We start from the raw sequence: 57671 nt of genomic DNA, 5'->3' as shown, positions 1-57671 counted from the left end.
AGTTCCTGCTCTTTCTGCTTGCGCTCCTCCTCGTCGTCGATTTCGGCGAGCTTCCGCGCGTAGACCGCGTTGATGGCCGCTTCCGGCCCCATGATCGCGATCTCGCCCGAGGGGAGTGCGATGGTCGACTCGGGGTCGTAGGCCGGGCCGGACATCGCGTAGATGCCCGCGCCGTAGGCCTTCCGGACGACGACCGACTGCTTGGGGACCGTCGCCGAGGAGGTGGCGTAGATCATCTTCTTCCCCTGTTCGAGGATGCCGTCCTTCTCGACGCCGGAGCCGGCCATGAACCCAGGCGTATCACAGAGATACAGCAGCGGGACGTTGAACGCGTCGCAGGTCCAGACGAACTGGGCCGCCTTCTCCGCGGCGTCGGGGAAGATCGCCCCCGCACGCTGTGCCGGCTGGTTCGCGACGATCCCGACCGGCCGGCCGTCGATGCGGGCGAAGGCCGTGATGATCTCCTTGCCGTACTCCGAGCGGAGTTCGAGGACGGACCCGGCGTCGACGACCCGCTCGATCACGTCGAACATGTCGTAGCCCTTGTTCGGTTGCTGGGGAACGACCGAGTCGATGCCGTCCGGGGAGAACTTCGGCGGCGTTCCGTCGGTCCGTGGCGGGTCCTCGTCGCTGTTGTCCGGGAGGTAGCCGATGAGTTTCGCGACGAGTTCGCGCGCGTGCTCCTCGTCCTCGGCGATGAGGTCCGCGCTCCCGGAGTGTTTCGCGTGGACGTCCGGACCGCCGAGGTCCTCGAGGCTGATCTCCTCGCCGGTGACCATCTCGACCATCCGGGGGCTGGCGATAGCCATCGCGCTCATGTTCCGGACCATGACCGTGAAATCGGCGAAGACCGGGGTGTAGGCCGCGCCGGCGATCGAGGGGCCATAGAGGACGCAGATCTGGGGCACGCGGCCCGAGAGCATCGAGTGATTGTAGTAGTACTTCCCGATACCCTCGCGGTTGGCGAAGAAGCCCGTCTGCTGGTCGATGCGCCCGCCCGAGGAGTCCATCAGGTAGAGGACCGGGCGCCCGGTCTTCAGCGCGCGCTGTTGCATCCGCAGGAACTTCTCGACGCCCTTCGCGGCCATGCTCCCCCGCTTGACCGTGTAGTCGTTCGCCATGAAGTGGAGGTCACGGCCCTCGAAGGTCGCGGCGCCGGTGATGAGGCCGTCCGCGGGCAGGTCGTCGTCGGCGTCGAACGCCGCGAACTTGCCGTCCTCGAACAGGAGGGTGTCCTCGCCGTCCCCGTCTTCACCTCCGTCGCCGCCGAACCACAGGTCGATGCGGTCGCGGACGAACAGTTTGCCCTGCTCGGGGAGTTGGTCCTTGTACTTCTCCGGTCCGCCCGCCTCGATCTCGGCGATCTCTTCGAGCAGAGCCTCCTCGCGCTCGGTCGGGCCGAGGTCGTCGGCCTGCGGTTCGGCCGCGTCGCGGTCCTCGCCGTCGTAGGTGGCGCTGCCGACCTCCTCGCCGCTGTCGACGACGAGGATCACGTCGTCCCCGAAGTGGGTCGCCAGCGCCTCGGCGATGGCCTGTGCCTCCGATTCGGTCGTGTCGTCCGAGATTCTGATTCGCATGCTCACTCCTCCAGGACGACCAGGGTGTCGCCCATGTCCACGGAGTCGCCGTCGGTGACCGGGACCGACGCGACGGTCCCGCCGGTGGACGCGACCACGTCGTTCTCCATCTTCATCGCCTCCAGGACGCAGACGGTGTCGCCCGCGGCGACCTCGTCGCCGGGCTCGACCGCCACCGACAGGACGGTGCCCTGCATCTCGGCGGTGATCGCACCCGCCGCGGCCACGTCCGGGGTGCTACCACCCGAGCCGCCGCCGGTACTTCCGCCGCCCGAACTTCCGGTGCCGGAACTTCCGCCGGCGTCGCCACCGCGCGGGGCGCGCGGGAGGCCGTCCTCGACGACGACGTCGAAGCGTTTCCCGTCGACCTCGACGGCGATCTCGTCGGTCGACGCCGACGCGGCGTCGCCGCCGACGGCGTCGGTCCCCCAGCGCTCGACGGCCGAATCGAGGTCGGCGTCGTCGAGTTCCTGGTCGAGGTACTTCGTGGTGTGCTCGCCGGCGACGAAAGTCTCGTCGTCGAGCATCAGCCGGTGGAACGGGATCGTGGTGTGGACGCCCGCGACGGTGAAGTGATCGAGGGCGCGCTTCGAGCGCTCCAGACAGTGCGCGCGGTCCTCGCCCGTGACGATCAGTTTCGCGATCATCGAGTCGTAGTCGCCGCCGATCTCGTCGCCCTGCGCGACCGCGTGGTCGAGCCGGACGCCGATACTGCTCGGCGGGTTGTACGTCGTCAGGGGCCCCGGCGTGGGTGCGAAGTCCTCGGCCGGGTTCTCCGCGTTGATCCGGTACTCGACGGCGTGCCCTTCGATCTCGACGTCGTCCTGGGCGAAGTCGAGTTCCTCGCCCGCGGCGACCCGGAGCTGCCAGCGCACGATGTCGATCCCGGTCACCTCCTCGGAGACGGTGTGTTCGACCTGGATGCGGGTGTTCACCTCCATGAAGTAGAACTCGCCGTCCTCCACGAGGAACTCCACGGTGCCGGCGTTCGTGTAGCCGGCTTCGCCGACGCCCTGCCGGGCGGCCTCGCCGATCTCCTCCCGGAGGTCGTCGTCCAGCGCCGGGCTGGGGGCTTCCTCGATGACCTTCTGGTGGCGCCGCTGGAGCGAGCAGTCGCGCTCGCCGAGGTGGCGGACGTTGCCGTGTTCGTCCGCGAGCACCTGCACCTCGATGTGTTTGGGCGCTTCGAGGTACTTCTCGACGTACACCGAGTCGTTGTCGAAGTAGGCCTCGCCCTCGCGCTTGGCGCTTTCGAGGGCCTCCTCGACTTCGGCCTCGTCCCGGACGATCTTCATGCCGCGGCCGCCACCGCCGCCTTCGGCCTTGATGGCGATGGGATAGCCGTACTCCGCGCCCAGTTCGCGCACTTCCTCGGGGTCGTCGACGGGGTCGGTCGTCCCGGGAACGACCGGGACGCCGGCCTCCTGCATGACGGTCCGGGCTTTCGTCTTCTCGCCGAGGGTCTCCATCGCGTCGCTGGGCGGGCCGACCCAGGTGATCCCGTCGGCGGCCTCGACCCGGGCGGCGAACTCGGCGTTCTCCGCGAGGAAGCCGTAGCCGGGGTGGATCGCGTCGGCGCCGGCCCGCCGGGCGACGTCGACGATTTCCGCCTGGTCGAGGTACGACTCGCTGGCGGGCGCTGGGCCGACGTTGTAGGCCTCGTCGGCGTACTCGACGTGGCCGGCCGACCGGTCGGCGTCGCTGTAGACGGCGACCGTCTCGATACCCAACTCCTCGCATGCCGCCATCACGCGGACCGCGATCTCCCCGCGGTTGGCGACGAGCACTTTCCCGAACATCAGTAGGACTTGGGGAAGCCGAGTTCCTGGCTGATGTGGTTGTAGGCCATCTGCTGGGAGACCGGCGCGAGGCGCGTGAGGTTGATCTCGCGCCACCAGCGCTCGACGTCGTACTCCGTGGCGTAGCCCCAGCCGCCGAAGGCCTGCATCGCCTGCTTGACCGCCTCGATGCCGGCGCTGACGGCCGTCGCCTTCGCGACGTTGGTCTCGTAGCCACACTCCTCGCCCTGGTCGTAGAGCCAGGACGCCTTCTCGCGCATCAGCGCCGCCGTCTCCATGCGCGCGTAGGCCTTCGTGATGGGGAACGAGACGGCCTGGTGACTGCCGACGGGCGCGTCGAACACCTCGCGGTCGTTGGCGTACTCGATAGCGGCGTCGGCGGCCAGTTTGCCGATGCCGGTCCCGGCGGCCGCGAAGCCGATGCGCTCGGGGTTGAGCATGTCGACCAGCCCCCACCAGCCCTCGCCTTCCGCGCCCAGCAGGTTCTCCGCGGGGACGCGGACGTCCTCGATGAAGACCTCACAGGACTTCGAGTAGTTGATGCCGTGTTTGGAGATGGGCGACACGGAGATCCCGGGGTCGTCCATGTCCACGATGAACAGGCTGATCCCGTCGGTCCCGCGCTCGACGTCCTCACGCGGCGTCGTCCGCGTGACGAGGATCATGTTGTCGGCGCGGTCCGAGAAGGTGATCCAGGCCTTCTGGCCGTTGAGGACGTACTCGTCGCCGTCCCGTTCGGCGCGGGTGGCGACGTTCAGCGTGTTCGTCCCCGCCTCGGGTTCGGTGATGCCGATGGAGAAGTTCCGCTTCCCGTTCGCGATGTCGGGGAGGTATCTCTCCTTCTGTTCCGCCGTGCCGTTCTCGCGGATGCCGACGGCGGCCATCCCCGCGGTGAGCACCAGATACCAGGTGCCGGCCATGCCACAGCCCTCGGCACACAGCGTCTCCATGGCCAGTCCCATCTCCTGCATCCCCATGTCGGCCCCCTCGTACTCCTCGGGGACCAGCAGGCCGTGGAAGCCGGCCTCGGTCAGTTCGTCCCAGAAGCCCTGGGCGAACTCCCCGGCCTCCTCTTTCTCGCGCCAGTACGCCGGTCCGTACTCGGCCGCCACGTCCGCCGCGGTCGACCGAATCATCGAACGTTCCTCGGTGGATTCGAAATTCATTGGTGGTTGCTAGGTAGTGACTCTCGCCGATCTGCGTCAGGCCTCGACCTCGGCTTCCTCTTCGGCGTCGTCCTGCAGTTCGGTCCGGCGGATCTTGCCCGTGACCGTCTTGGGCAGTTCGTCACGGAACTCGATCTCGCGCGGGTACTCGTGTGCCGAGAGCTCCGACTTCACGTGGGTCTTGATGTCCTCCTCGAGAGCGTCCGACGGGTCCGCGCTTTCGCTGGGCACGACGTAGGCCTTGACGATGTTGCCCCGCTCCGGATGGGGTTTGGGGACGACCGCCGCCTCCGCGACGGCGTCGTGTTCGCCCAGCGAGCTCTCGACCTCGAAGGGACCGATCCGGTAGCCCGACGAGAGGATGACGTCGTCGGCCCGCCCCTCGAACCAGAAGTAGCCGTCCTCGTCCTTGTGCGCGAGGTCACCCGAGAGGTACCACTCGCCGTCGGGACCGTCGACGAAGGCCTTCTCGGTCTTCGCGGGTTTGTTCCAGAACTCGGCGAAGAAACACGGGTAGTCGCCGCGCTGGGCGATCTCGCCGGTCTCGCCGGGTTCCATCACCTCCCCCGTCTCGGGGTCGACGATCTCGGCCTCGATGCCGGGCAGCGGCTTGCCCATCGAACCGGGCCGAAGCTCCATCGTCGGGTAGTTGTTGACGATCATGTTCCCGGTCTCGGTCTGGCCGTAGGTGTCGAGGATGGTGACGCCGAGTTCGTCCTCGCCCCATTCGACGACGCCGGCACTGAGCGGTTCGCCGATGGACAGCGCGTGGCGCAGGTCCAGGTCGACGCCCTCGAGCACTTCCTCTTTCTCCCGGAGCATCCGGTAGGCCGTCGGGACCGAGAACAGGACGCTGATGGGGTACTCGTCGAGGAGGTCGGCCCACTCCTCGGGGTCGAACTCGCCCTCGTAGGTGAAAAGCGGGGTGCCCCAGAACCAGGCCCCGAGCGTGTTGATCGCGCCCGTCAGCCAGCCCAGGTCGCCGGTCGACCAGTAGAGGTCGCCGTCCTGGAGGTCGACGGCGTACTTCTGGGTCGCCGCGACGCCGGCGATCCAGCGCTGTTTGTGGAGGACGCCCTTCGCCAGGCCGGTCGTCCCGGAGGTGTAGTACAGCAGGGCGTCGTCCTCGCCGCCGGTCTCGGCGACCTCGTACTCCGTGCTCGCGTCGTCCAGGGCAGTGTTGAACACCACGTCGTCGGCGGGCGCGCCGCTCCCGCGGTCGACGGTGATGACGTGTTCGACCGCCGGCGCGTCGTCGAGCGCGTCTTCGACCGTGTCGCGGTTGTCCGTCGTGGTGACGACGACAGACGCGTCACAGTCGTCCAGTCGGTAGGAGATGCCGTCGGGGCCGAACCGCTCGTTGACGCTCCCCCAGACGGCACCGTGTTTGAGCGTCCCCACCAGCGCCACGTAGTGCTCCGGAATCCGGGGCATATACGAGAAGACGCGGTCGCCCTGCTCGACGCCGAGCTCGTCGAGGACGTTGGCGAACTGGCTCGACCGGTCGGCGAGTTCCCAGAACGTCATCGTCGACAGCTCCCCGTCGGTCCCGACCTGATAGAGCGCGACCTGTCCCCGGTCGGTCGCGTGTCGATCGGCGACCTCGTGCCCGATGTTCAGTTCGTCCGGTGCGTCCCAGTCCGCCTCCGCGTAGATGTCGTCCCACGAGAACTCGTCGCGCGCCGTGTCGTAATCAGCGAGGTTGTGGCTGGTCACCATACACGGCTCGGGATAGGGGTTCTCGACATAACTGTATCGGTTAATTACTTATAATATATAGTAGGATTAAAAATATACCGGGTGCCGTCGAGGGCAGAAAAAGGTACCAGTGATGCGTAAACGATACCGTTTTCGACTCTCTGTTATTCTTATATTTATTTTACTGTCGGACTGTCCAACCATTTCGGTCGGCGGCGAGCCCGGCGTCGCAGGGTCAGGCTGGGTCGTCGTCCGACGTCGCAGGGTCAGGCTGGTCCCACATCGCCCGTGCCGCCTCGCGGACGGCGCTCGGGAACGACGTCTCGAACGTGACCCGTGGCGCGATGTAGGTGTCCTCCCAGCGCGGGTCCCAGGCCGCGTTCACGTACAGACGCGAGCCCGTCTCGCCGTCCTGTCGGTACCGGGGACGCGTCGCCGCCGGCGCGTCCGGGTCGCTGAACGTCCAGTCGCGAGCGGGGTGGGCCTTCAGCCAGACGTCGGCCAGGACGCGGCCGAAGTCGTGGGGCGGGACGTCCGCGTCGACGACGACGACCGTGTCGAACAGCGACGAGAACGAGAAGAGGATGTTGGCGAGCTGCCACTCGAAGCCGGCGTAGAGGACGTCGCTGGCGACGAAACAGATGCCGAGTTCGGCCGACGCCGGCAGGAGGAGCCACTCGACGGGCGAGATGCCCCAGTAGTTGTTCACCCGGTGATAGAGGGCCGCGGCCGTCGTCAGCCCCGTGAGCTGGAGATCGTCGGCGAGCGGACGGCCGACGGGAGAGACGGGGACGACCGGGTCCCCCGTCGCGAGGACGCGCTCGACCGACAGCGAGAGCGGCCGGCTCTCGACGACGTGCTCCCAGGCCTCCCGGCGGTCGGACCGGAAGTCCGGCCTGCGGTCCGCGACCGTCGCCTCGACGACGACCTCCGTCGTGCTCGGGACGAGCCCGCCGTTGGTCGGCACGAGCGGGACGGTGTCGGCCACCCCACACGACTGGATCGGCGCGTCGACGCGGTCCGTCACGGCCAGCAGGTACGCGGCCGTGATCGCGGCCGGCGGGACGCCGAGCGCGACGGTGACCGTCGCCCCCTCGTCCACGAGCGGCGGCAGGGCGTCGGGGACGCGAACCCTGAGTTTGTCACCGGTCACGACCGAGCCGTGGACCGGCGCCCAGTGTGTCCCGTCGGTGGTCGCGACCGACGCGAGACCGAGCGTCACCACGGGCCAGGTATCGCTCTCGCCCTGCGGGAATCGCAGGTCCTGAACGTCCGCGTCCGTCCCCGACGCGGCCTGCCCCGTGTACGTCGGCTCCGGCTTCTCGGCGGCCGGCCCGAGGTCGGTGATCGTCTCAAGGAGGGCGACGAACGTGGCGTCGGGGTCCAGCCCGAGACCGAGCGAGAGCCGCGACCACGGCCGGGCGTCGCGCCGCCGGGTCAGGCTCGGCCCGCTGAACACCCCGCTCGCCAGGTCGATCCCGTCGGCGCGCTCGAACCGGAGCGCCGGCCCGCTCGCGCGGAGCGCCTCAGCCGCGAGCACGTCGACCGGAACGTCGAACGGCCCGTCGAGACTGACGAGGTCGCCGTCGCCGGCCAGGCCGTGGACGTACTGCGCGAACGGGATCATCGCGACGCGCCCTCCCGCTCGTCGAGGCGGTCGAACTGCGCGGCGTCCAGCCCCGCCTCGACGAGGCGTTCCTGCGCTCGCTTCCGGGTTTCGGCGGCCGCGGTCGCGTCCGCCGGGTCGCCGTCGGTGGTCGCGTCGATGTAGGCCTTGGCCGTCTTGGCCTTCGAGGTCCCCACGTCCGCGCTGCCCTTCTCGTCGGGCGTCTGGTAGATGTTGAGCGGCACCTTCGGCATCCGCTCGACGCCGAACTGGTGGAAGTCGGCGTCCGGGTCGGCGTCGAGCGCGATGGCCGTCAGCACCGCCCGCGAGTCCAGCGGGTCGACGTCGGCGTCGACGAACACGAAGAAGTCGATGTGGAGCATCCCCCACGTCGTGAAGACGAAGTTCGCGAGTTCGTGGAGGTAGCCCGGGTAGGGGCGGTCCGTCGCGATGACCCAGACCGTCCGGGACGTGAACCGCCACGGGACCGCCAGCTCGACGTCGAAGCCCGCGGCCCGGAGCCCGACGGTCGCGTCGGGGCCGGCCGCCGCGACCCGGAGCGTGCTTGAGGAGTTCTGCCCGTATCCGACGCCGGTCCCCTCGACGCAGAAGGGGAGGCGCGGCTCCCGTCGGTGGGTGATCGCGTCGACCTCGAACACCGGCATGGACCGCCGCGGGCCGTTCATGTACCCGAAGTAGTCGCCGAACGGCCCCTCGTCGAGCCGGTCGTCGGGCCGGACGTGCCCCTCGAGTACCAGTTCGGCCGTCGCCGGGACGTACAGGTCGCTGGTCTCGCACTCGACGAGGGCCACGGGCGCGTCCTTGAGCCCGCCCGCGAAGGCGGCTTCGCTCCGCCCCGTCGGAATCCACATGTCAGCGGTCCCCTCGACGACGGGTTCCGCGCCGACGACGACCGCGACCGGCATCGGTTCGCCCCGGGGTTCGTAGTCGTAGTAGTAGCGGTTGGGAACCTGCTCGCCGGCCAGCAACAGCAGGCTGGCCTGGGAATCGTCGTGGAGCATCATGCGGTGGCTCGACCAGCGCCCCCACTCCGTGTCGGGGGCCGGGGCGACGATGGTGTGGAGGTTGGAGTACCGCCCCCCGTCGCCCTCGTGGATGTACGGCCACGGGAACGATAGCAGGTCCACGTCGTCACCGGTCCGTCTGACCGCTTTGCAGGGGGCCTCCTGCCGCTCGACGACTCGCGGGGCCGTCGGCGCGCGGAGGCGGTCGATCACCCGGTCGTAGTACCTGCGTCCCGACAGCCCGGCGGGGAACCCCAGCGCCCGGGCGAAGTGGTCCCAGGGACGGGGCCGGGGACCGCGGTACGGATCGCCGACCAGTTTCGCCCCCGTCTCCTGCTCCGTGACCGACTCGAAGACGGGAATCGGCCCGTCGCGGGCGTTGGCGAGCATCGTCACCGCACTGGCCTCGAGGTCCCACGACATCGGTTGCTCGAAAGACCGCGTCCAGCCGGTGGCATCGAGCGAATCGAGGTAGTCGCGAAACGAGTCGACGGTCATGTGTCACTCCTCGTTCTCGCGTGCACGCCGGAGCGGGTCGTCGTCGAGTTCGCGCCGGACCTCCGTGTAAGCGTCGAGCAGGGCCGGCCGCTCCGCAGCGAGGTGGTCGAACGCGATCTCGCGGAGGGCGTCGGCGGTCGAGTCGTACTCGCCGGTCTCGACGAGATACCGCAGGAGGACACGCAGGTCGTCGGACCTGGTGTTGAGGACGTTCGAGGCCCCCTCCTGTTCGGTCGCCAGTCGGGTCAACAGGTCCCTGTCGAGCCCCGTCGCGTCGGTCTCGTCGAGTAGCTCGACGTATCTGGTCTCGCTGACGCTCTCGTGGGGCCCGGCGACGACCGTCAGCGGCTCCGGGTCGGTGAGTTCGTCCGGCTCCTGTGCGATCCGGACGCGCGCCTCGAAGATGCGTTTCGTCCGGGCGTCCGTGATCTGGAGCGTGGTCTCGGTCCCGGACTCCTCGGGCAGATGGTCCGCCGACGTGATGTAGTGACTCGACATGACGGGCCCTCGATTTGGTCGCGGACGTCTCTAGGCCTCTCGTGCCACTGGGATATATGTACCGTCACGACCGCTTCGAAGCGACGGGGTCGGCGGGAGACGCGCGTTCAGTCGACACGTCGTGGATTCGGGCGGTCGAGGAGCGAAAGTCGAGGGGGTTGCCGTGGGTGATGTTTTTATACCGGTGGGTAACGGTGGGCGCCAGCATGAAAGTGGACGCCGACGACCTGCAGACGAACGAGACCGACGACAGGGGCCGCATCTATCTCGGGACCGAGTACGCGAACAAACGCGTCACGGTCGCCCTCGTGGAGGTCGAATCGGACGGGCCCGACGAGGACGAACTGGCCGCCGCGTATCGTGAGGCGTCGGAGAGCGCCAGCGATCTCGCCGACGAATGGGACGGCAGTTCGGACGAGGCCTGGGACGACCTCGATGAATGAGTGACCGACCGGAGATTCGGCGGGGGGATGTCGTGGTCGTTCGGCTCGACCCGGCCGAGGGCCACGAGATGGAGACGACGCGGCCGGCCGTGGTCGTACAAAACGACGTGGGAAACGAGAACGCGAGTACGACCATCGTCGCGCCCGCAACGGGAACGCACCGCGGCTATCCGTTCGAGGTGCTGGTCGAAGCGGCCGACTCACCGTTCGACAAGGACTCGTCGGTTCGACTCGACCAGATCCGTGTCGTCTCCATCGAGCAGCGGACTCACTCGGTGGTCGGGCGCCTCGATACGGCGACGATGTCCGAAATCGACGACGCGCTGAAGCTGAGTCTCGGTCTGAACTGAGTCCGGGATGCCACGTGCTGTCGATGGGTTTATTCTGCGTTCGGGCAACGACCGACACATGAGCGAGGGGCAGGGCGTCTCCGAGTTGCTGTCGGAGCGACCCGAACTCGAACCCGCCGTCGAGGACGCGCTCGCCGCCGCCGCCGACGGCCCGTTCACCTTCGACGACCTCTCTATCGACTCGGGAGCCTTCGGCGAACTCGTCGCCGCCGGCGTCGTCGAGGAGGGCGACGACGGCTACCGCGTGGCCGACCCCGAGGCCGCGCGGGCCGCACTCGACGGTGGCGCGGCCGCGGCCGGCGCGGACGCCACTGTGGCTTCCCGCGACGAGGACGGGGGCTTCGACGTGGACTTCCCCGGCTTCCCGAGCGTCGACAGACGTGTCATCGGCGCGGCCGCGGGCGCGCTTCTCGTCGTCGTCCTGTTCCGGGCGTACCTCTTCGGGACGATCTTCCGCGACGGGGCGGTCGTCCTCTCCGGGAACGACCCCTACTACTACCGCTACTGGGTCGAGCGGATGCTCGAAGCCGGGACCGGCGCCTTCGACCTGAGCGAGGTCGAGATGCCCGGTGGCATCCAGAAGGGTGAACCGCTGCTCGTCGCGGTGCTGTGGTGGGTCACAGCCCTGTTCGGCGGCACGGCCGACACCGCCGGCTGGGTGATGGCGTGGTACCCCGTGGTGGCGGCCGTCGTCGTCGCTGTCCTGACCTACCTGACGGCTGTCGCCGTCACCGCCGACCGGCGAATCGGCCTCGCGGCCGTCGTCCTGCTCGCGGTCACGCCAGGCCACGCCATGCGGACGAGCCTCGGCTTCGCCGACCACCACGCCTTCGACTACGTCTGGCTCGCGCTGACGGTGTACGCGCTGGCCGTCTACTCGCTGCGCGCGGGCCCGCTCCGGGACGGGAAGGCGTGGCTCGCCGCCGCGGGCGTCGCCGTCGGCGTGGCCGGCCAGACGCTGGCCTGGGAGGCCGGCCCGCTGCTGCTGGTTCCCGTCGGACTGTACGTGGCCGTTCGGGCGTTGCTCGACATCGAGGCCGAGCGGTCGCCGCTCGCCACCAACGCGCCGCTGCTCGTCGGGCTAGTCGTCGGTGCGGCCGTGGCCTGGGTCGCGCATACGGACCTCGGCTGGCACACCGAACTCGTCGCGTCCGCGCCACTCTTGCTCCTGCTCGGGAGCGTGGCCGTTCTCGCTGTTGCGGAACTCGTCCATCGACTCGACCTCCCGACGCCCGTCCTCGCCGGCGTCGAACTGCTGGGGTTGCCGGTCGGGTTCGTCGTGGTGCAGTCGGTACGACCGGACTACGTCGCCCGGTTGGAGCGCCAACTCACCCGCCTGCTCGCGGAGCGCAACATCGCCGAGACGCAGTCGCTGTTCAGCGGTGATACCTTCGGCTGGCTCCTGCTGTTCGGGTTCGTCCTCGTGCTGGCACTGCCCTACCTCGTCTGGGCGACCGTCCGCACCTATCGCCGGCAGACGCGGTGGGCGGTGCTTGTCGTCTACGGGTGGTGGCTCCTCGCGCTCGCGAGCGTACAGGTCCGGTTCGTCGGCCAACTCGCGCCGCTGACTGCGATCTTCGCGGGCATCGGGTTCGTTCACCTCGCCGAACGGGTCGATCTCACGCGCCCGCCGCTACCGTTCGACGAGGGGGCGACCGCGACCGACGGCGGGGGTCGTACTGGTCGGGCGGACCGGCCCCAGCGCCGGACGTTCGAGGTGCCGACGCCGCGAGCGCTGGGCGCGCTGTTCGCGCTCTTTTTGCTCGTCGGCGGCCTCGGGGTCGTGCAGGTCCCGGTGAAGATGAGCCAGATCACCGTCGCCGATTCGACCTACGAGACGGCGGCCTGGATCGACGACCACGCGGCCGCCGCGAACGAGTCCTACCCCGACAACTACGTGTTCAGCCCCTGGAGCCGGAATCGCGTCTACAATTACTTCGTCAGCGGCGAGTCACAGAGTTACGGCTACGCACGGTCGAACTACGCATCGTTTGCGAACGCGACCGACGGGACGGAGTGGTACGGGACTCTACGCGGCCGGGCCGGCTACGTCGTCACGGAGGATGGCGCCGATTTCGGCTCCGAGACGCTCTACAGTCGCCTGCACGGAAACTTCGGAAGCCGGACTAACAGCATCCCCGGCGTCGGTCACTTCCGAACAATCTATGCCACGGATGGCGGTGACCGGAAGGTCTTCCGCCCGGTGCCCGGTGCGACGCTGACCTGGCCGTCGGCGACGAACGGCTCGGTGACCGTCGAAACGGACGTGTCGGTCCCGAACGCCGAGTTCACCTACCGGCGCGCGGTCACTGACGCGGACGGACAAGCGCGTGTGACCGTCGCGTATCCGGGCACGTACACTGTGGAGGGTGGTCAATACGACGGCGCGACCATCCGTATCAACGAGAGTCCGGTCCGAGAGGGAGGGACTGTCGCGGTGTCGTCAAGTGGGAGTTGAACGGTCCGGGTACGTGTAGCGAAAGTTGAAACTACAACGGGTTTATTCGAGTTGCCGCTGTACGTCCAGATACGATGGCCGATCTCTCTGGGCACTCCAACTCTGACAGGGAGGACAACCCGCTAGAACGGCAGCGGGAGTTGATGGAGCTGCTGTCGCAGGAAACCCGTCACAGCATCATTCAAGCACTCCTGGGCCATCCTGAAATTCTCGCGTCGGCGGATGAGATCAACCACTTCATTCCGAGTAAATCGAAAAAGACGGTCGACGAGCAACTGGAGGTTCTCGTTGAAGCGGAGATCCTTGCGATCTACGACTATCCGTCAAACAAGCAATAGCGCGGATTACCGTGGAAATTTTACGGGTTTACCGAGTATGGTGCCGACATCCTCGGGGATTTCAATTACCTCAAAGGAGTCCCAATGGCACGAGCGGTGCACGAAAAAACGCGGAAGCACGAGAAGATCGAACGGCACGAGACTGCTCCGCGACCGCCTCTGCCAGAGCCGGCTCGTGCGACGTTCCGGCTCGACGAAGAAGTGGATTAACGGATATCGTCGACAGGCGCAGCAGTCCGAGTGACTCGGGATCGCACGGAAAATGGCGGCTTCCGTGATGACGGGACGCTTCGCGCCTCGAACCACTTGACCTCAGGCGGTTCACATTGACCTCCTCTTTCGGCGGTCCGTTCCGAGCGCAAGAAGGTTTCTGATTCCATCCTCACCGATATAGTTATAGATTCATCGGTGAAATTGGAATCTATCTTCTGACAGCGAGAGAATCCCGCCCTTCTCGTGAGGGACGAGTGTTCCGACACTCGTTGTCGGAATCGGGGACCGAACAGGGCGGGAGTGGATCTGAGTCCAGTCGTCTCCCCGGTAGGCGTCGCCACCGCGCTTGGTGATCGTAAGCACGTAGAGGACCTGCTCACTCCGAGCAGCACGACACCCGAGACGAAACGGCCCGATTTGGAGCTTCTGGTGTGGCGCACCTTCGAGTGGTTCGGGATAATCCATCGGGTCGCGCCACTGATCCGTGACGACCTCGTCCAGTTTGGAACTGATTCGCACCTGTGCATATTCATCGAGGTCGTCGAACTGCCGATCGGCTGTGTCGGTGAGTTCCCAGTCCCACTTCTCACTCATCGTCGCTGTTCCCGGCCAGTCCGTGATCCGCCTTCACCTCATCGCTTGCTCGTGTACTCCCCTCCTGAATATCGACTTCACTCGTGAGCATCGCCTTCAAATCTGCTCGGTTGAAATCGGGATGTTTGATCGCGTCTCGAAGCACGTCACGAATGAACTCGCTCCGACTGTTGTATCCCTCCTCCTTCCAGGTCCCGTCGACATCGGCGAGGAATGTCTCCGTCATCCGGATATTGACTGTCGTCTTTTCTGGAGATTCAGATTCTGCCATACTTCTGTGTTGAATTTGTGTAGTGATAACGGTTACGTGCAGCCCACTACTCGCCGGCGGCGTTCAGCGCGCTGTTCAACTCGAAGAGTTCCTTGACGACGTCGCTCTTGGCGACACGGTACCGGCGAGGGGAGGTGTTCGGAACCTCCTCAACCACATCAGTCTCCAGCAGAAGGTCGATGTAGTTGCTTACCGTTTGCCGGGTGACGCCAGCGTGTTCGGCGAGTTCCGTCTTGTTGAATTCCCGACCCGGTGGAAGGGTGAGGATGGCATCGATGAGGATGGGAACGCTCTCGTGTTGAAAGAGATGCAGGACGCCGGAGGGGTTCTCAAGGCGAGCCTCCTTGGTGTCCGTGTCCTCGGCCGGGTGCGTCCGCGACGACTCGCTCATATGTACGATATGCGGGCCGGCGTACATAACTGTTTGTCCTGGTGTAAACGGGCGTTAACACACACTTATTAGAGAGGGGTGAAAATACGGGACTATGCGGAAGCCGTCGGTGACATGCGCCCTCCTCGCAGCGATGGTAGCCGAGCACCGGTGGGGATCTCCGATTGTCGAAGCGAACCTCCTGTCCATTGCCGCCATCGAGACGAGCGACTACGACACCGCGAGCGAGGTCTTCGACGAGTTGCGGTCTGCCCCCTATATCACTAACCGCGGCAAGCGGGGAATCGAACTGAATAGTAGCGAGTTCGGGGCACTCGCTGATTTTCTCTACCACGAGTGCGAGTGGGAACCATTCGAGATCAAGAGTCGGCTGAAACACTACGAGGGCTGGAACCAGCACGAGTGGACGTGACTCCGAGTGGATTGCGTGGTTGTGGCGGTAACAACCGTTCACTGTTCGTGTCTACTGAACAGTTGTTTCATTCGCGAAAACATGGAAAAAGAGTATAGATCAGTTCTAGTCGACACGCAAACGTTTCAGGCTCGTATGTATTCCGTTCAGCACTACAAACGCGTGACGGCAGTCACCACGTCAGCCCTTCGTACGTGATCCCCTCTCGCCGTCGGACGATTCGTCGACCATCGACGACGACGGGCTCGGCCATCGCGTCGAACTCCGCGTCCAGCGTCGCGAACTCGTCCCAGTCGGTAACGACGACGGCACCGCTGGCGCCATCGAGGGCCGCGGCCGCCGAGTCGGCCTCCTCGATGTCGGGGAACCGCTCGCGCAGGGTCGCCACGGGGTCGTAGGCGACCACGTCGGCACCGCGCTCCTGCAAGCCCTCGATGACCGGGATGGCCCGCGAGTTGCGCGTGTCGTCCGTCCCGGATTTGAACGCGAGCCCGAGGACGGCGATGCGCTTTCCGTCGGCGGCGACGTGCTCGTCGAGCAGGGAGAGGAGTCGCTCGGGCTGGGCGTCGTTCACGTCGACGGCCGCCTGCAGCATCCGGGGTTCGTAGTCGGCCGCGCGTGCGTGCTGGATGATCGCCGCGAGGTCCTTCGGGAAGCAGCTACCGCCCCAGCCGACCCCACTGCGGAGGAATTTCCCGCCGATGCGGTCGTCCTTGCCGATGGCATCCGCGACCTCGTAGGCGTCGACGCCGTACTCCTTGCAGACGTTCCCGAGGTCGTTGATGAGGCTGACCTTCGCAGCGAGGAAGGCGTTGTTGGCGTACTTGATCATCTCGGCCTCGCGGTGGCCCGTCTCGACGACCGGCGTGTCCCACTGGGCGACGAGTGGCTCGTAGAGTTGCGCGAGGAGGTCCAGCGCGCGGTCGTCGCCGTCGGTTCCCAGGACGATCTTGTCCGGTTCCATGAAGTCGTCGACGGCCGAGCCCTCGCGCTGGAACTCGGGGTTGACGGCGACGCCGAGGTCCTCGCCGGCGGTCTTGCCCGAGGCGTCTTCGATGATTGGCGCGAGCGTGTCTTCGGTCGTACCTGGGACGACCGTGCTCTTGACGACGACGAGGTGGTAGCCGTCCTTGTCGGCCAGCGCGTCACCGACCGACTGTGCGCCGGCTTGCATCGGACCGAGGTCGATGCTCCCGTCGTCGTTCGCGGGCGTCGGGAGCGCGAGGATGGTGAGGTCGGTCTCGCGGATGGCGTCGTAGTCGGTGGTCGCCCGCAGGCGGTCGCCGCCGTAGACCGAGACCAGCGGATCGAGGCCGGGCTCGTGGATCGGGGCCTCCCCGTCGTTGATCGCGGCGACGATGTCCTCGTCGATGTCGACCGTCGTCACCTCGTGGCCGAGGTCGGCGAAACAGGCGGCCACGGTGGTCCCGACGTAGCCGCTCCCGACGACGCTGACGTGCATGGGGGTCCGTTCCGCGTCGCGGGTCTTGAGGGTTCGGTTCGACGAAGTCCCGCACCTGCATCTCGTAACTGACCAGAGTGCCAGGCCCGGAAAACGCTGAAGTAGTCAGGTCGAGTACCTCCATCAAGGAGATGGCACAGCAGATCGACACGATCGTGTCCGGTGACGAGTCGGAGATTCACGACGAGCCGCATATCCGAGGGCGACGGATCACAGTCAGCCACATTCACGCCCGTGTAGAAGAGCGCGGCCTCCGGCCCGAAACCGTTGCAGACCGGCACGACCTGTCGCTATCAGAAGTCTATCACGCGCTCGCGTACTACCACGACCATCCCGAGGAGATGGCGGCGGTTCAACAGCAGCGCGAGCAGGCGGCTGCACTCGCCCGTGAGGAGGCGACACTCACGCCACCCGACTCTGACTCGTAAAGATGGCAGTATCGTTCCTGCTCGATGAAAACATGGAGCCACAGGTGGGCCACCGGCTGGAAGCATACGGCCACACCGTCGAGTCAGTCGAGGATATCTCTGGACTCGGTCTCGGCGCCACTGATACCGAGATCGCAACCTACTCGAAAGAGACAGAGAGCGTTGTCCTCACCTACGATGACGACTTCCTCACCGAGCACGAACCGGCAGACTACCACTGTGTGATCTTTTTCGCTGACGAATCACTCTCTGCGACACAGGTCTCGGATATCGTCCACGAGATGACCGAGGCGTATCCCGAGTCGGCATTCACAGGGCCTCAGTTCGGCGGTACTGAGTGGTTGTAGATGCAAAACACGGCCGACATTACTTTTCCGCGGCGACGATCTCCGGGTCGATGTCGACCGTCGTCACCTCGTGGCCGAGGTCGGCAAAAGAGGCGGCCACAGTGGTCCCCACGTAGCCGCTCCCGACGACGCTGACGTGCATGGGGGTTCGTTTCGCGTCGCGAGTCTTGAAGGGCCGGGTGACAAAAGATAGAAATAATCGAACCGACAGAGCTGTCCATGGACCTGACCGGTTCACTCGTTGTTCACCGGGCCACAGAGAGTGGCAACGATGGCCGTCGATGAGAAAAGGCTAACCGCCAGGGTTCAGAACGGACAGCCGATGAAGGCGGTCATTCCGGCGGCAGGGCAGGGAACCCGGCTCTATCCGCAGACCCACACCAAGCCGAAACCGATGGTTCGAGTCGCAGGCAAACCGATTTTGGGACACATCCTAGACGGGTTCGTTCGAAGTCCCGTTGACGAGGTCGTCATCGTCGTCGGCGTCATGAAGGAAATGGTCACCGAGTACGTGACCGACCAGTACGGCCACAGGATGGAGGTATCCTTCGTCGAACAGGAGCAAACGGAGGGGTTGGGCCACGGCATCTATCAGGCCCACACCGTTGTCGACGAGGGGCCGATCTGTATCGCACTCGGTGACATGCTGTTCGACAGCGACTACGGCGAGTTCCTGGCGGCACACGACGACCTCGGCGACGTGGACGGAAGCATCGGGGTCAAGACCGTCGACGAGCCGTCCAATTACGGCATCATCACGATTGCCGACGGCCGGATCGCGGAACTGGAAGAGAAACCCACAGACCCCACTTCGGACCTCGCTATCAGCGGTTTTTACGTGATCGAGGACGCTAACTGGCTGTTCGATGCCATCAAGCACTTGATCGACAACGACATCCGCGGCGCCGGTGACGAGTACCAGTTGACCGACGCCCTCCAGCGGATGCTCGAACAGGGCGCCGAATTCGGGACCTTCGATGTCGGCGACTGGTACGACTGTGGCCGGCCGGAGACACTGCTGGAAGCGAACCAGGTGCTACTAAAGCATCGGTCCGATAGCGACGATCAGGCCGACGCGGCCACGGATTCGAGCGTGGTCATTCAGCCGGCCGACATCGGTGAGGACGTCACGCTCTCGGCGAGCGTCGTCGGGCCGTACGTCAGCATCGACGACGGAGCGACCGTCGAGGAGAGCCATCTCACGAACGTCATCGTCGGCCGAAACGCAACGGTTACCCAGGCCAATCTCAAAAACAGCATCATCGGAGACTCGGCGACGGTCAAGGGTACGCCACACGAACTGAACGTCGGCGATTCGAGCGAACTACAGCTATGATCGGGGTGAACTGACGTGGGACGCGTACTCGTCACCGGCGGGGCAGGCTTTCTCGGCTCACACCTCTGTGAGCGACTCATCGAGGACGGCCACGAGGTCGTCGCGATGGACAACCGGGTGTCAGGACGGACCGAAAACCTGGAGGAGGTGTTCTATCACGACCGTTTTTCTTTCTACGAACACGACGTGACCGAGTTCATCCACGTCTCCGGTGACCTAGACTGGGTTCTGCATCTCGCGAGTCTCGCGTCGCCAGTGTTCTACTCGGATCACCAGATCAAGACGCTAAAAGTCGGCGCACTGGGTACACACAAGACGCTCGGATTGGCCAGGGAAAAAGACGCCAAGTATCTCTTTACATCCACTAGCGAAGTCTATGGAGATCCCGAAGTCAACCCTCAGCCCGAGGACTACCGCGGGAACGTCGATCCGTACGGACCACGGTCGTGCTACGACGAGTCCAAGCGCTATGGGGAAGCGATGGTGCGGGCGTACCGTGACGAACACGATATCGACGTCCGCGTGGCTCGTATTTTCAACACGTATGGCCCGCGGATGCGACTCGACGACGGACGCGTCATTCCGACCTTCATCAAACAGGCGCTGGCCGGTGAGGACCTGACCGTTCACGGCGACGGCGAGCAGACCCGGAGTTTCTGTTACGTCTCCGATCTGATCGACGGCCTCGTGGCGCTGATGGAATCCAACACCGATACCCCGGTCAACATCGGGAACCCAGACGAGCGAACAATCCTCGACCTCGCGGAGACGATCCTCGATCTCACGGACAGCGAGAGCGGCATTACCCACGAAAAACGGCCGCCCGACGATCCGGAGATTCGGCGGCCAGATCTCACCAAGGCCAGGGCCGAACTCGGCTGGGAACCCGGAGTATCGTTAGAGGACGGGCTCGAACGGACGATCCCGTATTTCAAAAAACAGACATGAGCGGTCTGGCTAACGCTGTGAGGGGAAGTCGGTAAACGAAATTGCCGAGTTATTCGTCGCGAATAGATACGAGATCTCTAAGCCGGGATCAGTGACATAAGCACTCGTCCGAGTGGAATCGCATACGTTCCATAGTCGAAATACACAAGTCCAGTGAGCAGGAGAAATGAGGTTGCCACGGACAGCACCAATCCGAGCACGACGGTGCCAGATCGGAGGCTGCCTCGATCCATCATACTGGCAGCTATCGTCCATGTTCCCAGCAGCGTTGCACACCCGAGACCGGCTATGGCGTGCATTTGCATGGCCTCACCGAGTGCGAGTGCCAATGTGGCGTTGACAATGAGGAAGCAAGCAGTTAGGATGCCCGTGCCACCAGCCCAGATGGTCGCGAGAAGAGGCGAATCCGTCTCCAGAACGCGTCTGAGCGACGGGATGCGCCCAACCCCATACAGCATCACGGCAAAGGCAGGGATGAGATACCGGACCGTGATCTGTGTGTGGATCGGGAGCAGTGACAGATAGGTTATCGTATACATGATGGTGATGGCTGCTGCGAGGATATCGGTTTGTCGTTCGGGGCGGGCGAGCGCGCTTGCCAACCGGTGGCGACCATTCCCGTCGAAGAGGGTCCGCAGTCGGCTTACGAACAGCACCGGCAGAACCAGAAACGTAGCGAAGATCGGAGCCGATTCGAGCACCGTTAGTTCGATTGCCTCCTGCTGATTGACGGCGTAGTCCACGCCGGCGGAGGCTGGGATGCGACCACTTCTGACGAACGTGTGGTACACCTGCTCAGGCTGGGAGAAAATCACCGACACGCCACCGGCGATTCCCAGTCCCTTTCGTCGTTCCTGCAGTATGTCCTCGAATGTATCCTCGATGGCCCCACTCACCCGAGCGATCGGTGACGGGGAACGATCGTCGGGAGGCGCCGTATTGGGTGGAGGGGTTGGTGCCGTTGTAGTTCGGGACTCGTTGGTGCTACCGCTGGTCCGAGTTCCGTTCACTGCATCGTTGGCTTGCGTCGCCTCGGCTGTCCTATTATCTCGTGCCCCGGCAGCAGTTCCAGTGACTGCTGTTTCGCTGGCCGTCTGGTTGCCAGCGATACGGCTTCGGTCGGTCGGTGTAGGCGTGCTGACCTCGTCGTCGGACCCACTGTCGTACGGTGACTGGAGTCGCGGTGGTTCGACCGGATTGCCCGAAATCGCGAGGTTTGTCGCCAGAAACGGTGTGAACGCCAGAGCGAACGCGACTCCGATGACGAGCAATGTCTTGGGGTGGTTCGACCGTGCAGTCACGAGGTCCAGCGGAACAAGGACGACGAAAAGGAGGAACGCTTCCGGCGCGTGGATCCACGTGGTAAGTGCTACCGAGACGTACGAACAGGCACGGAGCACGAGTGCTCGGCGGGCTTCGGTCGCCCGGCGACTCTCGTAGAACGTCGCCAGCACCACGACCGCCGCCAGTGCCGTGACGAGATGGCGTTTCGGAATGGTCGCCCAGAATCCCAGGGGGGTGGCACACACGGCCGCGAACCCGATCGTTGCACCGACGCGGTGGCCGTGGATTCTGGCCAGGAGCCGATACAGCGTGACGCCGACGAATGCAGCGGCCAGAGCTGTCACGAGTTGCAGGGTGACAAACGGCAGCCACTTCGCACCAATCGAATGACTAAATACGATATTGAAAAGAAAGGTACCCCCAGCGACAGCACTCCCGAGGACGCCGACGAGTCGTTGCCGATCGAGCAGTTGGCCCGATTGCCGAGCCAGTTCGAGGACGAGTAGCGACCAGCTCGCCGCGAGGAACACGCTCACGTCGAATACCACGCTCACACCCTGCAAGATCAGGAGGACCGGGACTGCGATGGCCGCGTGTCCGTAATTGCGCCCGTACACGACCCCGTCAACTTCGACGAGCCCGGGTTGTGCCCCGAGCGTGAGGGAGTATGGCGTGCGTTCGATGGCGAGACGACCCTCAGCGAGGTTTGCGAGTGTATTCCCGACCGCGTAGTTATCCGTGATGAAAACGCCGACCCGCCAATAGAACAGTACGAACGAAAGTGACGCGAGAAAAATAATGAGACCGAGCCTATCGCCAAATAGCGTGTGGACGACTCGGTGGCGCCACCGGCGGCGTGTCTCCACATCGACGGCGAACGCGTCACGCGATATCCGGCCCACACCCCACCCTCAACAGGCCACTGTTATTAAGTGTCGCACAAATCGGTTCACCGCGATAGCGACTCGAAGCAAACAGGAAAGAGAGAAAGCACACCTGAGACCGGCGATGGCCGTCAGACACGCGAACGACGGTTGTCGCAGGTATTATACTCGGAGGTTGATTTATACCACGCAATGGCAGCAGGCTGGTGGTACCGCGTCGTGAGTGTCGCTGGGACGGGAGCGCTCACGGTGTTTGCCCTGTGGTTCGCCAATCTATCGGTCATTCAGCGAGCGTTCGCGCTGGTTCCGTACTTCGGCCGACCGGCACCGGTGATACTCTCGAATGGCGCCCTCACGTTCGCTGCCTCGACCACCCTCGTCGTGGTTCTCAGTGCGATGTGGCCGGTGTTCAAGCCCCGGCCGCGACGGATTCTCGATACCGTCCTGCTGACACAGAAGCGCGTGTTTCTGGCGATGATCGGGTTGGCCGCGCTCGGTTATTTCAATTATTCGTACCGCCTCCCGCGGTCGACGCTGATGCTCATCACCGTCACGCTCATGCTGTGGCTCCCGGCGTGGATGGTCGCAATTCGACGGCAGCCGACGACCAGGACCCGAGCAGTCATCGTCGGCGACGATCCAATCGCCATGGAGGCGATTCTCGAATCGACGGGGATCCCCGTTCTCGGGTACGTATCGCCACTGTCGTCGTACGAAGCGACCGACGACCACACCGTCCAGTCACCGGAATTGTCCGACGGCGGCGTCACCGAGAGCCGCCTCGACGAACTGACGAACCTCGGTGGCCTGTCCCGCCTCGACGAAGTCCTCGTCAAACACGATATCGATACGGCACTGCTCGCGTTTAGCGAGACGGACCGAGCCGAGTTCTTCGGCACGCTCGACGCCTGCTACGACCACGGTGTGACCGCGATGGTTCACCGCGACCACACTGACAAGGTGCTCACTGACGATGCCATCGGGGGCGATCTCGTCGAAGTCAATCTCGAACCGTGGGACTGGCAGGATTACGTCACCAAGCGGTTGTTCGACGTGGCGTTCGCGGGTACCGGGTTGCTTGTGCTCTCACCAGTGATGGCTGTCATCGCCGTGGCAATCAAGATCGACTCGCCGGGACCGATTCTCTACAGCCAGGAGCGGACCGCCGAGTTCGGGGAAACGTTCACCGTCTACAAGTTCCGGAGTATGATTCCCGAAGCAGAAGCGGAAACGGGCGTGAAACTCTCCGAAGAGGACAAGGGTGACCATGACCCGCGCGTCACTCGCGTTGGCCGGATACTCAGGCAGACACATCTCGATGAAATCCCGCAACTCTGGTCCATCCTCGTCGGGGACATGAGCGTCGTTGGCCCGCGGCCGGAGCGTCCGGAACTCGATTCTGACATCGAGAGTGGTGTGGGACAGTGGCGCCGTCGCTGGTTTGTGAAACCTGGACTGACGGGCTTGGCACAGATCAACGGTGCGACTGGATATGATCCGAAAGAGAAACTCCGGTACGACATCGAGTATATCCGCAAGCAGTCATTCTGGTTCGACCTGAAGATCGTGGTACGGCAGGTGTGGCTCGTTCTCGGCGACGTGCTGGCAGTGACAGAGGACGAAGCATAACGGGTCCGTCGGTGGTCAGTCGCAATCACCCCCCCGGTTCGCGTCTGTCCAAGCAACGACAAAGTTTAGACAGGATGTCTCTGAATTGGCTGTATGGTAAATACCGTTCTGGTCACGGGTGGTGCCGGTCTCGTCGGGTCCGAGTGCTGTCGCCTCCTCGTATCGCATGGATACGATGTTATAAGTATCGACAACTACGAGCGAGGAGAAATATTTGGGACAGACGGCGACACGGAGCAGAATGCTGACCGATATCTTGAGCATGAGAACATCGACCACCGTGTACTGGACATCCGCGACGAGACGGTGACAGGCCTCGTGGCCGAAGTCGACGGCGTCATCCACACGGCGGCACAGCCGTCGCATCCGAAATCGATCGACATTCCATACGAGGATTTCGACATTAACGTCCGCGGGACGCTCCAGTTACTCGAAGCGATCCGGAAAGACGGTGAGAACACGCCATTCGTCTTCTGTTCGACCAACAAAGTGTACGGAGAGGTGCCGAACTATTTCGCTTACGAGCGCGTCGGAGAACGGTTTGAGCCGGTCGATCATACGCTGTACGACGGCTTCGACGAAGGGTTGCGCATCGACCAAAACAAGCATACGCCGTTTGGCGTCTCGAAGGCTGCAGCCGACCTGTACGTTCAGGAGTACGCGGAACTGTACGGTATCGACACGGCCTGTTTTAGAATGGGGTGCATCACCGGCGGTGCGGCGAGGGCGGTCGAACTCCACAATTGGGAGCCGTACTTCGTCAAACTCGCCTTGACCGGTGAGGAACTGACCATCTACGGGTACGAAGGGTACCAGGTTCGAGACGTGATTCACGCACGTGACCTCGCCGATTTGTTCCGACGGTACTTGGAGGACCCACGGTCGGGCGAAGTGTACAACGTCGGTGGCGGACGCGAGAATTCGATTTCGCTGCGTGAGTCCTTCGACCTCATCGAGGACGTTACAGGGTCACGAATCGACTACACCCACGGCGAGCGACGGGAGGCCGATCACAAATGGTGGATCACCGACCTCTCCAAGGTCCGCTCCCACTATCCGGACTGGGAAATCGAATACGGGCTTCGCGAGATTTTCGAGGAGATCGCGACGGAACTGCGGAACGAAATCGACGGGGCGTAATCTCCGCCCGGTCTCGGTTCCCACGGATGAGAACATAAGCGAAGCCCTTTTGCTCGCAACACACACACGACCTGTAATTCCGCCCAAAATGAGTTCTGACCCATCCGTTCGGAGGAAAGCCCGGGCCATCCTCGATGTCGCGCAGTTTCGGCCGTCCCTGACGGCGTCGGTGATCGTCTTCGGGATTCTGACAGCGCTTCTAGAGGGGATCGGGATCGGGTTCATTCTACCGATCATCCAAACGGCTCGGGGCAGGGATGGAGACGGTCGTTTCGTCGAGGCGTTCGTGACGGTCTACGACGCCCTCGGTGTCCCGTTCACCCTGGAGACGATCACGATCGGCGTCGCTTTCGTCATGACACTGCGCTACGGGTCGGCCTTCATGGTGGCGTGGCTCCGAGCGATCCTCGAAACCACGTACATTCGGGACCTGCAACAACGTGGCTACAGGTCCGCGCTCGACGCAGACATCGCCTACTACGACGAGCACGGGTCCGACGAGATGCTCAACGCGATCGTCAAACAGGCGGACTACGCCGGCTCGACGATCAATCAGTTCGTCCGACTATTCGAGCTTGGCGCGATGTGTGTGATCTATGCCGGCCTGGCGCTTCTCATCGCACCGCGTCTCACCGTCGTCGCTGGGTTGTTGCTCGGGGTCGTCACGTACGTTTTCAGACAGCAGCTGGAGTCGGGCTACGATACGGGCGATCGGATCGCCGACGGACACGAACGCATACAAACGGCAGTCCAGTCGGGCATTCAGGGAATCCGGGACGCGAAGACGTTCGGCGTCACGGACGAACTGTTCGACCGTTTCTCGGCTGCCGTCGACCAGTACGCACGGTCGTCGATCGCGTTGCGACGGAACCAAAACGCGATTGCCAATTTTTATCAATTGGCGGGCACACTAACGTTGTTCGCCCTCATCTACGCCTCGCTGCGTTTCACACCACTGTCGCTCGGTAGTTTGGCCGTGTTCCTGTTCGCGATGTTCCGTCTGATCCCACGGTTCAGCACATTGAGTGACAACTTCTACAAAATGGGGGGGAACCTCCCCCACCTGGTTCGGTTACAAGAGTTCATCGGAACCTTGGAGGAGCAGACGGAGCAGTTCAGCGGGAGCGCGGCACCCCCCGACACTGTAGACCGTGTCGAATTCGCGGACGTGTCGTTCTCGTACGGGGGCGGGTCCAAAACGCTCCGTGACGTGTCATTCGAGATCGAGCGCGGCGAGTTCGTGGCGTTCGTCGGGCCGTCCGGTGCTGGTAAGTCGACGATCGTTTCGCTGCTCGCGCGTCTGTACGAACCCGATGGAGGGGCAATCCATGCGAACGACGTCGATATTTCGGAATTCGCAGTTGACGAGTGGCGGGAACACGTTTCCGTCGTCCGTCAGAACCCATACATTTTCAACGACACGCTCCGGTACAACCTCACCCTTGGAAACCGAACGGCGACTGAGAGCGAGATTGAGCAGGCGTGTGAGATCGCCAATGTTAGCGAATTTCTGGACGACCTTCCGGACGGGCTGGAGACGCAGCTCGGTGACGAAGGTGTGCGGCTCTCAGGTGGGCAGCGACAACGGGTGGCGATAGCGAGGGCCATCATCGACGATCCGGACGTGCTGGTCATGGACGAAGCGACGAGCGACCTAGATTCGGTCTCCGAGAGCGCAGTCCAAGACGGAATCGAGACGATGGAAAAGGAGTATGCACTGCTCGTCGTCGCCCACCGACTGTCGACTGTGACAGGTGCAGACCGAATTCACGCGATGAAAGACGGTGAGATCGTCGAGACGGGCACCCACGAGCACTTGATCGAAGCGAGTGGAACCTACGCGAGGCTTTACGACCACCAGTTCTGAGTCATTACCAAACGGCTATACTCCATTCTGACCTTCGTCTAATCGATCCGGTGTGAGTGACTGAGATGCTGCTTCTCCGAAACCACAGCCCCATCCGTGGGCGGGATGCGTCCCGGGAGTCGAGATAAATGTCAGAGTTAGATTACATACTGGACGAGATTCGGCCACTCGTGGAGGACACTTCGACCGGCGAGAGGCGTCCCCGGCGAAACCACCATTCGACTCAGTCGACCGACGTTCGGCGCACCCGAGGTGATGGAGGCGCTCGCTTCGATGCTCTCCACCTACGTGACGATGGGAAAGAGGGTTGATTGTTTCGAAGCCAACTGCGCCGATAGGTTCCCGCTGCCATCGTCGCGACGGACGAACTCGATGGTTTCCCGATCGTAAATTTCCGGCCCGTGTCTCGCCAGCCTTTCGTCGACGCCGTACTCGAACTCGAACGGGCCCAGCCCCACTGCTTCTTCGGGATGTCGTCAACCACGATGTGGTCGTACTGCTGGCCGACGTGACGATTGAGCGAATCCAGCGCGCGCTTCGCGTACTCGACCCGTTCGTCAGAATATATGCAGCTGGGCGCTACGACGGCGAGGCTTCCATTGGCCAGTCGGTACTAGCAGGGTGTATTAAACACCACGGACAGAGGAAGATGGCCACAGCCGTCCCATCGAGAGGCGGCGACTCCCCACCTCGGCGTCGGCGACGCTACTTGTATCCGAGTTCGGAAAGGCGGCGCTTGACCGACTCGGAGACCGTTTTCGTGTCACCGACACGCTCTCGGCGAGAGGCACCAATGTGCCTTTCAGCGACGTCTCGGAAGGCCTCTTCGGTGGCGACTGTCGGTGTCGGCATCGACTGCTCTCTCGGAACCTCCCCTCTCAGTTCGTAGTACTCGATCTCACGAGGCCCGTCGGCGATCTGCTCGTCAGTCGGGGGTGCGGGATAGTTCGATTCGTAGGTGAAAATCGCCTTCTCTCCCTGGAGTTCAACCGCGATCTGATACGCGTCCGGGGTCAGTCGCTCCGTAATTCGGTCCGTGGCACGGTCGCTCTGCTGCCAGGCCTGCCCGCCACAGACTGCCGGCGTCTCTATCCCTGCGAGGGTGGCAATCGTCGGCATGAAATCGACTGCGTCCGGTCGGTCCGGAACCGTGAACTCGGCACTCAGGGGTGGTTTGATCGCCATTCCGGGCCGGATGTTCTCGTCGTGGAGACTGTTGTGAAACACGTACCCGTGTTCGAAGAATTCCTCCCCGTGGTCGCCAGTCAGGATGACGAGACTCTCGTCGAGTATTCCCTGCTGTCCCAAGACGTGAACGAAGTGGGTCAACTGGTCCGCGATATAGCGCAAGGAACGGCGGTAGTTCCGCTGCCACCGTTCGACATCGCCCTCCAGGAGCGGTGTGTCCGCGACATCGATCGGCTCCATCTGTGTGTCTTGTAGCTCCGCGGCGAGCGAGAGCGTTCGGTCAGAGAGGTCGAAATCGATATTGCTCTCTGTGGACACAGGCGGGGACGGCGTGTACGGATAGTGCGCATCGAAGAGGTGGATAAACTGGAACACCCGGTGGCCAGCTTCGAGGTCGGTTTCAAGCCAGTCGATCGCGGTATCGACGATCGAGCGCGCATTGAATACCCGCGTTTCCCAGTCCATCTCCTGATGTTCATACCGATGGAACCCGCGATCGAATCCGAACCCCGGAGAGAGGTTGCCCGTACTGACACACGCGGAGCACCGATACTGGTCCGCCGCGAGCAATTCGGCGATCGTCGGGAGTCCGGCATCGATCGTATCGTGAGCCAGCCCGTGAATACTGGGGTGCGTGCCGGTCAACATGGACCCATGTGACTGTTGTGTCGCCGTCCCCTGCACTCTGGGTTCAGTCGGGACGATCGTCTCGTCGCCCAACGCACGAAGTACGGGGTCGAGCGCATCGAGGTAGTCGTACCGCAGTGAGTCGATCGATATCAGGAACACGTGTGGACGCTCGTCTTGTGCCCGGTTGACGGTTGGAGGCGTTACCCACGGTTCCGGTTCGATCTTGAGACGTTGTCCGGCCTTTACCGGAAGACGGCGAGCGATCTCGGCGAGGAACGAATCGTACGCCTCGGATTCCAGATCGAAACTGAATTCGACACGTGCCCGGTCCGCCGGAGCGTCGGAGTGGAACTCGAAACCGACGATCTCCTGTCCTCGGTCGCGAGGAGGGCGGTAGGTCGCCTGCTCCGAGACGACATCGTCGTCGGTCACGAACTTCACTGTTGCCGTGATCCGGTTCGCGTTGTTCGGATCGACCAAATCGAAGTCTAATGTTGTGAAACTCGTTGGGGGCACAACAGTCCACGCCGTCGTTTCCGGAACAATCGGAATCGCACCTCTGTACTCGTTCGAGCAGCGGGCGTCCGTCGTTCGGACCACGGCGGGACTCTGCTCGGACTCGATCCACGATGGTATCGAAGACTCTCGGCGGAGCAGAAACGGGTGGTTCGACCGATGGGACCGGGCCCGGAGCATCCATTCAACCGGTTGGCGGACGTCACCTTTGAGTAGTTTCCTCGCACCGGTGGTGACGGCACTGCGCAACCGCATCGCTACCCCCTCCCGTCGCCATCTGGTGCGTCCGTCGCACCGATTAGTCTACGGTAGAGTCGCTTCGCAGGCCCGAATACGCCGAGTCGTTTCAGCAAACGAATGATCACGGGGTTTGTGACTATCGAATCGAATCGTGAAAGCCCGATATATCGCGTTCGACCCGTCTGGAAGTATAATCGGCGGTCCCAGTCGACGTACACTCTCGGTTCCACTCGTTCGTTGATGACACTAGCCAGTGCTTTCGCCTTGCTTGAATGGCCCATATGCATGATACTGACAGTCGACTGCGCGTAGGCAGCCGGCCCCCGGAAGTTGTACTCCGGCGGCATGATGGAGACAGCAACGTCACTCTCGTACAGCGCTTCTCTAAGTGGAGGCTGGTCGTGGAGTCTGCCGAACGGAATCTGTTCCAGACGGTCCGCGTCCGGTAGCTGCACCTCCGCTTCGGGACGTCCCCGTTTTGCCTGCCGGGTAAAATAGCTCCGCCACTGTTTCAAAAACCGGGCGACTGCATCGGAATCGCGGAACGCGATTACCCCGCCATTTACTTCCGGAAACGCAGGTGGAATGCCCTCAAGCGAGATTACCTGCCGGAACGGTGCATGCGTTACAGCGATATCGTACCGGTCGAGCAACTCGAATACGGGCGCCAGGTCGTCGAGAACAAGTGTGTCGGTATCGAGATAGAGCGTCTTGTCGTACGGCGAGCGGTGCAGGTTTGTGTGTTTATCACGAATATCGTCGAACGGGTCGTCACAGACTGTGATATCGTCGAACACGTCATGCTCCTCCGCGCTCGGTCGCAGTTCCCTCGACGTCACGACCGCGACCGAAAGGTCATCGTTGTGAGCCACTGCACTCCTCGCAGAGGTCTGTGCGGCCTCGAGAAACGGGCGTCCAGTCGCGACGTACAGCAGTCCGCGAGACACAGGTCAGTTAACTAGGGCTCGAATATAAAAGACATCGGATTGGGCCATCCGATATATATTTCAGTTCATCCCGGTGGTCTAGAGTGTAGATGGTCAAGATCGGGATCTTCGAGGTGAAGACACACGAGCAGTATCTGCTGCATCTCTGTCGGATCCTTCCTGACGACGATCTGACGTTGTTTACCACACGTCCGATTCTCGAAGAGGTGGCTGCAGACACCGATATCTCGGAGGCGACTTCGGAGATCAAGCGGGACGATGAACCAGTGTCTAAGTATCTCCAGCGAGTCGAGCGAGCGTCCCGTGATCTGGATGTCATGCTATGGTTCCCGTTCTCCGGTGGAACCCGTGAGCTGCTGACGTACGCTCGGGTATCGCTGGACTGCCCGTCGTTGCTCTGGATTTTCAACGTGCGGGGGTGGCTGGAGGCGCCGGTTCTCACGACGAAACCGACAGCGGGACTGCGAAGAGGAATCAAACGTTGGCTAGTCAGGAAACAATCGGGGCTTCTCTTCGAGTATCCTTGTATCGAGACGTACGTCCGTGAGAACGGGTTGACCAAGAAACCAACACAGAGCATCGTTCCGACACTGTACGACGGAATTGAGTCTCACTCGCCATCGGACCCGATCGTGGTGACGGTTCCGGGAAACGTGGATCCGGACAGACGGAACTACGACGAGGTAATCGATGCGTTTCGGGACGCCACCGAATCGGGCACGGATATCGAACTCGAGGTACTCGGGCCGCCAGCGAACGAGGGTGGTGAACGAGTTCTGAGACGGTGTGAGTCACTCATAGATAGGGGATACGACATCACAGTCCATCGGGAATGGGTCCCGGTTGCGCAGTTTCAGCAGGCGATCCAGAGCAGCACGCTGCTCGTCGCACCACTCACGCGAACTAAGATCGTCGAAGAGACCGTCGAATCCTACGGCACGACGAAGGGGAGTGCCAGCGTGTCCGACGCGATACGGAATGCAACGCCGCTCGTTCTGCCACAGCACGCGGGATTCACGCAATCTCTTGGAGAGGCGTCGCTCACGTACGCAGGTCGATCGGATTTGGCCCGACTGCTTGAGCGTGTCGCCACCGATGAACCCTTCCGTAATCGACTTACCGAGTCTGCTCGCAATAATGCGGTACGATACACGCGAGAACGACAGCACGCGAGAGTCGATCGGTTACTCGATACGATCCTCGCTTGAGTACAGCCGAAATCACTGCCCATACGATTCACTACACATGTCACTGTCACGCGCTGCAGACGTTTACAGACGAGACGGAGCCATTGCTCTGCTGAAAAAGGCCGTACCATACGCCTACAACCAGTATATTCGGTGCATACTCCCGAGACGGGGGTCACATCCCGAGTTCAATGAGGTCAAAGTCGGTGGGGTCTACGGTCCGTACAGCCGCGTTCCGCGTCTGTTCGACCGGATCGTCCCGTGGAGTACGCCCGATATCGACCACATGCCGGATTACGAGGACGCGCTCCTCGACGCAGTTCGGGCCCACGTGCGGGAGGGAGACGACGTCGTGATAATCGGGGGTGGGAACGGTGTCTCGACAGTCGTCGCCGCGCAGCGAGTCGGCCCACCGGGCACGGTCACGACCTACGAGGGGAACGGTCGCAAAGTCACGGCGATAGAGAACACCATCGCTCTCAACGAAGTCGGAGACCGAACCGAGGTGCAGCAGGCGATCGTCGGCCCGTCTATCGGCGTCGTCGGATCCGATCACGAGTTCGATGCCGCAACGCGTCTCTCTTCATCGGAGATTCCGGACTGCGATGTCTTGGAGATGGACTGTGAAGGGTCGGAGAAGGAGATTCTGGAAACGCTACCCATTCGGCCGAGTCGGATAATCGTCGAAACACACCCCGAGTACGAGGCCCCACAGGAAACGATTCGGCAGTTGCTGACCGAAATGGGCTATCGGATCACCAATGAAACGCCGGTGGTCCCGGAGATGGACATCCACATCCTTTCGGCTGCCTACGATGACTGACCCTGACGACGGCACCGCAAGTTCGTGACAAAGATGCAGATACTCATATACGGAAAGACGAGACAGCCGGCGATCGAACTCATGTGTGGTCGGGCGTTCACGAAACTCGGCCATAAGGTCGCGTACGCGAGTCGTGCCGGACCGAAACTGCTCGGCGACTACCGGCTCAAGACACTGCCGAAGATCGAACGGACTCCACTGTACGAGCCGCTGGTCAAATACAACGCACGCCGGCGCGCCGAGCTAATTGACCCGGATCTAGTGTTCGTCATGAAAGGATCGTATCTCGACAGCGATGCTGTCAGACGGCTCCGGAAGGTGACTGGGGCACCGGTCGTGAGTTGGAACCAGGACAACCCGTTCCAAGTGCGATCGGAGCACCGCCGCGACGAGACTTATCTCGATGCGATAACGGAGTACGACATTGTCTACACGTGGGGGAGGCATCTCATCGACGATTTCCTGGCTGCGGGGGCTCGACAAGTGGAACACCTGCCGTTCGCGCACGACCCTGTGATTCATCACCCAACGGAGACGGTCCCGAAGTACGACTGCGAGGTGGCGTTCATCGGCCAATGGTCACCGAAGCGCGAGCGTGTTCTCAGCGCACTCACGGGGTTCAATCTTCAGATCAGGGGGCTCTGGTGGGCGCAGCGTTGCGAGGACGAAACGTTGCGACAGTGTGTCGAAGGCGAATCACTTGCCGGTGAAGAATACGCTCGTGCGATGAGTTCGGCAGACGCGGTCGTGAACGTCGTCGGAGACCACAACGTCCCGTTTTACAACATGCGAACGTTCGAGATACCAGCAGTGCAGTCGCTAATGCTGACGACACGGACCGAGGGGCAGGAGGAGGTTTTCCCGGACGGGGAGGCGTGTCTGATGTTCAGCGATCCGGAGGATCTCCGCACGGCGGCGGAGTCTGCGCTAGAGAAGCCGCATCGATTGCGAGCGATTGCGGACCGTGGGTACGAGATCGCACAGCAACATACGTACGAACACCGGATGCGGACCGTACTCGAGGATGTTTGATGAATGGCACTCGGCGTTTTGGACCGGCTCAGGCAGGTGGCCTGTGGACCGACCGAATCACATTTATCTGCAGCCGGACTGGACAGTAACATGCGACGACTGGCTATTTTTGGGCTGGGCTACGTTGGGAGAGAAGTCGCGAGCCTCGCCCTCGAACGGGAGTTCGACGTCGTCGGAATCGACACTGACCCCGCCGTGGTCGAGAGCGCGCGGGAGGGTGAGACCGTCCGTGACGGCAGTTCTGACCGATTCGAGGCAACCACGGATGGCGGTAGTGCGGTTGAGGATGCCGACGGCATCGTCGTCACAGTCCCGACCCCGCTCGATTCGTCGTATTCTGTGGATCTCTCAGCGATCGAGGGTGTCGCTGACGTGATCGCGACCGGCTTATCTCCAGACCCTCGCGGCACGCTCGTCGTTTTGGAGTCGACGATTCCACCAGGGACGGTGGCGGATATCGTCGTGCCACGGCTCCAGGCAGCCGGATACGAGATCGGCGACGACGTGTTTCTCGCCCACGTACCGGAACGAATCGACCCGGGGAATGACGAGTGGCTTCTCGCCGAGATCCCTCGAGTCGCGGGGGCACGTACGGACAGAGGCCTCGAGAGAGCGGTGTCGTTCTACGACCGACTTTTGGACGCGGACATCCACCCCGTCTCCTCGACCGAGGTCGCCGCAGCGTCGAAGATTATCGAGAACGCGTACCGGGATATCAACATCGCGTTCGTCAACGAGGTCGCACTGACGCTGGACGAACTACAGATCGATGCGTCCGAAGCACTAGATGCCGCGGACACGAAGCCGTTTGGGTTCACCCGGTTCTCACCAGGAGCTGGCGTCGGTGGGCACTGCATCCCGATCGATCCGTATTTCCTGATCGAACGAGCAGCGTCCAACGGCCACAACAGCCGGTTTTTGAAAGCCGCCCGGGAGGTGAACGACCGGATGCCCGCCTACATCGCGGAGCGGACCGTCGATACACTCGTTCGAGGGGGAACACTTCCACAGGAGGCCACCGTGCTCCTGCTCGGGAAAGCGTTCAAGCCGAACGTCTCGGATACCCGAAACAGCCCGTACTTCGGGATCCGCACGAAGTTGGAGTCGTACCACACGAGTATCGAAACCTACGATCCAACCCTCCCCGATGAATCGACCGTCGACTCACCCTATCAGGAGGTCGACGCTGTCGTTCTCGTTACGGACCACGATGAGTTCCGAACGCTCGATCTAAGACGGATGAGCGACAGCGGTGTCGATATCCTCATCGATGGACGGAATGTTTTCAGTCCGGAGAAGGCACGGTCCGCTGGACTCACATACGTTGGCGTGGGTCGATCCTAAGTCCGTCGAAGAGGCCGGTTGGGGTCAACGGTATCGAGGAACGCAACACCGTTCGTCGGACACGTCGGGGCCGACCCGTCGTTCGCTGCTGGATTATGAGGCCGTGGGTCTTTGGAGAGGCCCAGTCTAGAGGGACACGAGTCGCCGATGGTGGCCCGCCGTTCAGTTGGGTCAGCCAAGGAGTGAGCGGTGAAACGCGATCAGATCAGTACAGACATGTCCGACATCGTGCTGGTGGATCTGATAGGACTGTTGTTCGTCGGAGATCTCCGTCTGCAACGCGTTCCGGATCGCCGCAACCGAGCGGCTGTCGAGATTGCGGACGCCGGCGGCGTCAACGAGTTCGGGGACAGTTGCCGAAACGACCACTGGCGTGCCGAGCGCGATGGCTTCGAGAATCACGCGTGGGAAACCCTCGCTCTCTGACGGGAGCACGAGCATCGTTGCACCGTCGATGACCTGCAGGGCCTCATCGTGCGAAAGGACGCCGAGGTGGGAGACGTGCTCGGGCAGGGACGAAACCAGCTTTCGGCCGGTTTCATCGACCGGGTCGCCTACGAGCACTACTGGTGGCGCATCGATACCAGCGGCCGCCTCAACGACCTGTTTCGTGCCTTTTGCTGCTGAGATATCTCCGACAAAACATATGTATCGGTCGGGGACGGCTTCCGCGATTCGTCGGTCTTTGTCGTGACCTCGGATCGCATCGATATCGACCGGGACCCGTAGGTGGACAACAGTCACGTCCGAGGTCCTGTTCACCCGATTGAATTCGTTACAGATGCTCTCAGAGGCACAGATGATTGCGTCAAACCCGTTCACGGACGTAGGAATGGTATGCTGGTCGCGAATATCGAGCACGAATTTCGACCCGCTGACACTGGACAAGCCCTGAAACATCCGGTCCAGAACGTGGTTGAAGCCGATTCGACCGACGAATGCGACCGTTGAGTGGATCTGTATCACGTGGTCGTCGCGGACGAGGCAGAGGAGTGAAATGGCGACTACCAGAAGAATTTGTCTGAGGAGAAATAAGATGGTTCGCTGGACCCTGCTCCCCGACCCGGACCTAGGGAGGATTCGGTAGACAGCTGCTTCATCCCTTCGTTCAACGAGCGGGGCCGATTCGTGCGGACTAGTCAGAACGGTTATCTGATCGATACGATCCCTATCAGACAGTTCTGTTGTGAGGAGTCCGTAGTATCGGGCTGCCCCACCCGAGTGAGGTGGATACTTCGGCGTGACGAGCGTGAGATCGTAATCAGTCATCGAAGAGGTCATCGTAGAAAGATTCGAGTCGCTGACCGACTGTAGCCGGGCTAAACAGTTCGGCAGCGCGTTGTTTTCCGTTCCGACCGAGTCGCGCCCGCCGGTCCGGGTCCGATACCAGTTCCGACAGTGCCTCCGCGAGGGCCTCCGGATCGCGTTCAGGTACGACCAGCGAGGTCTCGTTCTCAGCGACAACGTATGGTAGGCCGCCGACGTTCGTGACGACCGTCGCGGTCTCACAGGCCATCGCCTCTAGGATCGCCATCCCAAACTGCTCTTCGTTGTTCGGCATCGTTACACTCGGCAGCACAGTTATATCGGCGAGCGAGTACAGCGCCGGCATGCTCGCATAGGGGATCCGCTCTCGCCAGAGGATTTGCTCCGACTGGTGGACGTAGGTGGATTCGGCGTCGTCAAGTTCGTCATCGCCGAGCAGGATCAACCGGACGTCATCATGGCCGGGCGCAACTTCTCGAAACGCGTCAAGAAGTTCGTAGGTCCCTTTCTGTTCACACAACCTGTGGACGAACAGGATGTTCGTAGTGCCCGTGAGTTCCTCTGGAAGATCCAGATCCGAAGGCCCGACATCCTGCGTCGGCCGGAACAAATCAAGGTCGACCGCGTTCGGGAGAATGGTAAGTTTCTCGTGTGAAACCCCTTCGTGTATCAGCGCGCGTTTTCCCACGGGTGTCGTCGTGGTGATACCACTCGCGCGTCTGTTGACATGCGTTTTGACCCGCCACAGCAGTGGATTGTGTTGGTAAATCGGATACGGGATATTCTCTCCGGCACTGTAAGCGAACAGCGTGTCCGTCCCTACGGTCGCCCTGGCGGCCTGTAGTGAGAAAAGATTGAAATTCTCACTCGTATGTAAGACGTCGAACCGCTCGGTCAGCGATGAGAGTCCGACGAGGTAATCCGACGGGAACCGGAGTTTGCGAATCGCCCGCGAGAAGAAGTGATCGTATCCAAATAAGTCGAATCGTCCTTCCGGCCACGGCAGTTGCTCAACAGGCATGGACAATGAACTTATATCGAATCGTGGCGGGTCGCTCGCGAACGCGACGACTTCGTAGTCCGTCTCGTTGTGCAGATACTCCCACGGTCTGACACCGTCCGGGCGGAGATACGGCCCACGAATCAACGCAATACGGACCATCCGTTCACAATTCGTGGTATCACTGGTTTAAATCATCCGCTGCGTACCCAGCGACGGACGACTGACGCACCCCAGTTACCGCTTTCCCGAGGATACCTGCGGCGCTCCGGGTGGTCGATAACCCTGAAGCCGTGGAGCGGCTGACACAGGTGGCCGGTCCTCACACGATCGTCCAGATGCCGGGTGACACGGTTGGTCCCGGACAAGCGCCAGTACAGTGGGAGAGGTCGAAGAGGTTCTACTACTGCCGAACTGAAAATATGAAAAACCGGCAGCTCTTTATTCGACTGTGTTTTCTACTCCACAACTGATGCAGATTCGGTACGGCCTCCTGTTTCTCTGTGTTGCCGTCATTGCTGCACCGTTCACCGGAGTCAGCATCGTGTGGTTCTTTTCTATTTCCGATATATTTCTCGTCCTAGCTGTCGGTACGTTCTTAAAGTCGATGTATGAACGTTCGGAGATTCGGGTTCCACATGACGTAGCGATCGCCCTCGTAGCAGGTGTCTTGTTGTTCGTCATCGAGGTGCTTTCGGTTCCGAATTCCGTGGTCGAACCCAAGGCTGCTGCGTGGGCTCGAACGCGGCTGGGGAACGTACTCGTATTCGCAGCGGTGGTCTTCATTGCGCAATCGAGAGAGGACATACATCTCCTACTCCGTGTTCTCACCGTCTCACTGCTAGGAGTTTCGCTGCTCACGATACTGCATTCCATGGGTCTCGTCGGATTTGGTGACTTCGTCAACGACCCGCGAAACGTCCTGGGGTACCGGATCCCGTTCTCGCGGACGCTCGGCGTCCCGATGGACTACGGGAACTTCGGCATGTACATGTGTTTGGGCATCTCAACGCTCGTCTACGAGAGCAGACAGTCCGGGAATCGCCTAGCACTCGCCGCACTCCCAGTGTTCATGTTAGCAGTCTTTATATCGCAGAGTCGGAGCACTTGGACCGCTGTGGCCGCTGTTCTGGCCGTGATCGCCATCTACGATGTCGTTCAGTATTGGAACCGCAGGGGGATATCTGTGAAGCCGATTATTGGAGTGTTGGTGCCGATCGTGATCGTCGGTACCATCGTTTTCGTGCGGATCATGATCCAGATCAACCCGTTGACGCTGCGTTCACGGATCAAAGCGTATGTCAATGGGTTACAAATATACAGCCAACATCCGCTGACTGGGATCGGGCGAGCGACCTACTACTTCGAGTATGGTTTGACCGTCATTCACAACGGGTTCTTGAGCGTCCTCATCTCCTTCGGACCGTTTGCGCTGATCATGCTGCTGATTGTCTACGTGCTCGCGTTCCGAAACGGGGTACGGGCGGTCGTCGCCGGAAAAGACCCGTTCTTCTGGGTCACGATATTCGCCGCGTTTATAGGAATGACAGTCGAGTTGATGCTCTTCGACGGTTCCTACACCAAGATCCTCTGGCTGACGATGGCGATTCTGTGTGTGAGCAGTGTCCTCGTCGGCGATGGCGAGGCAGTGCGGCTGATAGATGTTCGTCGCTCCGACACGATTCCGTCCTGACGATCCTTCGGTGGGTAGACTCGGCAACGAGCTACACCCCGTCAGTCGGATACAGCGTTTTGGATGGCGTCGTAGATATTCTGGCGCCATCGGTTTCGGGAGAACTCCGCGGCTCTCTTAAGTGATCGCTCGTGTCGAACACGGTAGTAGTCCTCGTCTGTCAGCATCCGCTCCATGGCATCGGACAGCTCCGACTGATCCTCACACACCGCACCTGCGTCGTCGATGACCCAGGGTACCGAACCGCTGTTCATACCAATCGGCGGCGTCCCACAGGCCATCGCCTCGATAAGAACCATCCCGAACCCCTCGTCTCGAGAGGGTAAGACAACCGACCGCGCTCTATTCATCCACGTTGGGACCTCTTCTCTGGGAATCCGGCCATGAACCTCAACCGACGAGCCGATACCGAGGTCATGAGCGAGTGACTCGATCTCCTCCCGTTTCGAGGCGCTCCTAGCGCCAACGAGAACGAGGCGGGCGTCGATACCGCGTTCCCGGACGGTCGCGAACGCGCTTAGTAAGAGAGGGAGGCGCTTCTCCGGTGCGAACCGGCCGACGTATAGCAACATGTTCTCCTCCGTGTCGACGGTCTCGTCAACATCGAACATCGGATGGACACCGTTCGGGACAACATCAATCGGCACATTGGCGAGTTCACGGAGACGGTCCCGTGACTCGGGAGTGGGACAGATTCGTCCGTCGGAATGCTTCAGCAGATACTGGAACGTATATATTTGCTTATTAAACATACCTTGAGTCCCTTCTGGGAGGCCGATGAAATACGTCAGGAAAGATATATCAACAGACCTACAATACGCCGCGAGGAGACAGCCCGGAATATGCGGGTTGAAATTCACGACGACGATGTCCTCCTGCCGCAGACTGCGTAGTTCGCGGATAGCCCGGTAAAGGTACCTGGCAATCGAGGCTCGACCCGTCGTACGGACGGTAACGTACTTGTTGCCGTCGGCCCACCGGACGGCGGATTCACCGTCACGCCAGCCGGCGATGAGTGTCACGCTCTCGAACTCTTCGGCGATTAGTTCCGCTCGGTCTGCGATGAGCGGGGCGGTGAAGTCGGAAACACGTGGTGAATCGAGGTTCTCGGAGAAGAAGCCGAAGGGAATGATAACGACACGCATCTGTCAGCCCTTAGCCGGACGGGTGGTATAAATCCCCGACTATGACGGCGACAATCACCGTCCGGTCGATAGCTGAACTCCCAGCGTAGCAAGGTGACACGGTTCCGAGGCGACGTATCGTGTGAAAGGCAGTCATGGATTTAGGTGGCGTTACGCGCTCAATGTCGTGTAATCCAGCGATTCAATTCGTATATCAGTCGGTTGGTCAACACCTGACCGAGTTCACCAATCGTAGTATCGACGTATATTTTCAATTTTTTCAGTGTCGAGTCCGTGTTCGCCTGTCTGATTCGTCGATGAATCTGCCTGCCGTCGCCCCAGTAGTACCGACATATGATGATTCGAAAGACGGCGTCGATAGCATAAAGAATCGCCTGTAACGCCCTGGACGAGGAAAAGACGGACTTGAACGTTCCCTGTCGGGATGCGTCGCTTCAACGAACCTTGGTCGCCCCTTCAGGGACGGAACCAGCATGGTCCAGTTGTGGAAGTTGCGACCGAACATGATGTTCTCGTTAACGAACGCAGGCGTATCCACCTGTCCCGACGTTGCGACGCGTTCGAGTTCCGCGATGGCATCGTCCGGGTTGTCAGTGTGTTCGACGACCTGACTGGCGTTGACGAAATCGAAGGCATCGTCTTTGAACGGCAGGTGCTCGATATCACACAGAACGACAGGCCGGTCGACGACGAGGTAGTCGGCCCGTTCTCTATTTTCGAGATACCGATCTGCAAGTACGTCAGCCTGTGGTAGCGGACGGTGGCCGCTACCAACATCTAGAACGAACATATCCATTGGGCATTCGTCTTTAGCTAAGATTCACACCTCGGTTGTGTAGCGGTAGCGAGCGTCTCTTGCAGGATCGGTCGTTGCTGGTGGATCTTCTGTGCGTCTTCGATCAGCCGCTCTAGCAACGGCGGTGGCGAGTAGCCGAGGTACTCACCGAGTTCGTGGAGGATGAACTGGGCGTGCGACCGGAAGGTCGCCGCCCAGCGTTCCGGCGGAAACACGATCTCATCGTCGGCCTGCTTAGTGACTAGATCCAACAGCTCACGACTCACCAGCAGTGACAGCAACGCCGCGTACAGCAAAATTTCCACGACATCACGGTTGCTTGTGTCGAATTCGTCCAGTTCGTACTGCGTCTTCAGCTCACGAAACAGCGTTTCTACTTCCCATCGACACCGATACAGCGTTGCTAGATCCGCTGGCAGGAACTCCTCTCTCGGCAGGTTCGTGATGTACAGATGGTAGTCGTCGGCGTCCGAATCGTGGACGCCGACAACGCGGAACCGCTTCGTATCCAGCGACCGAGTTCCCTCGTACTGACCTCGCTTGAACTCCGCTTCCACCTCTACGTCAATGTACTTCCGCGAGAGATCATCGACTACATCGTGGATCTGCTTGCCTTCCAAGGGAATGGCGCGGCCGCGCCATTCCCGTAATTCTGCTGTTATCACTGGATTCGCGTTCTGCTTCAGCTGACTCACGAAGTAGCCGTCGTTCTCGTCGATCAACGCGAACCGGCGGTACTTGAAGTACGCCAGATCAAGCAAAACCAGCCGTCCGCACAGCCACGAACCTGTCTTGAATAGCGTGCTGTCGAGCGTTTTCTCGTCAGTCACGTCGATCTGTTCAATTGTCTGGTCGGTGGCGTTGTGGAGCAGGTGGAGCTTCGCTCCAGCCTGCTCCTCGTGGTGGGCTTGGAACTCATCAGAGAGGAACTCGTGCAACCGCAACACCGTTCCATCGGCGATCATCACGGCTCTGAATCGGTCGATATCAGCGTCAACAGCATCAGGGACAGCGACCTCGCCGAGGCCGCGCTCGACGAGGTCGCGGAGATACTCTGCAAGAGTAGGCGTCAACCGGTGATAGAAGCCGCCAGAAGAGATCGGTTCGTCAGCTGTAGCGTTGTAGCAGCGTCTGAACCCAGCGAGTGTTCGGCTCTCGCCTGCAGCGAAGCCGAACACGAGCGCCCACACGAGGACGGGAATCTGTAGCTTGCCCTCTCGCTCGACCACGCCGAGTTCCTCGGCGTGCTCTTCGAGGAACTCAGAGGGAAACAGTGTAGTGAGCCGACGCATGATTCTCGATGAGGAGGCTCTGTTGGACACAGCTATCGCCTCCTCATTCCTCTCGAAAAGAAGTCTCGATAAGCTACTGCTGTACGGCGGTTCTTCTCTTAGCTAAAGACGCATGAATCCATTGGGTTTCGCGCGATTATAAAAGCGCTTTCCTGTCGAGACCGATCAACTCACGGCTGCTCAAGGATGCCGAGAGGACGGATTCCGGGCCTGAAACACCGTCAACCTCGAATGACTAGACAGTGCGTGGTCGAGGCTCTCGTCCCCCGCCCGAGAGCAAATCGAAGGGACGAACTGTCGAAAACAGCCAGATGTGGTCGTGGCGGTTGTCACTCCGGAGAGACAGTGAATCGATTCGAGAAGTCCAGTCTTCGACTCGATTCCGTCAAAGGTGGCGCAACGTTTTTCATCGTAGTCCGTTTCGAGTGTAGCGACGGAGAAGGGTCTGTCAGGCGAATAGTAATGGACAAGCTGCTGGCCGTTCGGCTCGGATTCGTATTCGTGATCGTGGTTAGCGGCGGATACGTTGCCGCTGCGTTCGTCACAGCGGCCGACTCACCGGCGATTTCCGAGGCACCGCCAACGCAGAACATCACCGTGGCGACTACCACGAGGGTCCGGCAGGCACAGGCCAAGGAGAACGGGGAGATAGTCGCCTACGCACCCGACGGGTCGATACTGTACTACAACGAGACGCTGAATATTTACGACGACGTCGACCCGGTCGAAGGCGAAGATGCGACGGTCGAGTACGTCGGAGCGAAGCATCTCCCTCCTGAGGACTGTCCGAATACGGTTCGTTGTTCAAGAAACGTCGTCGAGCGGGTCGACCTTTCCAGCGGAGAGACGACACGGCTTTACGCGGAAGTCACCAAGGGAACAACCAACACGCGGTGGCACGATGTCGACCGAATCAACGAGAGCCACCTGCTCGTGGGAGACATCAGCGAACACCGGATATTCGTCGTCGACCACCGGCGCGACGAAATCACCTGGACGTGGAACGCGAGTGACTACTTCGACCCCAATTCGACGGGCGGTGACTACCCGGGAGACTGGGCGCACCTGAACGACGTCGAAATGCTCGAAGACGGACGGATCGTGACGAGCCTCAGGAACCTCGATGTCGTCGTTTTCATCCGCCCGGATGAGGGCGTCCTTGAAGAGTGGACGCTCGGTGGGCCGGGGAGCGATCGCCTCCATGGCCAGCATAATCCCGACTACATCCCGGAGGAGAATGGCGGGCCCGCGCTTCTGATCGCCGATTCTGGGGCGAATCGTATAGTCGAATTCCAGCGTGTCAACGGAAGTTGGGAGCGGTCGTGGGTGTGGAAGGATCGACGACTCTCCTGGGGACGTGACGCTGACAGACTCCCAGGAGGCAATACATTAATTACGGACACGAACGGTAACAGGGTGCTCGAGGTGGACGAACGAGGGGAAGTCGTCTGGCAAGTCCGTGTCCCGACAGGGTACGAAGCGGAGCGTGTAGCGACGGGGGACGAAAGCGAGTCTGGCAACAGTGCACAGTCGCTCGGCCTCGAGAGTCAATACGTGGACGAGCGTGTCCCTCTGCCCACCTACTTCGTCCACAGCGCCCAGTATCTTGCGCCCGTCTGGTTGGACCTCACGGGTGTCGGGCTCGCGATCATATCCGTGTGTGGTACGTTCGTCTGGGGGCTCTTCGAAGTGTGGACCCGTGTCCGACGGTCAGGGAGTAGGGGTCGAAACGTCGCTCACTGAGTCTGTCAGGGGGCGTCAGCCGACGACCGTGACCGCGCCGGACCTGTTCCTCGGGGTACCCTCACAGGCGGTCACCGAAACATTCCACCGGGCAGTGACTCGTCACGCCAGATCTGCCACATAGCATAGACGAACGCCACTGCGAAGCCGAGCTTGGAGAGATTCAGTAGCAGGAGATAGGGGATTCGGTCGAAGAGCACACTATACAGGAACGTCGCCTTGTTGTGGTGGACCCGGAGCAGGAAGACGAGTTCCCAGTACCCGACGACGACAAACAGGAACGCGTAGGACCAGGTAAAGTCCCGGTTCGAACAATGTGCTATCCCAGCCAGTAGCAGGACAGTCAGGACGTAGAACGGGAGTGTCCGCTGTTCCGCCGCGACCATGTATGAGGTGCTGAAGTACGCGATTGGGAACCCCGCGATCAGTCCGAGATCGCTTTTGACCGCGATCGCAGTTCCGGCGAGGGTGAACGTGAGGACGACGAACGGGAACACGGTGTGAGAGTAGAACTCGCCGTTCATCACCAGTTGCAACGGGAGCAGGAAAGTCTGCTCAGGGCGAAACACGTGGGCAGCGTAACTCAAGGCCCCACGTCGCGACACAATAAGGACCAAAGCGTTCCAATCGAGAGCGAAGTACAACACGTTCGGGATCTGACTCACGATCCCACCGATTGACACCAATAACCCCGCCCGAGGGCCATCGGTGGCGACAGCGAAGCCCAAGAGCACAACGGTGAGGGGCAATGCAGTGAATTTGAACGTCGCGAGTCCGAGCGCGAGTCCAGCCAAGAGCCACCTCTGTTCGCGAGCCGCCAGGATCGTCGCCAACACCAACGCCGTGACGAGTACATTCGCACCGGTATGCAGCAGGTCGGCCCAGAACGCCGGGAAGATCAGCAGGAGGATGGTCACGCCGTACTGGCGCCGCTCATCGCTGAAAATCGAGGTTCCCCAGTACGCAGACCCGAGATATCCAAGATACCCCCAAAGGCCGACGGCCAAATTTCGCCAGAGCGTCTGAGCGACCGCTGGGGCCCCAATCGTTTCCGCCGCGATTCTAAACGGGATGGAGAGAACTGCACTCGCCATCGCGTAGATCGGCATATACGGATAGTTGACATGACCGTGCGGATTGAGTCCCCCAGACGGGTGGACCACGTACATACTAGCTCGATTCAACAGCAGATTCGCAGCGTCACCCCACGAGAGATAGGACGGCCCCCAGAACAACAGCCAAGCGGGGACGGCGGCCATCGCGGCGACGAGAATGAGTCGTCTGGATTGTGGATTGATCGGGTGGCCGAGTCGGATTGCCGACATGAGAGTCGCTCTCGTTTCCGACAGGGATTCCAGACGCATGGAGATATTATCGAGTTAGATTCGGCGACGATTATAAAATACGCTGGTCCGACGAGGCCGCTCGTCGTGTTAAGACCCAGTTACTTTAGAGAGGCCTCCAGCAGAGGTCGAAACACCGGAACACCGACCCCGTTCCGACTCTCGATTGTTCGCACCCGACGAGACGGTCACTCGTAAGCCTGTGAGGTCTGGAGGGAGTGTGGAAGGCCGGTTCGGAGAGGACAGCCCCTGTCATCGGACCAGCGCAACGCCCCGGTTTCCGAGACTGTAGTAACGGGAGATTTATTGAGTGGGGACGTGCCAAGGGGGGTATGGCAAAGCGTGTTTTCATAACTGGTGTTGCTGGTTTCCTCGGGAGTCATCTCGCTGACCGGTTTTTGGAACGAGGGCACGAGGTCGTCGGAAATGATACGTTTCGCAGTGGGTATGCTGACAATCTTCCGTCCGAGGTGGAATTTCACGAAATAGATTGCCTCGACCTCGACGAAATGAAAACCGCGATGGACGGCGCCGATATCGTCTATCACACTGCTGCACTGGCGCACGAGGGGCTGAGCGTCTTTTCGCCGCTGGAGATCAATCGCAGTATCTACGAGGCGACAACCGCCACGCTGGCTGCCGCGGCCGACACCGGGATCGAGCGCTTCATTTACTGTTCCAGCATGTCGCGCTACGGGGAGAACAAAACTCCATTCAGGGAGGACATGGAGCCCGACCCACAGGACCCATATGGTATCAGTAAGGTCGCGGGTGAACGACTGACGACGTTGATGGGTGATGTTCACGATTTCGATACGGTCATCGCCGTTCCACACAACATATATGGCCCTCGACAGCGGTACGACGACCCGTTTCGGAACGTCATCGCTATTTTTATCAACCGCATGTTGCAAGGTGAGCAACCGATCATCTACGGTGACGGCACCCAGAAGCGATGTTTCACCTATATCGATGACGCCGTCCGCCCGCTGTCGAAGTTAGCATTCAACGAGAACGTGGTCGGAGAAGCCGTCAATATCGGCCCAGACAAGGAGTTCGTCTCAATCAACACCCTAGCGGAGACGATTGCTTCGGACATCGGTTTCGATCTCGATCCGATCTACGTCGAGGAACGACCACAAGAAGTCGAACTGGCGAACTGTTCGGCCGACAAAGCCCGCCAGCTTCTGGATTACCAGACGGAGTACACGCTCCGCCAAGGAGTGGCAGAGATGGTAGAGTGGATTGACGAGCGGGGTCCGAAGGAGTTTGAATATCATATCGATTTGGAGATCAACAACGGCAACACGCCCGAGACCTGGCAAAACGAACTCATCTGAAGAATCCGACCTACCATGACCCCTTTCGATATCCTTAAGACAGTGCTGACGAAGACGAGGCTCGATTCGCCGATCACCATATGGGGAGTCTTAGTACTGCCGTACGTCGTGCTTCGGCTCCCGATTCTCCTCGGTCCCTTCCCCGGCTGGTACCGACGGCTCGTCCAGCTCATCACGGTACAGGTAGCAATCAGTACGGCCCAGTCCGGCATTCCGGGGTTAGCACCGCATCACAGCTTCGCTGGCGCGAACCTCCATGGAATGTTGCTCGGCCCCGTGTTCGGACTGGGCTTCGGATTCACTGCGGTGAAGATCGTGCTGTCGGTAGTGGGTCTCGCATCCCTGATACTGTTCGGTCTAGTATACCGAAAACTCGGAATGTCGATGCTGGCCGTCGCGGTCGTGCTCGGACTCGTGGTCGTCACGCCGCTGTATGTGCTCCTCTTCGGCTATGCGATGCCGACGCCGGTTACGATGCTCTTTGCGGCGGTCAGTATGATCGGATATGTGAACTTCTACCGGACCGCCAGCAACCGGTGGGCAGTCCTGAGCGGCATTGGTGCGGGGCTCGCGACTTTGAATCACTTCTGGGGTGGAATCGTGACGGTAACACTTTTGAGCGCTGAAGTGGCCGCCCTGGCTGCAGCTGTACACACTGGCCGTTCCGTCGAGGTTCGGGACCGGTGGCCGCTCTGGCTGTCACACTTCGTCGGTCTGATTCCAGCAGGAATCCTATACGTCTATTATCATTATCTCATGGAAGGCGCACGGAGTTACGGCGGGTACATGATCACCAGTTCCGGAGGTCTGCTTCTCCAGCCCGTCTGGTACAACCGCATCAACGAACTGCTCACGGCGCGGGTGCCGTACTTCACACTCTCGCTGCTCGTACTCCTCGTGGGAGGCGTCTACGTGGTTCGATACCAGAAAACGGGCTGGCTGTTCCAAACCAGTCGCGGCCAAGTCATCCCGACTACCTACGCCCTATCGCTAGCCTGGCTCGGTGCAGGTCTGTTCGTGCTCGTCCTCTTCCCGTATGGCGTGTACATTCACGATTACTACCTGTGGTGGGTAGGGTTCCCATTCGCAGCGGTCATCGGCCAGATGGTCCAAGCAGCTGACAAGGATCTGAGTGCCGGCCTACAGAAGCTGGCACAGCCCGCGGCGATCCTGCTGGTAATCCTCACTGTCTCAGCCACGATGGGACCGAACATGTTTCTCGCACAGCGAGCGAACGCGCTCCAAGATGAGGCTTCATTCAGCAACGGGCTGTCCGAGGTCGTTGACGAAATCGGCGAGCCGGAGAGTCATTTCGCCGTCCAACGAGGCGATGTTAACATCGCCGCCTACACTGCTCTCGCACGATCCGGATACGTGACCAAAGCGCGAGTTTCTGACGTCGAAAACATAACTGCGACAACCTCCGGCACGGTTGCGATCTCTGACCATCGAGTCAACGTCACCGAGTGGTCCTTACGAAGGAACTTCACCAAGGCGGGGTACACAGCGTACATCTACACGCGGAATACCTCGTCAGGCGTTGAGTGAGCTACCAACGAGCGACACGCCGAGAAAGATGAGGACCGAACCGATTATAAGCCGTGTCGTTATCGTCTCCTCAAGCACAACGACACTCATGATGACGACAATCACATACGTGAATCCGATAAACGGATACGCCACTGAGAGGGGAGTTTCGGAAAGTACGTTCACGTATAGGGCCAGGCTCAGCGCGTAAAGCCCACCCCCAACAAAGAGATACGGCGCCTGAATGAGGCGCTGTGGCGATAGGAGCATCCCGAGATTGAACATAGATTCTTCTGCCCCGAGTTTGAGCGCAACTTGTCCTACGGCATTTATAATCGTTATCAGGAATAGCTTCAGGATTGTTGCTCTCATTATGAAAGCCGTTCCCGGAGGATGAACCATGTCATTATCAATCCGAGTTTGAATGCAGCCCACCGATTGTCGGTTATTTTCGACTCTCCCTGACGCGGTTGATAGTTCACTGGTATTTGAATCATCTCAAGATTGTTTTGGGACGCGCGGACGATCATCTCAGGAGAGAAATGCGAACCACCGACCATCAACGAATTTCGGATCATTTCGTATGAATCGGCATCAATGAGCCGATATGTGCAGCCCACATCAGTCAAGTTCGTCGTATTAAAAAGCACCTCAATGAGCTTCGCCAGTCCCCAGTTCCCCCACCTGAGAAACGGCCCCATTTTCGCTTCGTCCCAAATGAATTCCGATGACGTTCGGGTGCCTAGAACGAGATCGCAGTCGTCTGCGTACACGAGAAGTTTCTGGACGTCTCGCGTCATAAACGTTCCGTCAGGTTCAACGAGAACGGCCAGTTCGGCTCGATCGGTTGCCTCGTCAAGTCCCCGCCGACAGGCGTAGCCGTACCCCTGTCGTGGTTCGGGGACCACCGTCGCACCGTTCTGTCGTGCGATCTGAGCTGTCTGATCCGTCGAGTTATTGTCGACGACAATTACCTCGTCAACGGTATCAAGGGCAGCAAACGACGAAACTGCATCACAGATGTTTGGTTCCTCATTGTAGGCCGGCATGGCGACTGCGACCGATCGTCCGTTATACATCAACTTGCGTAGTTGTGGTCAGGACTGTATTAAATGCTATCGCTGTCTTACTGGCACGCAGCCCGGTCCGGACTCACGTCTGTCCGCACCGACTCATATACGGCAGCAGTCATCCGACCTGTTCGCTCCCAATTGAATCCGAGAACACGAGCACGGCCTTTCTTCCGGAGACGTTTGCGAAATGAGTCATCAGTTACGACACCGACAATTCCAGTGCCAATATCCTCCGAACTACTCGAATCAACGTACCGGGCGGCCTCCCCACACATCTCCGGCAGCGAAGCAGCATCCGCAGCGATAATGGGCGTACCCGATGCCATCGCTTCCAGAACAGGCAAACCAAACCCTTCGTAATGTGAAGGGAAAATGAATGCAAGCGCGTTCGCGTATAGTTTGACGAGTTCAGCATCATCAACATATCCCGGACTGATAACTAAATCCGTCAGACCGCGGTGTGCAATTGCTGACGTGAGATCAACGAACCGGTCTTCGTGATCGCCAACCATGACGAGTTTCGGCGGCGCATCCAACTGCGAGACGGCGCGGGCATAGCCATCTAACAATCCGTTTATGTTCTTCCGCGGCCGGTTTGATCCGACGTGGAGGAGATACTCCCCGTCGACAATCGTCGGAGACGGTGCCTCCGGATTAAACCGCTCCGCATCAACGCCGTGGTAAATTACTTCGAAGAGGGAATCATCACCACCGTAGAACCGCTGTACGTCTCGCTTCGTACTCTCTGAAGGCGTGATGATCCGATCGGAACGAGCGACGGCGAGGCGCATCATTGTCCGAAGGTAGTATCTGGCAATTCGTCCTCGGTCGCCGAACTCCGCGGGGAATCGGTCGTAGGCACAGTCGTGGATCGTCGTCACGAGCGGCCCGCGCCACGCAACAGGAATCGTGAACTGTGTTGCGTGAAAACAGTCGATATCGTGTCGTCCGAGCAATCTCGGGAGAGCTATCTGTTCGCGGATTCCAAACGGTTTCGCGTCCGTGACGGCGACATCGGCAGTCGGCCGCAGATCAACAACGTCTCCACGGTCGTCGGAGAGACACACAGCGAGGACATGGATTCGCTCCGGGAGCGACTCCAAGAGCTTCGAGACGTAGCGGCCAATCCCCGGGTGGTCGACGAAGCGAGCATCGAGACCGACGGTGATCGTCTCGGCTGTCATCTATCGGGTGACGGATGCGTCTTGGCGGTCCCAAAGTGAGGACCGCAACGACCTGTTCGATCAGGAAAGTCCACTGTTCAGTTGCTTCCAATCGGGTAAGCGGCATATATTGTTCGGCTAGGGTAGACGGAAGACATACTCGCACCGAACCAGTTTTCTGCCTCTCGGGAGAGCACCCACGCACACCGAATACTCCGACCGAACATGAACGTTCTCCAGGTGAACAAACTCTACTATCCAGAAGTGGGCGGCGTCGAGCAGGTCGTCCAGGATATTGCCGAAGGGCTCGCTGACTCCCATACCTCCCGCGTACTCGCAGCCCGCCCACGGGGGCTCGGCCGGCACGAACACCATAACGGCGTCGAGGTCACCAAGACATCGAGCCTCGGCGTCGTCATGTCTGCTCCACTTGCGCCGACCTTCCCTGTTCACCTTCGGTCAACGGCCCGTGCTGCGGATATCGTCCATCACCATCTCCCGAATCCGCTCTCGACAGTGTCACAACTGACTGCCGGAACCGGGAAGGCACCGGTCGTCGCGACCTACCACAGCGACATCGTCCGGCAGGCGACCGCGTTCCGAGTGTATCGCCCGCTCCTCGAACGGTTTCTTGACCGCGTCGACCGGATTACGGTCACGTCACAACGACTGCTCGATAACTCGGACGTGCTCACGCCCTACACAGAAAAATGTGAAGTCGTACCGCTCTCGGTCGATCTCGACGCGGTCGATACTGAGGACCCCGCGGAACTGGACGTGGATACGAACGGACCGATTGTCCTCTGTGTCGGGCGACTGAACTACTACAAGGGCGTCGAGTATCTGATCGACGCGATGGCCGAAGTCGAGGCCACGTTGCTCGTCGTCGGTGATGGTGAGCGTCGCACAGCACTGGAACAACGAGCACGCGAGCGCGGCGTTACTGATCGTGTTCGCTTCCTCGGATACCTCCCAGAGCCACAGCTCGCGGGCGCATATCGGGTCGCCGACCTTTTCGTACTCCCCTCGATCGAGCCAAGCGAAGCGTTCGGAATCGTCCAACTCGAGGCAATGGCCCGAGAAACACCGGTGGTGAACACGTCGCTTCCGACGGGCGTTCCGTGGGTGAGTCAAGATAGAGAGACCGGACTGACGGTCCCACCACGCGACGTATCGGCCATGGCGGATGCGATAACCACACTTCTCGACGACGACGAACGCCGCCAGCGCTACGCCAAACGAGCACGTGAGCGGGTTGAGCAACACTTTACTCGGGATCAAATGCTCGCAAAAGTCGAAGAAATATACCGAGAAGAGTTGGCTGCACAGTAAGGAAATGACCGCTTTTCCAGCTAAAAGATAGAGTAGGGACAGATCTGCTACCCAGGGACGGACAAGGAGGCCAAGTATACGGGCGGATCGCCCACAACTCCTTCGGAGGCTTCACGGAGTCCCTCGTACGCTGTTCACGCTTTTTTCGTCCTCGAAGAGTCGATACGGGATGAACGACGACGGACTATCGAATTAGGTCCGATTTGCGTAATCTGTGAGGTCGACAATCCGCCTCACGGCATCGGCAGTGTCCTGCTCGTTCTCGGACTCAGCTCCGCAGGCAGACGCGTCAGAATCGGTCGTCGTCTCTATTGGACAATAGGAAGTGGATTATACTGTTTCACGCACAGAAAGTACAGAGCCAAAAGAGAGGACTGCCGTTGGAAATGCTTCGCACGCTGGCTGTCGGTCCGACAGGCGTGCCGACGATCTCACCGTCGGTCATCACCGCTCACAACGCACCGACAGAGTTCGCTGCTGCCGGCGACCCACCCACTTTCCCCGGCCGGTGAGCACTCCTCAACGGACACGTCAGCAAGTACCAGTTCGCTGTCCTGCCGACTGGCCTGCTGGAGGACGGCCAGTGACCCCTCGACAATCAGTGCCACAACACCAAGCGTCCGGGGCAGGGCCACGCGACAGCCGGGGCAGGTCACTCGTTGGACCTGCATTCGGCGGACCGGCCCGGATCGACTGATCACAGCCTGAACCGGCGACCCGTCGACGAGTGGCGTTCCACAGCTCTCGCAGGTTGCTCGCAGCCGATCGTCGCTGGTCGGGACCGCCAGGCCCCGACAGACCTGTGCTACCGGCGCGTCGATGTGGGGATCGCTCACGACCGCTCACCACCGACTGTGGTAGGTGCCGACGTGGACTGATCCCGATCCGATTCGTGGACACAGTCTTGCTCGTTGGTCTGGTTCCGATCCTCGTCGGTATGATGCGGTGCGATACCGAGCGATGCGACTGTTCGTGGGCGTGTCAAACCTGGAATCATTGGTCGATCGAACTCCTGAGAGCGTCCGGAGATGGACACCCTGAACGCGAATCAACTGCTGACGCGAACCCACAACACGAGTTCACGCCGGACCCGCGGGGGACGATCTCCGCAGGCCCCCAGGGAGCGAAAAACATCCAGTTACAGTGCTGGCCTGGCCACACGACTGGGACGCGTGCCGTGGCGAAGCCAGCGTCGCCGTACACACCTCAATTTGAGTTAGCGTGCGGGCCGTTCGACGAGCAATAGAAAGCTAGTGGCCGGTTGAGGTGCGGGTCTCGTTGTCACTGGAACGATTCTTCTCCGGAGCTCAAGGAAGACCGTCAGCGGATCTCACAGTTGAGCTACTTGTGAGTGACTACCCGATCGTCAATCAGTCCATAAGAAGTCTGATAAGCTCCTTCTTGACGAGTTTCTTTCCGGATGCCGTGAGCTCACCTGCTGATCGCCCCGTTCCGAGTGAAGCCGGTGGAATCGTATATAATGCCCACGGCATCAAATACGTCGTTTCGCTGAACGAGATACCCGTCACGTGCTCGTCTTCCAGAGCCGGCGTTCTGTGGTCATACTTCTGGGCTGTCGTTCCGGCACACATCACGGTACAGTCTGTGGCACTGAACGGATGGTTTTCGTGGGACAGGATGATCACTGGACGTTCGTCGTGTGCGCCTGTCGGATCCTGAGCCCAGCTGATCGTTCCTGCTGGAAACTTACAGCGGGTGCGAGGCGAAAGCCCACGGCTTCACAGTAGTTGCTGAAGTAGGAGAGAGCCGATTGTCGTCGCAGTCGTTGTCCCGATATGGTCGAGACAGCCGAGGCGAAACAGGTGAGTCGAGCAGCGTCATCGCTGCTGTTCCCGGAGCTTGAGTTCGGTGTTGCGGACAACGGCACCTATCCGAGCGAGGACTTCCAGCGAGTCCTCGCTCGGATTGCTTTCGACAACGAGTTTGCCAACGCTGGCGCGAAAGCTTACCAACTCGCTCGTGGCGACGATGTCGACGTCGGTGCCGAGTCACGGAATCCGCTAGCGAGAGCACTGTTGTACCATCTCCGTGGCCTTGACGCGGACGCGGTCGAAGATCAGTTCGACCGCGTCCGCGAGGCTATCCTCGACGAAGCAGCCCGCAACCGCCTGTTCACACAGCCAGTCGACGTTGCGATCGACGTTCACGACTGGCTGTACTACGGCGACAGCGACACACCGCAGGTCTCCCGGACTGATCCCGATCGAGGAACCGACTGTGCCTACAAGTTCGCCACCATCTGTATCGTCGATCCAAGCGTCCGATTCACGCTTGGCTGGGTAGCGCTGGACGGCGATGATACCGACGAGTTGGCGGACGCACTCCGCCAACTCGTCTCCCAGGCGCGGGAGTACGTCGAGATCAATCGCGTCTACCTTGATCGGGGTTTCTACCGCGTCCATCTCGCGTTGACGCTCGAGGAACTGGGCGTCGAATTTGTGATGCGTGCGCCACAGACACGGAAAATACAGCGGTTCATCACCGACCACGACGACGACACATTCGTCACAGACTACGAGATGGTGCGGTCGAATCCACCGACGGGCCGGACGACAGTCCGGCTCGTCGTCGTCCCGCATCGCTCCCGGGATGCTGACCACTTCTGTCTGGTGACCAACCGCGAGGTCACGCGTGACGTCGCTCAACCACTTGCAGAAGCCTACCGGCGTCGCTGGGGCATCGAAACGTCCTACCGGAAAGTCACGGAATTTCTCGCGAAAACGTCGTCACCGACGTTCTCTGTTCGGCTATTCTACTTTCTGTTTGCCGTGGCACTCTACAATCTGTCGGTGGGGACGAACCTGCTACTCACATCGGATCGGGCGGTCGGGAGCACTCCCGTCCTCCCGACCGCCCTGTTTCGAGCGTTTCTCGGCCCAATTCCGGACGGATAGCGTGTCACTCGGCGGCTGACTCGGGTCGTCTGCCCGAGTCAGGACGCCGCTGGCTACTGGCGAGACTGCCAGAACAATCCTCGTCGGAGGTTCTTGGCCGGCAGTCAGCAACCGCTCTCCTCGGACGATAACGTCGATCGTGAATGAGCCTGAAGACACGACGCCTCTCCAACAGCTCTCGCGGTCGAATCAGCAACTACTGTTCAGCGGTGGGAGGAAGTCAATCATCTACGTCCTCCAACTCTGCTTCCAGCTCTGCTACCTCTGCTTCGACCGCTTCGTCAGTCGGCTCATCTGCCGAATCGCTCGCTTCTGTCCCAGAGACCTCCGGCTCACTGCGTTCGGCCTCATGTCCGAACATACAGGTGAGTTGATCGAGACTGGAGAGGTACCGGTGGATTTGTTCGTGATCGTCGAGAGCGTGATAGTAGCTGTCTGGTGTTTTTCCGATATATCCACTGTCGTAGAGACGCTTGAGAGTCGTGGTGGCGGTGCCACGCGGAATGTCTAACTCCTATGCGATCCCGCAATCCAAGTGGCACGACGGTCCAGCCGAAGGCGTCGTGATCCGGAACAAACAGGACCAGCGCGCGAAACTCCTGCATCCGGACTTTCGAGAGGTCGACGACACAGTACCCGTCGACGGGTCAGCAACGGAGTTGGCGGAGAAGTTCGCCACACAGCACCGCTTCGAGAAGCTCGCGGCCAAGTTCGAGGATCGAGGGCGGTCGGTTACGTTCCAAGCCCTCTACGAGCAGGTCCTCGAAGACATCATTCGGGAAGAACACAAGCAGCTCTACCATGGGAGCCAGTCCGTCGATATGAGCGAATTCCGGTCCGAAGTCGCTGCTCGCACGCAGGCCTTTCTCGACGACGCTCAGTCCCGTTCAGGGCCGAGCAACTGAAATTCGATTCGAACCCGAGGACCGGATTCAGAAAATCAATGAAATCAGCGAAATTGAAGAGATGTCTCGACCGAAGATGGAGTGAAAAACGTCCCGCGCTGATTTCATCCTGCAAAGTCACCCATCTACAGAGCATGTGGCGCTGGCTGGTGACTATCTGGTGAGGGTCATCTACCGGCTCCGGTGTCGTACTCAAACCGGTATTTGTTGAAGAAATCGTCCGGTTCCCGCTATACTTGCTGGGAAGTGCTGATACCCTGTCGTGGGATTCGCCGACATCGGTACTCAGAGCCGATACGATGAATTATCTCATGTAGCGGTCCGTCAGAACTGTTGCCATACCACAAACAGTCTGATACACCCCTCCCTCCTACGCAGGGACGCAAACGCATGGCCATCGAATTGCGCGGGGAGTACACCACCGCACGCGTCCTCGTCGACGACGAGAGCCTCGTCGAAGACGACTGTCTGGAGCAGATCCAGGCGCTCATCGACCACCCGGCATTCACCGAACCCGTCCGCATCATGCCCGACACGCACCCGGGCGCCGGGGCACCGATCGGGTTCACGATGCCGTTGCCCGACCGGGTCGTGCCGAACATCGTCGGTGTCGACGTCGGCTGTGGGATGGCGGCGACCAACCTCGGCGACGACCTGCCACTCGACGACCCCGACCGCGAACAGCGCGTCCGGGAGGCCGTCCCGATGGGGCAGCGCGTCCACGACTACGACGACGCGCCCCATCTCGTCGACGAGTTTCCGTTCGCCCGCGCAAATCGGGTGTTCGAGCGCTTCGCGCAGGCGTACGAGGAGCGCTTCGGCCAGCCCATCGACCCGCTCGAATTCGACTTCGATGGCTACGACGGCGAGTACTTCGAGTCGCTGTGTCGGCGCGTCCTCTCGCGCCAACGCCAGGGGATGGGCCACGTCATCCGGAGTGCGGGCACGCTCGGCGGTGGCAATCACTTCGTCGAGTTCGCACGGGCCCGCGAGCGGGGCGACTACTGGCTGGTGATCCACAGCGGGTCCCGGTATCTCGGCAAATCAGTCGCCGAGTACTGGCAACACAGGGCCACCCAGTATCGCCAGGCGGATGCCCTCAGGGACGCGATTCCTGACGAGTATACCGAGTACCTGAAGTTCGATCCCGATGCGGTCAGCGACGCGGACCTGTACGCCTGGGTGACCGGCGGCAAAGGCGAGTCCCACCTGCGAAAGGACGCGATTCGACGGGACTTCGACGGCGAAGGGATCGACGCCGTCTTCGAGCAACTCGCCCGCCCACAGGACGCGCTTGGCGACCGCACTGACGCGCTCGACTGGCTGGCGGGACGCGAAGCCCACGGCTACTACGTCGACATGCTGTTCGCCCAGCAGTACGCCCGCTGGAATCGCGAGTTGATGAGCGACGCCATCTGTGACGCCCTCGGCGTCGATCCGGTCGAGCGGTTCCAGTCGATCCACAACTACATCGACTTCCGAGACCTGACCATCCGAAAGGGGGCGACGCCCGCTCGCGAGGGCCAGCGTCTCGTCGTCCCATTTAATATGGCCGAGGGATCGATCCTGGCCACCGGCAAGGGCAACGACGCGTTCCACCGGACGGCACCCCACGGTGCCGGCCGGGTGATGAGTCGGCGCGAGGCACACGAAACGGGCTCACTCGAGGCGTTCGAGGCGGCTATGGAGGGCGTCTACTCCGAATCGGTCGTCGAGTCGGTCATCGACGAAGCGCCGATGGCGTACAAGTCCGCCGAGGCGATCGTGGCGGCGATCGAACCGACAGCCGAGGTTCGTGACTGGCTGGACGTCGTCCACAACCTCAAGGCCAGAGGCTAGCGATGGTGTGTGAGCCACCACTGCTACAGACGATCAAGACAGGTGCTGCCAGATTTCGGTCGGGTCTGTGTCGTTCAGCTCGGCGTTCGTCTCCATCTTCCGCAGTTCGGTGATACACCGTTTCGCGACCAGCGGATACATTTCGGCAGGCGTAAACGACACGTCGAGGTCCATCAGTTCTGGCCAGTTCTCGGCCCAGATATCTTCGACGACATTCTCGTGGAGGTCATCGTTCAGGTGGAGACCGAACTCCCGCCCCTCTTCGACGACCAGTTTGCGGACCTGCTTGCGGATGCGCGCTGGCGTACAGTAGGTCGCGACGACGTACTCTGCGCCCGATTCGGCGTCCTCCGGTCGCTGGCCGAACTGCTCACGGTTCAGCTCCTTGAATGTCTCACGGACGAGTTTCACACGCCGCGCCCGTTCGTCGCTGCGGACGACCACGCCTTCAACCTGGACATCTGCGGCCAGCGACGACGCCGGGAACGAGTAGGTCTCCGGATCGAAGGTACTGTCAGGGCGGTCGAGAACCGTCGTTGGAACGAATGATGACTCTGTCAGTGCATCAGCGCGGCGAATCTGGTCGAACACCTCCCATGCGGTTTCGGTTTCGAGAAACCCCTCGAAGGTCTCCTCGTATGGATTATCAGATGGCGTCATCGTCTCGATGTTGGCATACGGGAGGACATCGAACCCCACGAGCGCGGGTAGTGCTCGTTCAGTGTACCCG

Annotated in this window: 53 protein-coding genes and 1 pseudogene (2 of these 54 cut by a window edge); 27 read left to right on the top strand and 27 right to left on the bottom strand. The window is 61.0% G+C overall.

Annotated elements, in window-relative coordinates; translation table 11 throughout:
* From MUG96_RS15285 to MUG96_RS15255, 7 genes are all read right to left on the bottom strand, one after another.
* A protein-coding gene (locus MUG96_RS15285) for an acyl-CoA carboxylase subunit beta (protein ID WP_246984097.1) crosses the window boundary here: on the bottom strand, positions 1 to 1577 show its 5' portion. 169 nt of this gene lie to the left of the window's left edge; the window shows 1577 of its 1746 coding nt (coding positions 1–1577); it begins with the start codon at positions 1575 to 1577; its stop codon lies beyond the left edge, outside the window.
* Between the two features lie 2 nt (positions 1578 to 1579).
* Positions 1580 to 3376 carry an acetyl-CoA carboxylase biotin carboxylase subunit gene (locus tag MUG96_RS15280; RefSeq protein WP_246984095.1) on the bottom strand — a complete coding sequence of 599 codons (1797 nt, stop codon included), beginning with the start codon at positions 3374 to 3376 and terminating at the stop codon, positions 1580 to 1582.
* Positions 3376 to 4542: an acyl-CoA dehydrogenase family protein gene (locus MUG96_RS15275; protein WP_256465387.1), complete on the bottom strand. Its 1167-nt coding sequence runs from the start codon at positions 4540 to 4542 to the stop codon at positions 3376 to 3378. The genes MUG96_RS15280 and MUG96_RS15275 overlap by 1 nt, the downstream gene beginning before the upstream one ends.
* 36 nt (positions 4543 to 4578) lie before the next feature.
* A complete protein-coding gene (locus tag MUG96_RS15270; RefSeq protein WP_246984091.1) occupies positions 4579 to 6261 on the bottom strand; it encodes an acetate--CoA ligase in 1683 nt (560 codons plus the stop codon).
* Positions 6262 to 6475: 214 nt separating this feature from the next.
* Positions 6476 to 7867 carry a UbiD family decarboxylase gene (locus tag MUG96_RS15265; protein WP_246984089.1) on the bottom strand — a complete coding sequence of 464 codons (1392 nt, stop codon included), beginning with the start codon at positions 7865 to 7867 and terminating at the stop codon, positions 6476 to 6478.
* Positions 7864 to 9369: a UbiD family decarboxylase gene (locus MUG96_RS15260; RefSeq protein WP_246984087.1), complete on the bottom strand. Its 1506-nt coding sequence runs from the start codon at positions 9367 to 9369 to the stop codon at positions 7864 to 7866. Before MUG96_RS15260 ends, MUG96_RS15265 begins: the two co-directional genes overlap by 4 nt.
* A 3-nt stretch (positions 9370 to 9372) precedes the next feature.
* Positions 9373 to 9867, bottom strand: coding sequence for a ubiD operon protein (locus tag MUG96_RS15255; protein ID WP_246984085.1), 495 nt, complete (start codon positions 9865 to 9867; stop codon positions 9373 to 9375).
* A 206-nt stretch (positions 9868 to 10073) separates the two neighbouring features.
* Between MUG96_RS15255 and MUG96_RS15250 the strand changes: the two genes are divergently transcribed.
* From MUG96_RS15250 to MUG96_RS15235, 4 genes are all read left to right on the top strand, one after another.
* On the top strand, positions 10074 to 10310 hold the full coding sequence (locus MUG96_RS15250; protein WP_246984083.1) for a hypothetical protein: 237 nt from the start codon (positions 10074 to 10076) through the stop codon (positions 10308 to 10310).
* A complete protein-coding gene (locus MUG96_RS15245) occupies positions 10307 to 10660 on the top strand; it encodes a type II toxin-antitoxin system PemK/MazF family toxin (protein WP_246984082.1) in 354 nt (117 codons plus the stop codon). The genes MUG96_RS15250 and MUG96_RS15245 overlap by 4 nt, the downstream gene beginning before the upstream one ends.
* 58 nt (positions 10661 to 10718) lie before the next feature.
* On the top strand, positions 10719 to 13118 hold the full coding sequence (locus tag MUG96_RS15240) for an STT3 domain-containing protein (protein WP_246984080.1): 2400 nt from the start codon (positions 10719 to 10721) through the stop codon (positions 13116 to 13118).
* A gap of 74 nt (positions 13119 to 13192) precedes the next feature.
* Entirely contained in the window at positions 13193 to 13456 is a 264-nt protein-coding gene (locus MUG96_RS15235; protein WP_246984078.1) for a hypothetical protein, read from the top strand.
* A 402-nt stretch (positions 13457 to 13858) separates the two neighbouring features.
* On the opposite strand, the gene MUG96_RS15230 is transcribed toward MUG96_RS15235, so the two are convergent.
* Genes MUG96_RS15230 through MUG96_RS15220 form a run of 3 tightly spaced genes read right to left on the bottom strand, consistent with a single transcriptional unit; the run spans position 13859 to position 14925 of the window.
* Positions 13859 to 14263 (bottom strand): type II toxin-antitoxin system RelE family toxin, encoded by a 405-nt coding sequence (locus tag MUG96_RS15230; RefSeq protein WP_246984076.1) that lies wholly within the window; start codon positions 14261 to 14263, stop codon positions 13859 to 13861.
* On the bottom strand, positions 14256 to 14534 hold the full coding sequence (locus MUG96_RS15225) for a ribbon-helix-helix domain-containing protein (protein WP_246984074.1): 279 nt from the start codon (positions 14532 to 14534) through the stop codon (positions 14256 to 14258). Before MUG96_RS15225 ends, MUG96_RS15230 begins: the two co-directional genes overlap by 8 nt.
* A 46-nt stretch (positions 14535 to 14580) precedes the next feature.
* Positions 14581 to 14925: a helix-turn-helix domain-containing protein gene (locus MUG96_RS15220; RefSeq protein WP_246984073.1), complete on the bottom strand. Its 345-nt coding sequence runs from the start codon at positions 14923 to 14925 to the stop codon at positions 14581 to 14583.
* Between the two features lie 94 nt (positions 14926 to 15019).
* On the opposite strand from MUG96_RS15220, the gene MUG96_RS15215 reads away from it, so the two are divergent.
* Positions 15020 to 15337, top strand: coding sequence for a hypothetical protein (locus MUG96_RS15215; protein WP_246984072.1), 318 nt, complete (start codon positions 15020 to 15022; stop codon positions 15335 to 15337).
* Positions 15338 to 15509: 172 nt separating this feature from the next.
* Here the strand turns inward: MUG96_RS15215 and aglM are convergent, their stop codons facing one another.
* A complete protein-coding gene (aglM, locus tag MUG96_RS15210) occupies positions 15510 to 16799 on the bottom strand; it encodes a UDP-glucose 6-dehydrogenase AglM (protein WP_246984071.1) in 1290 nt (429 codons plus the stop codon).
* Between the two features lie 131 nt (positions 16800 to 16930).
* Between aglM and MUG96_RS15205 the strand changes: the two genes are divergently transcribed.
* Together MUG96_RS15205 and MUG96_RS15200 are read left to right on the top strand one after the other, a co-directional pair.
* Positions 16931 to 17227, top strand: a complete 297-nt coding sequence (locus MUG96_RS15205) for a DUF433 domain-containing protein (RefSeq protein ID WP_246984070.1) — start codon at positions 16931 to 16933, stop codon at positions 17225 to 17227.
* 2 nt (positions 17228 to 17229) lie between these two features.
* On the top strand, positions 17230 to 17574 hold the full coding sequence (locus tag MUG96_RS15200; protein WP_246984069.1) for a DUF5615 family PIN-like protein: 345 nt from the start codon (positions 17230 to 17232) through the stop codon (positions 17572 to 17574).
* A gap of 31 nt (positions 17575 to 17605) precedes the next feature.
* Here MUG96_RS15200 and MUG96_RS15195 read toward each other — a convergent pair.
* Positions 17606 to 17716 (bottom strand): annotated as a pseudogene (locus tag MUG96_RS15195) (NAD-binding protein); the annotation flags it as partial.
* A gap of 180 nt (positions 17717 to 17896) precedes the next feature.
* Here MUG96_RS15195 and MUG96_RS15190 point away from each other — a divergent pair.
* Together MUG96_RS15190 and MUG96_RS15185 are read left to right on the top strand one after the other, a co-directional pair.
* Positions 17897 to 18910, top strand: coding sequence for a sugar nucleotidyltransferase (locus tag MUG96_RS15190; protein ID WP_246984067.1), 1014 nt, complete (start codon positions 17897 to 17899; stop codon positions 18908 to 18910).
* 15 nt (positions 18911 to 18925) lie between these two features.
* Complete coding sequence (locus MUG96_RS15185; RefSeq protein WP_246984062.1) at positions 18926 to 19858, top strand: UDP-glucuronic acid decarboxylase family protein; 933 nt, start codon at positions 18926 to 18928, stop codon at positions 19856 to 19858.
* A gap of 77 nt (positions 19859 to 19935) precedes the next feature.
* Here the strand turns inward: MUG96_RS15185 and MUG96_RS15180 are convergent, their stop codons facing one another.
* Positions 19936 to 22044 carry a hypothetical protein gene (locus tag MUG96_RS15180; protein ID WP_246984061.1) on the bottom strand — a complete coding sequence of 703 codons (2109 nt, stop codon included), beginning with the start codon at positions 22042 to 22044 and terminating at the stop codon, positions 19936 to 19938.
* Positions 22045 to 22218: 174 nt separating this feature from the next.
* Here MUG96_RS15180 and MUG96_RS15175 point away from each other — a divergent pair, with 174 nt between their 5' ends.
* From MUG96_RS15175 to MUG96_RS15165, 3 genes are all read left to right on the top strand, one after another.
* Entirely contained in the window at positions 22219 to 23655 is a 1437-nt protein-coding gene (locus MUG96_RS15175; protein ID WP_246984059.1) for an exopolysaccharide biosynthesis polyprenyl glycosylphosphotransferase, read from the top strand.
* A gap of 93 nt (positions 23656 to 23748) precedes the next feature.
* Complete coding sequence (locus tag MUG96_RS15170) at positions 23749 to 24795, top strand: NAD-dependent epimerase/dehydratase family protein (RefSeq protein ID WP_246984058.1); 1047 nt, start codon at positions 23749 to 23751, stop codon at positions 24793 to 24795.
* Positions 24796 to 24883: 88 nt separating this feature from the next.
* Positions 24884 to 26662 carry an ABC transporter ATP-binding protein gene (locus tag MUG96_RS15165; protein WP_246988692.1) on the top strand — a complete coding sequence of 593 codons (1779 nt, stop codon included), beginning with the start codon at positions 24884 to 24886 and terminating at the stop codon, positions 26660 to 26662.
* Between the two features lie 705 nt (positions 26663 to 27367).
* Here the strand turns inward: MUG96_RS15165 and MUG96_RS15160 are convergent.
* Entirely contained in the window at positions 27368 to 28639 is a 1272-nt protein-coding gene (locus MUG96_RS15160; RefSeq protein ID WP_246988690.1) for a sulfatase-like hydrolase/transferase, read from the bottom strand.
* On the opposite strand from MUG96_RS15160, the gene MUG96_RS15155 reads away from it, so the two are divergent.
* A complete protein-coding gene (locus tag MUG96_RS15155; RefSeq protein ID WP_246988748.1) occupies positions 28640 to 28972 on the top strand; it encodes a hypothetical protein in 333 nt (110 codons plus the stop codon). It abuts the gene before it with no gap.
* 281 nt (positions 28973 to 29253) lie between these two features.
* On the opposite strand, the gene MUG96_RS15150 is transcribed toward MUG96_RS15155, so the two are convergent.
* Positions 29254 to 30108 (bottom strand): glycosyltransferase family protein, encoded by an 855-nt coding sequence (locus MUG96_RS15150; protein ID WP_246984057.1) that lies wholly within the window; start codon positions 30106 to 30108, stop codon positions 29254 to 29256.
* Positions 30109 to 30272: 164 nt separating this feature from the next.
* Here MUG96_RS15150 and MUG96_RS15145 point away from each other — a divergent pair, with 164 nt between their 5' ends.
* The 4 genes from MUG96_RS15145 (at position 30273) to MUG96_RS15130 (ending at position 34569) form a co-directional block, all read left to right on the top strand.
* Positions 30273 to 31391, top strand: a complete 1119-nt coding sequence (locus MUG96_RS15145) for a glycosyltransferase family protein (RefSeq protein WP_246984055.1) — start codon at positions 30273 to 30275, stop codon at positions 31389 to 31391.
* 37 nt (positions 31392 to 31428) lie between these two features.
* Positions 31429 to 32193: an FkbM family methyltransferase gene (locus MUG96_RS15140; RefSeq protein ID WP_246984053.1), complete on the top strand. Its 765-nt coding sequence runs from the start codon at positions 31429 to 31431 to the stop codon at positions 32191 to 32193.
* A gap of 33 nt (positions 32194 to 32226) precedes the next feature.
* Complete coding sequence (locus MUG96_RS15135) at positions 32227 to 33225, top strand: CgeB family protein (RefSeq protein ID WP_246984051.1); 999 nt, start codon at positions 32227 to 32229, stop codon at positions 33223 to 33225.
* Between the two features lie 90 nt (positions 33226 to 33315).
* On the top strand, positions 33316 to 34569 hold the full coding sequence (locus MUG96_RS15130) for a nucleotide sugar dehydrogenase (RefSeq protein WP_246984049.1): 1254 nt from the start codon (positions 33316 to 33318) through the stop codon (positions 34567 to 34569).
* 171 nt (positions 34570 to 34740) lie between these two features.
* On the opposite strand, the gene MUG96_RS15125 is transcribed toward MUG96_RS15130, so the two are convergent.
* Both MUG96_RS15125 and MUG96_RS15120 read right to left on the bottom strand, forming a co-directional pair.
* Positions 34741 to 35838: a glycosyltransferase family 4 protein gene (locus MUG96_RS15125; RefSeq protein ID WP_246984047.1), complete on the bottom strand. Its 1098-nt coding sequence runs from the start codon at positions 35836 to 35838 to the stop codon at positions 34741 to 34743.
* Entirely contained in the window at positions 35831 to 36997 is a 1167-nt protein-coding gene (locus tag MUG96_RS15120) for a glycosyltransferase family 4 protein (RefSeq protein ID WP_246984045.1), read from the bottom strand. The genes MUG96_RS15125 and MUG96_RS15120 overlap by 8 nt, the downstream gene beginning before the upstream one ends.
* Positions 36998 to 37307: 310 nt before the next feature.
* Here MUG96_RS15120 and MUG96_RS15115 point away from each other — a divergent pair, with 310 nt between their 5' ends.
* Complete coding sequence (locus tag MUG96_RS15115; RefSeq protein WP_246984043.1) at positions 37308 to 38528, top strand: O-antigen ligase family protein; 1221 nt, start codon at positions 37308 to 37310, stop codon at positions 38526 to 38528.
* A gap of 41 nt (positions 38529 to 38569) precedes the next feature.
* Here the strand turns inward: MUG96_RS15115 and MUG96_RS15110 are convergent, their stop codons facing one another.
* Together MUG96_RS15110 and MUG96_RS24275 are read right to left on the bottom strand one after the other, a co-directional pair.
* A complete protein-coding gene (locus tag MUG96_RS15110; RefSeq protein ID WP_246984041.1) occupies positions 38570 to 39673 on the bottom strand; it encodes a glycosyltransferase family 4 protein in 1104 nt (367 codons plus the stop codon).
* 259 nt (positions 39674 to 39932) lie between these two features.
* The gene (locus tag MUG96_RS24275; protein ID WP_373222116.1) at positions 39933 to 40334 is read right to left on the bottom strand and encodes a methyltransferase domain-containing protein; all 402 of its coding nucleotides are present in this window, start codon (positions 40332 to 40334) and stop codon (positions 39933 to 39935) included.
* On the opposite strand from MUG96_RS24275, the gene MUG96_RS15105 reads away from it, so the two are divergent.
* Complete coding sequence (locus tag MUG96_RS15105; protein WP_246984039.1) at positions 40269 to 40427, top strand: hypothetical protein; 159 nt, start codon at positions 40269 to 40271, stop codon at positions 40425 to 40427. The two genes, MUG96_RS24275 and MUG96_RS15105, sit on opposite strands and share 66 nt — an antisense overlap.
* Before the next feature lie 59 nt (positions 40428 to 40486).
* Here the strand turns inward: MUG96_RS15105 and MUG96_RS15100 are convergent, their stop codons facing one another.
* Positions 40487 to 41761, bottom strand: coding sequence for an IS4 family transposase (locus MUG96_RS15100; RefSeq protein WP_246984037.1), 1275 nt, complete (start codon positions 41759 to 41761; stop codon positions 40487 to 40489).
* A 462-nt stretch (positions 41762 to 42223) separates the two neighbouring features.
* On the opposite strand from MUG96_RS15100, the gene MUG96_RS15095 reads away from it, so the two are divergent.
* Complete coding sequence (locus MUG96_RS15095; protein ID WP_246984035.1) at positions 42224 to 43504, top strand: arylsulfotransferase family protein; 1281 nt, start codon at positions 42224 to 42226, stop codon at positions 43502 to 43504.
* 71 nt (positions 43505 to 43575) lie between these two features.
* On the opposite strand, the gene MUG96_RS15090 is transcribed toward MUG96_RS15095, so the two are convergent.
* Positions 43576 to 44613: a hypothetical protein gene (locus MUG96_RS15090; RefSeq protein ID WP_246984033.1), complete on the bottom strand. Its 1038-nt coding sequence runs from the start codon at positions 44611 to 44613 to the stop codon at positions 43576 to 43578.
* 566 nt (positions 44614 to 45179) lie between these two features.
* Between MUG96_RS15090 and MUG96_RS15085 the strand changes: the two genes are divergently transcribed.
* Both MUG96_RS15085 and MUG96_RS15080 read left to right on the top strand, forming a co-directional pair.
* Positions 45180 to 46187, top strand: coding sequence for an NAD-dependent epimerase/dehydratase family protein (locus tag MUG96_RS15085; RefSeq protein ID WP_246984031.1), 1008 nt, complete (start codon positions 45180 to 45182; stop codon positions 46185 to 46187).
* 42 nt (positions 46188 to 46229) lie between these two features.
* Positions 46230 to 47735 carry a glycosyltransferase family protein gene (locus MUG96_RS15080; RefSeq protein ID WP_246984029.1) on the top strand — a complete coding sequence of 502 codons (1506 nt, stop codon included), beginning with the start codon at positions 46230 to 46232 and terminating at the stop codon, positions 47733 to 47735.
* Here MUG96_RS15080 and MUG96_RS15075 read toward each other — a convergent pair.
* From MUG96_RS15075 to MUG96_RS15065, 3 genes are all read right to left on the bottom strand, one after another.
* Positions 47721 to 48086, bottom strand: a complete 366-nt coding sequence (locus tag MUG96_RS15075) for an EamA family transporter (RefSeq protein ID WP_246984027.1) — start codon at positions 48084 to 48086, stop codon at positions 47721 to 47723. The two genes, MUG96_RS15080 and MUG96_RS15075, sit on opposite strands and share 15 nt — an antisense overlap.
* A complete protein-coding gene (locus MUG96_RS15070; protein WP_246984025.1) occupies positions 48086 to 48763 on the bottom strand; it encodes a glycosyltransferase family 2 protein in 678 nt (225 codons plus the stop codon). Before MUG96_RS15070 ends, MUG96_RS15075 begins: the two co-directional genes overlap by 1 nt.
* A gap of 77 nt (positions 48764 to 48840) precedes the next feature.
* Complete coding sequence (locus MUG96_RS15065; RefSeq protein ID WP_246984024.1) at positions 48841 to 49971, bottom strand: glycosyltransferase family 4 protein; 1131 nt, start codon at positions 49969 to 49971, stop codon at positions 48841 to 48843.
* Positions 49972 to 50175: 204 nt separating this feature from the next.
* On the opposite strand from MUG96_RS15065, the gene MUG96_RS15060 reads away from it, so the two are divergent.
* Entirely contained in the window at positions 50176 to 51282 is a 1107-nt protein-coding gene (locus tag MUG96_RS15060; protein WP_246984023.1) for a glycosyltransferase, read from the top strand.
* Positions 51283 to 51713: 431 nt separating this feature from the next.
* Here MUG96_RS15060 and MUG96_RS15055 read toward each other — a convergent pair whose 3' ends face one another.
* Together MUG96_RS15055 and MUG96_RS15050 are read right to left on the bottom strand one after the other, a co-directional pair.
* A complete protein-coding gene (locus tag MUG96_RS15055) occupies positions 51714 to 52118 on the bottom strand; it encodes a DUF8112 family protein (protein ID WP_246984022.1) in 405 nt (134 codons plus the stop codon).
* Between the two features lie 534 nt (positions 52119 to 52652).
* Complete coding sequence (locus MUG96_RS15050; RefSeq protein WP_246984021.1) at positions 52653 to 52928, bottom strand: hypothetical protein; 276 nt, start codon at positions 52926 to 52928, stop codon at positions 52653 to 52655.
* A gap of 150 nt (positions 52929 to 53078) precedes the next feature.
* Here MUG96_RS15050 and MUG96_RS15045 point away from each other — a divergent pair, with 150 nt between their 5' ends.
* From MUG96_RS15045 to MUG96_RS15030, 4 genes are all read left to right on the top strand, one after another.
* Complete coding sequence (locus MUG96_RS15045) at positions 53079 to 54197, top strand: transposase (protein WP_246984020.1); 1119 nt, start codon at positions 53079 to 53081, stop codon at positions 54195 to 54197.
* A 139-nt stretch (positions 54198 to 54336) separates the two neighbouring features.
* Positions 54337 to 54708, top strand: coding sequence for a hypothetical protein (locus MUG96_RS15040; protein WP_246984018.1), 372 nt, complete (start codon positions 54337 to 54339; stop codon positions 54706 to 54708).
* Entirely contained in the window at positions 54701 to 55102 is a 402-nt protein-coding gene (locus MUG96_RS15035; protein ID WP_246984016.1) for a hypothetical protein, read from the top strand. The genes MUG96_RS15040 and MUG96_RS15035 overlap by 8 nt, the downstream gene beginning before the upstream one ends.
* A 390-nt stretch (positions 55103 to 55492) precedes the next feature.
* The gene (locus MUG96_RS15030) at positions 55493 to 56941 is read left to right on the top strand and encodes an RtcB family protein (RefSeq protein WP_246984014.1); all 1449 of its coding nucleotides are present in this window, start codon (positions 55493 to 55495) and stop codon (positions 56939 to 56941) included.
* A 33-nt stretch (positions 56942 to 56974) separates the two neighbouring features.
* Here MUG96_RS15030 and MUG96_RS15025 read toward each other — a convergent pair whose 3' ends face one another.
* A protein-coding gene (locus MUG96_RS15025; protein WP_308220109.1) for a hypothetical protein crosses the window boundary here: on the bottom strand, positions 56975 to 57671 show its 3' portion. It continues 380 nt past the right edge of the window; only the last 697 of its 1077 coding nucleotides appear in the window; its start codon lies beyond the right edge, outside the window; it ends in the stop codon at positions 56975 to 56977.

It is taken from the genome of Halorientalis marina (assembly GCF_023028345.1).
Lineage (GTDB): Archaea > Halobacteriota > Halobacteria > Halobacteriales > Haloarculaceae > Halorientalis > Halorientalis marina.
The sequence above is the reverse complement of the archived record's forward strand: the minus strand, read 5'-3'. Positions and strand labels throughout refer to the sequence as shown.

Bases quoted from the DNA above. Each gene is read 5' to 3' on its own strand.
- MUG96_RS15065 (WP_246984024.1), bottom strand. From the start codon at position 49,971: ATGACAGCCGAGACGATCACCGTCGGTCTCGATGCTCGCTTCGTCGAC.
- MUG96_RS15260 (WP_246984087.1), bottom strand. From the start codon at position 9,369: ATGACCGTCGACTCGTTTCGCGACTACCTCGATTCGCTCGATGCCACC.
- MUG96_RS15125 (WP_246984047.1), bottom strand. From the start codon at position 35,838: ATGACTGATTACGATCTCACGCTCGTCACGCCGAAGTATCCACCTCAC.
- MUG96_RS15145 (WP_246984055.1), top strand. From the start codon at position 30,273: ATGGTCAAGATCGGGATCTTCGAGGTGAAGACACACGAGCAGTATCTG.
- MUG96_RS15225 (WP_246984074.1), bottom strand. From the start codon at position 14,534: ATGGCAGAATCTGAATCTCCAGAAAAGACGACAGTCAATATCCGGATG.
- aglM (WP_246984071.1), bottom strand. From the start codon at position 16,799: ATGCACGTCAGCGTCGTCGGGAGCGGCTACGTCGGGACCACCGTGGCC.
- MUG96_RS15230 (WP_246984076.1), bottom strand. From the start codon at position 14,263: ATGAGTGAGAAGTGGGACTGGGAACTCACCGACACAGCCGATCGGCAG.
- MUG96_RS15035 (WP_246984016.1), top strand. From the start codon at position 54,701: ATGTCTAACTCCTATGCGATCCCGCAATCCAAGTGGCACGACGGTCCA.
- MUG96_RS15170 (WP_246984058.1), top strand. From the start codon at position 23,749: ATGGTAAATACCGTTCTGGTCACGGGTGGTGCCGGTCTCGTCGGGTCC.
- MUG96_RS15255 (WP_246984085.1), bottom strand. From the start codon at position 9,867: ATGTCGAGTCACTACATCACGTCGGCGGACCATCTGCCCGAGGAGTCC.
- MUG96_RS15215 (WP_246984072.1), top strand. From the start codon at position 15,020: ATGCGGAAGCCGTCGGTGACATGCGCCCTCCTCGCAGCGATGGTAGCC.
- MUG96_RS15030 (WP_246984014.1), top strand. From the start codon at position 55,493: ATGGCCATCGAATTGCGCGGGGAGTACACCACCGCACGCGTCCTCGTC.
- MUG96_RS15090 (WP_246984033.1), bottom strand. From the start codon at position 44,613: ATGCCGATCTACGCGATGGCGAGTGCAGTTCTCTCCATCCCGTTTAGA.
- MUG96_RS15130 (WP_246984049.1), top strand. From the start codon at position 33,316: ATGCGACGACTGGCTATTTTTGGGCTGGGCTACGTTGGGAGAGAAGTC.
- MUG96_RS15140 (WP_246984053.1), top strand. From the start codon at position 31,429: ATGTCACTGTCACGCGCTGCAGACGTTTACAGACGAGACGGAGCCATT.
- MUG96_RS15075 (WP_246984027.1), bottom strand. From the start codon at position 48,086: ATGAGAGCAACAATCCTGAAGCTATTCCTGATAACGATTATAAATGCC.
- MUG96_RS15095 (WP_246984035.1), top strand. From the start codon at position 42,224: ATGGACAAGCTGCTGGCCGTTCGGCTCGGATTCGTATTCGTGATCGTG.
- MUG96_RS15100 (WP_246984037.1), bottom strand. From the start codon at position 41,761: ATGCGTCGGCTCACTACACTGTTTCCCTCTGAGTTCCTCGAAGAGCAC.
- MUG96_RS15045 (WP_246984020.1), top strand. From the start codon at position 53,079: ATGGTCGAGACAGCCGAGGCGAAACAGGTGAGTCGAGCAGCGTCATCG.
- MUG96_RS15275 (WP_256465387.1), bottom strand. From the start codon at position 4,542: ATGAATTTCGAATCCACCGAGGAACGTTCGATGATTCGGTCGACCGCG.
- MUG96_RS15115 (WP_246984043.1), top strand. From the start codon at position 37,308: ATGCAGATTCGGTACGGCCTCCTGTTTCTCTGTGTTGCCGTCATTGCT.
- MUG96_RS15280 (WP_246984095.1), bottom strand. From the start codon at position 3,376: ATGTTCGGGAAAGTGCTCGTCGCCAACCGCGGGGAGATCGCGGTCCGC.
- MUG96_RS15165 (WP_246988692.1), top strand. From the start codon at position 24,884: ATGAGTTCTGACCCATCCGTTCGGAGGAAAGCCCGGGCCATCCTCGAT.
- MUG96_RS15240 (WP_246984080.1), top strand. From the start codon at position 10,719: ATGAGCGAGGGGCAGGGCGTCTCCGAGTTGCTGTCGGAGCGACCCGAA.
- MUG96_RS15205 (WP_246984070.1), top strand. From the start codon at position 16,931: ATGGCACAGCAGATCGACACGATCGTGTCCGGTGACGAGTCGGAGATT.
- MUG96_RS15070 (WP_246984025.1), bottom strand. From the start codon at position 48,763: ATGCCGGCCTACAATGAGGAACCAAACATCTGTGATGCAGTTTCGTCG.
- MUG96_RS15250 (WP_246984083.1), top strand. From the start codon at position 10,074: ATGAAAGTGGACGCCGACGACCTGCAGACGAACGAGACCGACGACAGG.
- MUG96_RS15200 (WP_246984069.1), top strand. From the start codon at position 17,230: ATGGCAGTATCGTTCCTGCTCGATGAAAACATGGAGCCACAGGTGGGC.
- MUG96_RS15110 (WP_246984041.1), bottom strand. From the start codon at position 39,673: ATGCGTGTCGTTATCATTCCCTTCGGCTTCTTCTCCGAGAACCTCGAT.
- MUG96_RS15190 (WP_246984067.1), top strand. From the start codon at position 17,897: ATGAAGGCGGTCATTCCGGCGGCAGGGCAGGGAACCCGGCTCTATCCG.
- MUG96_RS15175 (WP_246984059.1), top strand. From the start codon at position 22,219: ATGGCAGCAGGCTGGTGGTACCGCGTCGTGAGTGTCGCTGGGACGGGA.
- MUG96_RS15270 (WP_246984091.1), bottom strand. From the start codon at position 6,261: ATGGTGACCAGCCACAACCTCGCTGATTACGACACGGCGCGCGACGAG.
- MUG96_RS15060 (WP_246984023.1), top strand. From the start codon at position 50,176: ATGAACGTTCTCCAGGTGAACAAACTCTACTATCCAGAAGTGGGCGGC.
- MUG96_RS15245 (WP_246984082.1), top strand. From the start codon at position 10,307: ATGAGTGACCGACCGGAGATTCGGCGGGGGGATGTCGTGGTCGTTCGG.
- MUG96_RS15220 (WP_246984073.1), bottom strand. From the start codon at position 14,925: ATGAGCGAGTCGTCGCGGACGCACCCGGCCGAGGACACGGACACCAAG.
- MUG96_RS15085 (WP_246984031.1), top strand. From the start codon at position 45,180: ATGGCAAAGCGTGTTTTCATAACTGGTGTTGCTGGTTTCCTCGGGAGT.
- MUG96_RS15120 (WP_246984045.1), bottom strand. From the start codon at position 36,997: ATGGTCCGTATTGCGTTGATTCGTGGGCCGTATCTCCGCCCGGACGGT.
- MUG96_RS15265 (WP_246984089.1), bottom strand. From the start codon at position 7,867: ATGATCCCGTTCGCGCAGTACGTCCACGGCCTGGCCGGCGACGGCGAC.
- MUG96_RS15135 (WP_246984051.1), top strand. From the start codon at position 32,227: ATGCAGATACTCATATACGGAAAGACGAGACAGCCGGCGATCGAACTC.
- MUG96_RS15235 (WP_246984078.1), top strand. From the start codon at position 13,193: ATGGCCGATCTCTCTGGGCACTCCAACTCTGACAGGGAGGACAACCCG.